At 46.5% G+C, this 57,671-nt stretch carries 48 protein-coding genes (1 of these 48 running past the window's edge); 35 read left to right on the top strand and 13 right to left on the bottom strand.

Annotated features, from left to right (window positions below; all coding sequences use genetic code 11):
• The 24 genes from DWX43_RS11935 to DWX43_RS11820 all read left to right on the top strand — a co-directional run.
• Positions 1–966 carry the 3' portion of a M20 family metallopeptidase gene (locus tag DWX43_RS11935; RefSeq protein ID WP_118620416.1) on the top strand. 213 nt of this gene lie to the left of the window's left edge, so the window shows 966 of its 1,179 coding nt (coding positions 214–1,179); the start codon falls outside the window, past its left edge; its stop codon occupies positions 964–966.
• Between the two features lie 140 nt (positions 967–1,106).
• Positions 1,107–4,964, top strand: a complete 3,858-nt coding sequence (locus DWX43_RS11930; protein WP_118620415.1) for a DNA-directed RNA polymerase subunit beta — start codon at positions 1,107–1,109, stop codon at positions 4,962–4,964.
• A 14-nt stretch (positions 4,965–4,978) separates the two neighbouring features.
• Positions 4,979–8,608, top strand: a complete 3,630-nt coding sequence (gene rpoC / locus DWX43_RS11925) for a DNA-directed RNA polymerase subunit beta' (RefSeq protein WP_109732707.1) — start codon at positions 4,979–4,981, stop codon at positions 8,606–8,608.
• Positions 8,609–8,797: 189 nt separating this feature from the next.
• Positions 8,798–9,655 carry a hypothetical protein gene (locus DWX43_RS11920; RefSeq protein WP_118620414.1) on the top strand — a complete coding sequence of 286 codons (858 nt, stop codon included), beginning with the start codon at positions 8,798–8,800 and terminating at the stop codon, positions 9,653–9,655.
• The gene (locus DWX43_RS11915; protein ID WP_109732705.1) at positions 9,648–10,466 is read left to right on the top strand and encodes a protein-glutamate O-methyltransferase CheR; all 819 of its coding nucleotides are present in this window, start codon (positions 9,648–9,650) and stop codon (positions 10,464–10,466) included. Before DWX43_RS11920 ends, DWX43_RS11915 begins: the two co-directional genes overlap by 8 nt.
• Positions 10,467–10,502: 36 nt before the next feature.
• The gene (locus DWX43_RS11910; RefSeq protein WP_109732704.1) at positions 10,503–10,868 is read left to right on the top strand and encodes a response regulator; all 366 of its coding nucleotides are present in this window, start codon (positions 10,503–10,505) and stop codon (positions 10,866–10,868) included.
• A 21-nt stretch (positions 10,869–10,889) separates the two neighbouring features.
• Positions 10,890–12,566: a methyl-accepting chemotaxis protein gene (locus tag DWX43_RS11905; RefSeq protein WP_118620413.1), complete on the top strand. Its 1,677-nt coding sequence runs from the start codon at positions 10,890–10,892 to the stop codon at positions 12,564–12,566.
• A 59-nt stretch (positions 12,567–12,625) separates the two neighbouring features.
• Positions 12,626–13,237, top strand: a complete 612-nt coding sequence (locus DWX43_RS11900; protein WP_109732702.1) for a chemotaxis protein CheC — start codon at positions 12,626–12,628, stop codon at positions 13,235–13,237.
• 4 nt (positions 13,238–13,241) lie between these two features.
• The gene (locus tag DWX43_RS11895) at positions 13,242–13,718 is read left to right on the top strand and encodes a chemotaxis protein CheD (protein WP_118620412.1); all 477 of its coding nucleotides are present in this window, start codon (positions 13,242–13,244) and stop codon (positions 13,716–13,718) included.
• 34 nt (positions 13,719–13,752) lie between these two features.
• Positions 13,753–14,706, top strand: coding sequence for a diguanylate cyclase (locus DWX43_RS11890; protein ID WP_330405404.1), 954 nt, complete (start codon positions 13,753–13,755; stop codon positions 14,704–14,706).
• A gap of 4 nt (positions 14,707–14,710) precedes the next feature.
• Complete coding sequence (locus DWX43_RS11885) at positions 14,711–16,711, top strand: chemotaxis protein CheA (protein ID WP_109732699.1); 2,001 nt, start codon at positions 14,711–14,713, stop codon at positions 16,709–16,711.
• On the top strand, positions 16,702–17,157 hold the full coding sequence (locus DWX43_RS11880; protein ID WP_109732698.1) for a chemotaxis protein CheW: 456 nt from the start codon (positions 16,702–16,704) through the stop codon (positions 17,155–17,157). The genes DWX43_RS11885 and DWX43_RS11880 overlap by 10 nt, the downstream gene beginning before the upstream one ends.
• Positions 17,158–17,288: 131 nt before the next feature.
• A complete protein-coding gene (locus DWX43_RS11875) occupies positions 17,289–18,020 on the top strand; it encodes a GntR family transcriptional regulator (protein WP_118620522.1) in 732 nt (243 codons plus the stop codon).
• Positions 18,021–18,311: 291 nt separating this feature from the next.
• Positions 18,312–19,040 carry a GntR family transcriptional regulator gene (locus DWX43_RS11870; protein ID WP_118620411.1) on the top strand — a complete coding sequence of 243 codons (729 nt, stop codon included), beginning with the start codon at positions 18,312–18,314 and terminating at the stop codon, positions 19,038–19,040.
• Positions 19,041–19,072: 32 nt separating this feature from the next.
• Entirely contained in the window at positions 19,073–20,275 is a 1,203-nt protein-coding gene (locus DWX43_RS11865) for a BMP family ABC transporter substrate-binding protein (protein ID WP_181368784.1), read from the top strand.
• A 21-nt stretch (positions 20,276–20,296) separates the two neighbouring features.
• Complete coding sequence (locus tag DWX43_RS11860; protein ID WP_118620410.1) at positions 20,297–21,838, top strand: ABC transporter ATP-binding protein; 1,542 nt, start codon at positions 20,297–20,299, stop codon at positions 21,836–21,838.
• A complete protein-coding gene (locus DWX43_RS11855) occupies positions 21,831–22,901 on the top strand; it encodes an ABC transporter permease (RefSeq protein WP_109732692.1) in 1,071 nt (356 codons plus the stop codon). The genes DWX43_RS11860 and DWX43_RS11855 overlap by 8 nt, the downstream gene beginning before the upstream one ends.
• Positions 22,901–23,818, top strand: a complete 918-nt coding sequence (locus DWX43_RS11850; RefSeq protein ID WP_109732691.1) for an ABC transporter permease — start codon at positions 22,901–22,903, stop codon at positions 23,816–23,818. Before DWX43_RS11855 ends, DWX43_RS11850 begins: the two co-directional genes overlap by 1 nt.
• Before the next feature lie 25 nt (positions 23,819–23,843).
• Positions 23,844–24,407: an isochorismatase family cysteine hydrolase gene (locus DWX43_RS11845; protein ID WP_109732690.1), complete on the top strand. Its 564-nt coding sequence runs from the start codon at positions 23,844–23,846 to the stop codon at positions 24,405–24,407.
• 25 nt (positions 24,408–24,432) lie between these two features.
• Entirely contained in the window at positions 24,433–25,389 is a 957-nt protein-coding gene (locus DWX43_RS11840; RefSeq protein WP_109732689.1) for a PfkB family carbohydrate kinase, read from the top strand.
• On the top strand, positions 25,386–26,132 hold the full coding sequence (locus DWX43_RS11835; RefSeq protein WP_109732688.1) for a nucleoside phosphorylase: 747 nt from the start codon (positions 25,386–25,388) through the stop codon (positions 26,130–26,132). Before DWX43_RS11840 ends, DWX43_RS11835 begins: the two co-directional genes overlap by 4 nt.
• A gap of 162 nt (positions 26,133–26,294) precedes the next feature.
• Positions 26,295–27,086 carry a BtpA/SgcQ family protein gene (locus DWX43_RS11830; RefSeq protein WP_109732687.1) on the top strand — a complete coding sequence of 264 codons (792 nt, stop codon included), beginning with the start codon at positions 26,295–26,297 and terminating at the stop codon, positions 27,084–27,086.
• A gap of 22 nt (positions 27,087–27,108) precedes the next feature.
• Positions 27,109–28,257 (top strand): iron-containing alcohol dehydrogenase, encoded by a 1,149-nt coding sequence (locus DWX43_RS11825; protein ID WP_118620409.1) that lies wholly within the window; start codon positions 27,109–27,111, stop codon positions 28,255–28,257.
• Positions 28,258–28,259: 2 nt separating this feature from the next.
• Positions 28,260–28,973: a tryptophan synthase subunit alpha gene (locus DWX43_RS11820; protein ID WP_109732685.1), complete on the top strand. Its 714-nt coding sequence runs from the start codon at positions 28,260–28,262 to the stop codon at positions 28,971–28,973.
• A gap of 48 nt (positions 28,974–29,021) precedes the next feature.
• On the opposite strand, the gene DWX43_RS11815 is transcribed toward DWX43_RS11820, so the two are convergent.
• On the bottom strand, positions 29,022–29,921 hold the full coding sequence (locus tag DWX43_RS11815; RefSeq protein WP_118620408.1) for a GntR family transcriptional regulator: 900 nt from the start codon (positions 29,919–29,921) through the stop codon (positions 29,022–29,024).
• A gap of 183 nt (positions 29,922–30,104) precedes the next feature.
• Positions 30,105–30,473: a GntR family transcriptional regulator gene (locus DWX43_RS11810; RefSeq protein ID WP_118620407.1), complete on the bottom strand. Its 369-nt coding sequence runs from the start codon at positions 30,471–30,473 to the stop codon at positions 30,105–30,107.
• Between the two features lie 160 nt (positions 30,474–30,633).
• On the opposite strand from DWX43_RS11810, the gene DWX43_RS11805 reads away from it, so the two are divergent.
• The gene (locus DWX43_RS11805; protein WP_118620406.1) at positions 30,634–32,040 is read left to right on the top strand and encodes an EAL domain-containing protein; all 1,407 of its coding nucleotides are present in this window, start codon (positions 30,634–30,636) and stop codon (positions 32,038–32,040) included.
• 25 nt (positions 32,041–32,065) lie between these two features.
• Positions 32,066–33,976 carry a GGDEF domain-containing protein gene (locus DWX43_RS11800; RefSeq protein ID WP_182440678.1) on the top strand — a complete coding sequence of 637 codons (1,911 nt, stop codon included), beginning with the start codon at positions 32,066–32,068 and terminating at the stop codon, positions 33,974–33,976.
• Positions 33,977–34,133: 157 nt separating this feature from the next.
• On the opposite strand, the gene DWX43_RS26960 is transcribed toward DWX43_RS11800, so the two are convergent.
• The 4 genes from DWX43_RS26960 to DWX43_RS26955 all read right to left on the bottom strand — a co-directional run bounded on the left by DWX43_RS26960 (position 34,134) and on the right by DWX43_RS26955 (position 36,627).
• On the bottom strand, positions 34,134–34,286 hold the full coding sequence (locus tag DWX43_RS26960; protein WP_181368782.1) for a hypothetical protein: 153 nt from the start codon (positions 34,284–34,286) through the stop codon (positions 34,134–34,136).
• A 105-nt stretch (positions 34,287–34,391) separates the two neighbouring features.
• Positions 34,392–35,123, bottom strand: a complete 732-nt coding sequence (locus tag DWX43_RS11795; protein ID WP_118620404.1) for a response regulator transcription factor — start codon at positions 35,121–35,123, stop codon at positions 34,392–34,394.
• Positions 35,113–36,186, bottom strand: coding sequence for a DUF4118 domain-containing protein (locus DWX43_RS11790; RefSeq protein ID WP_118620403.1), 1,074 nt, complete (start codon positions 36,184–36,186; stop codon positions 35,113–35,115). The genes DWX43_RS11795 and DWX43_RS11790 overlap by 11 nt, the downstream gene beginning before the upstream one ends.
• Positions 36,187–36,489: 303 nt before the next feature.
• Positions 36,490–36,627, bottom strand: coding sequence for a hypothetical protein (locus tag DWX43_RS26955; protein ID WP_182440677.1), 138 nt, complete (start codon positions 36,625–36,627; stop codon positions 36,490–36,492).
• Positions 36,628–36,746: 119 nt separating this feature from the next.
• On the opposite strand from DWX43_RS26955, the gene DWX43_RS11780 reads away from it, so the two are divergent.
• From DWX43_RS11780 to DWX43_RS11765, 4 genes are read left to right on the top strand one after another with little or no spacing between them, the layout of a single operon-like run.
• Positions 36,747–37,463, top strand: a complete 717-nt coding sequence (locus DWX43_RS11780) for a LytTR family DNA-binding domain-containing protein (protein ID WP_182440676.1) — start codon at positions 36,747–36,749, stop codon at positions 37,461–37,463.
• 3 nt (positions 37,464–37,466) lie between these two features.
• Positions 37,467–38,204 (top strand): ATP-binding protein, encoded by a 738-nt coding sequence (locus DWX43_RS11775; protein WP_109732677.1) that lies wholly within the window; start codon positions 37,467–37,469, stop codon positions 38,202–38,204.
• 43 nt (positions 38,205–38,247) lie between these two features.
• Entirely contained in the window at positions 38,248–40,230 is a 1,983-nt protein-coding gene (locus DWX43_RS11770) for an ABC transporter permease (RefSeq protein WP_118620400.1), read from the top strand.
• On the top strand, positions 40,217–40,969 hold the full coding sequence (locus DWX43_RS11765; protein ID WP_109732675.1) for an ABC transporter ATP-binding protein: 753 nt from the start codon (positions 40,217–40,219) through the stop codon (positions 40,967–40,969). Before DWX43_RS11770 ends, DWX43_RS11765 begins: the two co-directional genes overlap by 14 nt.
• A gap of 190 nt (positions 40,970–41,159) precedes the next feature.
• On the opposite strand, the gene DWX43_RS11760 is transcribed toward DWX43_RS11765, so the two are convergent.
• From DWX43_RS11760 to DWX43_RS11750, 3 genes are all read right to left on the bottom strand, one after another.
• Positions 41,160–43,562: an InlB B-repeat-containing protein gene (locus tag DWX43_RS11760; RefSeq protein ID WP_182440675.1), complete on the bottom strand. Its 2,403-nt coding sequence runs from the start codon at positions 43,560–43,562 to the stop codon at positions 41,160–41,162.
• A gap of 157 nt (positions 43,563–43,719) precedes the next feature.
• The gene (locus DWX43_RS11755) at positions 43,720–44,415 is read right to left on the bottom strand and encodes a response regulator transcription factor (RefSeq protein ID WP_118620398.1); all 696 of its coding nucleotides are present in this window, start codon (positions 44,413–44,415) and stop codon (positions 43,720–43,722) included.
• Positions 44,412–45,794 (bottom strand): HAMP domain-containing sensor histidine kinase, encoded by a 1,383-nt coding sequence (locus tag DWX43_RS11750; RefSeq protein WP_182440674.1) that lies wholly within the window; start codon positions 45,792–45,794, stop codon positions 44,412–44,414. Before DWX43_RS11750 ends, DWX43_RS11755 begins: the two co-directional genes overlap by 4 nt.
• A 291-nt stretch (positions 45,795–46,085) precedes the next feature.
• Here DWX43_RS11750 and DWX43_RS11745 point away from each other — a divergent pair, with 291 nt between their 5' ends.
• Both DWX43_RS11745 and DWX43_RS11740 read left to right on the top strand, forming a co-directional pair.
• The gene (locus DWX43_RS11745; protein ID WP_109732671.1) at positions 46,086–47,174 is read left to right on the top strand and encodes an aminopeptidase P family protein; all 1,089 of its coding nucleotides are present in this window, start codon (positions 46,086–46,088) and stop codon (positions 47,172–47,174) included.
• Positions 47,175–47,555: 381 nt separating this feature from the next.
• Positions 47,556–49,538 (top strand): sodium-translocating pyrophosphatase, encoded by a 1,983-nt coding sequence (locus DWX43_RS11740; RefSeq protein WP_118620396.1) that lies wholly within the window; start codon positions 47,556–47,558, stop codon positions 49,536–49,538.
• A gap of 158 nt (positions 49,539–49,696) precedes the next feature.
• Here the strand turns inward: DWX43_RS11740 and DWX43_RS11735 are convergent, their stop codons facing one another.
• The 4 genes from DWX43_RS11735 to murC all read right to left on the bottom strand — a co-directional run bounded on the left by DWX43_RS11735 (position 49,697) and on the right by murC (position 54,634).
• Positions 49,697–50,881 carry a ribose-phosphate pyrophosphokinase gene (locus DWX43_RS11735; protein ID WP_109732669.1) on the bottom strand — a complete coding sequence of 395 codons (1,185 nt, stop codon included), beginning with the start codon at positions 50,879–50,881 and terminating at the stop codon, positions 49,697–49,699.
• Positions 50,854–51,879, bottom strand: a complete 1,026-nt coding sequence (locus DWX43_RS11730) for an ATP-binding protein (RefSeq protein ID WP_109732668.1) — start codon at positions 51,877–51,879, stop codon at positions 50,854–50,856. Before DWX43_RS11730 ends, DWX43_RS11735 begins: the two co-directional genes overlap by 28 nt.
• Positions 51,880–51,927: 48 nt before the next feature.
• On the bottom strand, positions 51,928–53,109 hold the full coding sequence (locus DWX43_RS11725; protein ID WP_109732667.1) for a DnaD domain protein: 1,182 nt from the start codon (positions 53,107–53,109) through the stop codon (positions 51,928–51,930).
• Between the two features lie 148 nt (positions 53,110–53,257).
• The gene (murC, locus tag DWX43_RS11720) at positions 53,258–54,634 is read right to left on the bottom strand and encodes a UDP-N-acetylmuramate--L-alanine ligase (protein WP_109732666.1); all 1,377 of its coding nucleotides are present in this window, start codon (positions 54,632–54,634) and stop codon (positions 53,258–53,260) included.
• A 213-nt stretch (positions 54,635–54,847) separates the two neighbouring features.
• Between murC and DWX43_RS11715 the strand changes: the two genes are divergently transcribed.
• The 3 genes from DWX43_RS11715 (at position 54,848) to spoVG (ending at position 57,594) form a co-directional block, all read left to right on the top strand.
• Complete coding sequence (locus DWX43_RS11715; RefSeq protein WP_109732665.1) at positions 54,848–56,122, top strand: glucose-1-phosphate adenylyltransferase; 1,275 nt, start codon at positions 54,848–54,850, stop codon at positions 56,120–56,122.
• Complete coding sequence (glgD, locus tag DWX43_RS11710; RefSeq protein WP_109732664.1) at positions 56,119–57,237, top strand: glucose-1-phosphate adenylyltransferase subunit GlgD; 1,119 nt, start codon at positions 56,119–56,121, stop codon at positions 57,235–57,237. Before DWX43_RS11715 ends, glgD begins: the two co-directional genes overlap by 4 nt.
• Positions 57,238–57,306: 69 nt before the next feature.
• Positions 57,307–57,594 carry a septation regulator SpoVG gene (gene spoVG / locus DWX43_RS11705; protein WP_109732663.1) on the top strand — a complete coding sequence of 96 codons (288 nt, stop codon included), beginning with the start codon at positions 57,307–57,309 and terminating at the stop codon, positions 57,592–57,594.
• The last annotated feature ends 77 nt before the right edge of the window (positions 57,595–57,671 follow it).

Raw genomic sequence — 57,671 nt, 5'->3', positions numbered from 1 at the left:
TTTATCTGTCATATGGATACAGTAGTCACAGGAGATGGATGGAAAAAAAATCCATTTTCCGGGGAGATTCAGGACGGCAGGATTTATGGAAGAGGTGCATGCGACATGAAATCTGGTCTGGCGTGTGCGCTCACGGTTTTTGCGGAAATGGCACGGGTGGTAAAAGAGGGCGCTGTCGTGCCTGAATACCCGCTCATGTTTATCGGAACATCCGATGAGGAAGGGGACATGACGGGGGTGGAAAGAGTGGTTGCTGAACAGTGGGTGACAAAGAATGACTGGATCGTGGATATGGAGCCCACTGACGGGAACATCCAGATGTCCCACAAGGGTCGGACATGGTTTGAAGTGGAAGTAAAGGGCGTGACCGCACATGCAAGTATGCCGGAAAAGGGGGCGGACGCCATTGCGGGAATGGCAGCTGTACTTACTTATATAAGAAGTAAAATAAAAAAATGCCCTGTACACGAAGAACTCGGGCCTTCTACCGTCACCTTCGGGCAGATTGGCGGCGGGTACAGCCCCTACGTTGTTCCAGACAGCTGCAGGGCAACGATTGATATGCGGCTGGCCCCGCCGATGAACACGGAAAAAGCGGCAGACCTGGTACAGTCGGCCATCCGCTACGGAGAAGAACAGGTGCCCGGTGTACATGGAAGCTATAGAATCACTGGTGACAGGCCGAGCGTAGAGACACATGAAGATTCAGTCCTCTTGAAAGAGCTGGAAAAGGCAGTGGAGGAAACGACGAAAACGCCCCCTGGGATCACTGTATTTCCTGGTTATACGGACACGGCGGTTATTGCCGGAAAGCTTGGAAACAGGAACTGTATGTCCTACGGGCCGGGCAGTTTACAGCAGGCCCATAAGCCGGATGAGTTCGTTAATACCACAGAAATCGACAGATGTCAAGAGGTTTTTCGGAAATTAGTAAGAAATATGTTGACAGCAGGAAGAGCTTTGTGATATAGTAAAAAATGCACTATTGTGGAAAGGTATGCCATTATAGTGACGATTTACTGTCACAGGGCTCTTTCCCGATATTACTGGAATTAACGAAGGGCGACTCGTAGCCCGCCAAAAAATATATGAGGAGTGAAACGTCAATGGAGAAAAACAGAATTCGTCCCATCACAAACGGAAAAAGTTCACGCATGAGCTATTCCAGACAAAAAGAAGTATTAGAGATGCCGAATCTAATCGAAGTCCAGAAAGACTCTTACCAGTGGTTTCTGGATGACGGACTGAAAGAGGTATTTGATGATATTTCCCCGATCACTGACTTCAGTGGACACTTAAGTCTGGAATTTGTCGATTTTACACTTTGCGAAGACGACGTAAAGTACACAATCGAAGAGTGTAAAGAGCGTGATGCAACATACGCTGCGCCTTTGAAAGTAAGGGTCAGACTTTACAACAAAGACAACGATGAGATTAACGAACATGAAATATTTATGGGAGACCTGCCGCTTATGACGAAGACAGGTACCTTTGTAATCAACGGTGCTGAGCGTGTCATCGTAAGCCAGTTGGTTCGTTCCCCTGGTATCTACTATGGGATAGCCCATGATAAGTTAGGTAAAGAACTTTACTCAGCAACAGTCATCCCAAACCGTGGTGCATGGCTGGAATATGAAACAGACTCCAATGACGTTTTTTATGTACGTGTAGATAGAACGAGAAAAGTGCCGATTACAGTATTGATCCGTGCACTTGGTATCGGAACGAATGCAGAAATCATCGACCTCTTTGGTGAGGAGCCAAAAATCCTTGCAAGTTTCGGCAAAGATACAGCCGAGAATTATCAGGAAGGTCTGCTTGAATTATATAAGAAGATACGGCCGGGCGAACCGCTTGCGGTAGACAGCGCAGAGAGCCTGATTACGAGTATGTTCTTCGATCCGAGGCGCTATGACCTGGCGAAGGTGGGACGATATAAGTTCAACAAAAAGCTGGCTTTAAAGAACCGCGTAACAGGACAGAGACTGGCAGAGGACGTTGCAAGCCCGCTGACAGGAGAGATTCTGGCGGAAAAAGGAACCGTGATTTCAAGAACACTTGCAGATGAGATTCAGAACGCAGCAGTGCCTTACCTGTGGGTAGAGGGAGAGGATGAATCACGCAATATTAAGATTCTTTCCAACATGATGGTTGACCTGCAGGCAGTTGTAGATATCGACCCGAAGGAAGTGGGAGTGACAGAACAGGTATATTATCCGGTACTGGCAGGACTTCTGGAAGAATCAGCAGGGGATATCGACGAACTGAAATCCATGATCCGCAGGGATATTCATGATCTGATTCCGAAGCATATTACAAAGGAAGATATTTTAGCTTCCATTAACTATAACATCCATCTGGAATACAGAATGGGTAATGACGACGATATCGACCATCTGGGCAACAGACGTATCCGTGCTGTCGGAGAACTTCTCCAGAACCAGTACAGAATTGGTCTGTCCAGACTGGAAAGAGTTGTCCGTGAAAGAATGACAACACAGGACCAGGAAGGCATTTCCCCGCAGTCACTGATCAACATCAAGCCGGTAACAGCGGCAGTTAAGGAGTTCTTTGGTTCTTCCCAGCTGTCACAGTTCATGGACCAGAACAACCCGCTTGGTGAGCTGACCCACAAGAGACGTCTCTCAGCACTGGGACCAGGAGGTCTGTCAAGAGACCGTGCCGGATTCGAGGTTCGTGACGTTCATTATTCCCATTATGGAAGAATGTGCCCGATCGAGACTCCTGAAGGTCCTAACATCGGTCTGATTAACTCACTTGCTACCTATGCGAGAATCAACCAGTACGGTTTTGTGGAAGCCCCATACCGTAAGATTGACAAAACAGATCCGGAGAACCCGATTGTTACAGAAGAAGTTGTCTACATGACAGCTGATGAAGAAGATAATTATCACGTGGCACAGGCGAATGAGCCGCTGGATGCGGAAGGACATTTCATTCATAAGAATGTATCCGGCCGTTACCGTGAAGAGACACAGGAATATGAGAGAAGCAAGTTCGACTACATGGACGTTTCGCCTAAGATGGTATTCTCTGTGGCTACAGCCCTGATTCCTTTCCTGGAGAACGATGATGCCAACCGTGCGCTGATGGGATCCAACATGCAGCGTCAGGCGGTTCCGCTTCTTACAACAGAAGCCCCGGTTGTCGGAACAGGTATGGAAGTGAAGTCTGCAGTTGACTCTGGTGTCTGCATCGTTGCAGAGAGAGCCGGTGTGATTGAGCGCTCCACATCAACAGATATCACAATCAGACATGATGACGGAACGAAGAAGACTTACAAACTGACGAAGTTCTTAAGAAGTAACCAGAGCAACTGTTACAACCAGAGACCAATCGTCGATAAAGGCGAAAGGGTAGAGGAAGGACAAGTAATTGCTGACGGTCCGTCCACGTCCAATGGGGAGATGGCGCTCGGAAAGAACCCTCTGATCGGTTTCATGACATGGGAAGGTTACAACTACGAGGATGCCGTTCTGCTGAGCGAAAGAATGGTTCAGGATGATGTATACACATCTGTGCATATTGAGGAATATGAGGCAGAGGCACGTGATACAAAGCTCGGGCCTGAAGAGATCACAAGAGATATACCGGGTGTCGGCGATGACGCGCTGAAAGACCTGGATGAAAGAGGTATCATCCGCATCGGGGCCGAGGTCCGCGCAGGAGATATCCTGGTCGGTAAAGTAACTCCGAAGGGAGAGACAGAACTGACAGCCGAAGAGAGACTGCTTCGTGCAATCTTCGGTGAAAAGGCGCGTGAAGTAAGAGATACTTCCCTGAAAGTGCCTCATGGTGAATACGGTATTGTCGTAGACGCCAAAGTATTTACAAGAGAGAACGGCGACGAGCTGTCTCCGGGAGTGAATCAGGCAGTCCGCATCTATATTGCGCAGAAGAGAAAGATTTCTGTAGGTGACAAGATGGCCGGCCGTCATGGTAACAAGGGTGTTGTTTCCCGTGTACTTCCGGTAGAAGATATGCCGTATCTTCCGAACGGGCGTCCTCTGGACATCGTTCTGAACCCGCTGGGTGTGCCTTCCCGTATGAATATCGGACAGGTACTTGAGATTCACTTAAGCCTCGCGGCAAGAGCATTAGGATTTAATATCTCTACGCCAGTCTTCGACGGTGCGAACGAGATTGATATTATGGATACCCTGGATCTGGCAAACGATTACGTGAATCTGGAATGGGAAGAATTCGTGGAGAAACACGGCGAAGAGCTCCTTCCGGAAGTTCTGGAATATTTGTCTGACAACAGAGAACACAGAAAACTGTGGAAGGGAGTCCCACTGTCACGCGACGGAAAGGTCCGCTTAAGGGACGGCCGTACCGGAGAGTATTTCGACAGCCCGGTTACAATCGGACACATGCACTACCTGAAGCTTCATCATCTGGTAGATGATAAGATCCACGCCCGTTCTACAGGTCCTTACTCACTGGTTACACAGCAGCCATTGGGTGGTAAGGCACAGTTCGGCGGACAGCGTTTCGGAGAGATGGAGGTTTGGGCACTGGAAGCATATGGTGCATCCTATACTCTGCAGGAAATCCTGACTGTGAAGTCAGATGACGTTGTCGGACGTGTGAAGACCTATGAAGCAATCATTAAAGGCGAGAACATCCCTGAACCGGGAATTCCGGAGTCCTTCAAGGTACTTTTAAAAGAGCTTCAGTCACTGGCACTGGATGTACGAGTGCTGCGTGATGACAATACAGAAGTAGAGATTATGGAAACTGTAGATTTCGGCGAGACCGATCTGCACTCTATTATCGAAGGTGACAGAAGATACCGTGATGAAGATGAACCTCTCGGGGAACATGGATTCACAGAACAGGAATTTGTTGGGGAAGAACTTGAGGATGTGGAACCTGAGGACGATGAATTCGAAGACGATGCAGAGCTCGACTTTGATGAATTTATAGATGACGAAGAATAGGAGGAGCCATTTATATGCCAACAAGTAACAATGAACAACAATACCAACCATTGACTTTTGATGCAATCAAAATCGGGCTGGCTTCACCGGAAAAAATTATGGACTGGTCAAGAGGTGAGGTAACCAAGCCGGAGACCATTAACTATAGAACACTGAAACCTGAGAAGGACGGACTTTTCTGTGAGCGTATTTTCGGACCAAGCAAGGACTGGGAGTGCCACTGCGGTAAGTACAAGAAGATTCGTTACAAAGGTGTTGTCTGCGACAGATGTGGTGTTGAAGTAACAAAAGCCTCCGTACGCCGTGAGCGTATGGGGCACATCGCACTGGCAGCGCCGGTTTCCCATATCTGGTACTTTAAAGGAATCCCGAGCCGTATGGGACTGATTCTGGATATTTCTCCGAGAACACTGGAGAGAGTGCTGTATTTTGCTTCTTATATCGTACTCGATAAAGGAGAAACTGACTTACAGTACAAACAGATCTTATCCGAGGCAGAGTATCAGGAAGCAAAAGAAAAATGGGGCTATGGCTCATTCCGTGTCGGAATGGGGGCTGAGTCCATTCAGGAACTGCTCCAGTCTATTGATCTGGAAAAGGAATATGCAGAACTGCAGGCTGGCCTGACCAACGCAACAGGACAGAAGCGTGCAAGAATCGTAAAACGTCTGGAAGTAGTAGAAGCATTCCGTGAATCCGGCAACAAACCGGAGTGGATGATTCTGACAGCTATTCCGGTTATCCCGCCGGATTTACGTCCGATGGTACAGCTGGACGGCGGACGTTTCGCAACATCTGACTTAAATGATTTATACAGAAGAATTATCAATAGAAATAACCGTCTTAAGAGACTCCTTGAACTGGGAGCCCCGGACATTATCGTGCGTAACGAGAAACGTATGCTGCAGGAAGCTGTTGATGCGCTCATTGACAACGGCCGCCGCGGCCGCCCGGTTACAGGCCCCGGAAACAGGGCGCTGAAATCCTTATCTGACATGCTGAAAGGTAAATCCGGACGTTTCCGCCAGAACCTGCTCGGAAAACGTGTTGACTATTCAGGACGTTCCGTTATTGTCGTAGGGCCGGAACTGAAGATCTACCAGTGCGGTCTGCCGAAAGAGATGGCAATCGAGCTGTTCAAGCCTTTTGTTATGAAAGAGCTGGTTGCAAACGGAACCGCGCATAACATCAAAAATGCAAAGAAGATGGTGGAAAGACTTCAGACGGAAGTATGGGATGTACTCGAGGAAGTTATCAAAGAGCATCCGGTTATGCTGAACCGTGCCCCCACACTTCACAGACTTGGTATTCAGGCATTTGAGCCTATCCTTGTAGAAGGTAAAGCGATCAAGCTGCACCCGCTCGTATGTGCTGCCTACAATGCCGATTTCGATGGGGACCAGATGGCCGTCCATGTACCGCTGTCTGTAGAAGCACAGGCTGAGTGCCGTTTCTTACTGCTCTCACCGAACAACCTGCTGAAACCATCCGATGGTGGTCCGGTTGCCGTTCCTTCACAGGATATGGTACTTGGTATCTACTACCTGACACAGGAAAGACCTGGTGCCAAAGGTGAAGGCATGTTCTTCAAGAGTACGAATGAAGCGATACTGGCATACGAAAATGGTTATGTAACATTGCATTCCAGAATCAAAGTCCGTGTGTCAAAGATGATGCCTGACGGAACCGAGAAGACGGGTGTGATAGAGGCAACAGTAGGAAGGCTTCTGTTCAATGAAATCATTCCTCAGGACCTCGGATTCGTGGATCGTGAAGTGGAGGGCAATGACCTGATACTTGAGGTTGATTTCCATGTAGGTAAGAAACAGCTCAAACAGATCCTTGAGAAGGTTATTAATACACATGGTTCTACACAGACAGCAGAAGTGCTTGATAACGTAAAAGCGATCGGCTACAAGTTCTCTACAAGAGCGGCTATGACCGTATCTATTTCCGATATGACTGTGCCGCCGGAGAAGCCTCAGATGATCGAGGAAGCACAGAATACCGTTGACAGGATCACAAAGAACTACAAGCGTGGTCTGATCACCGAGGAAGAGCGTTACAAAGAAGTCGTTGAGACATGGAAGGCAACCGATGATAAGCTGACAGAGGCGCTGCTGTCCGGTCTTGATAAATATAACAACATCTTCATGATGGCTGACTCTGGAGCCCGTGGTTCCGATAAACAGATCAAGCAGCTGGCAGGTATGCGTGGACTTATGGCCGATACAACGGGCCGTACAATCGAGCTGCCTATCAAGTCGAACTTCCGTGAAGGTCTGGACGTATTGGAGTACTTCATGTCTGCGCATGGTGCCCGTAAAGGTCTGTCTGATACAGCCCTGCGTACAGCCGATTCAGGATACCTGACAAGACGTCTTGTCGACGTTTCCCAGGAACTGATCATTCATGACAGCGACTGTGTGGAAGAAGGAAAAGAAATTCCGGGAATGTATGTCAAAGCATTCATGGATGGTAATGAAGAGATTGAGAGCCTTCAGGAGCGTATTACAGGACGTTTCTCCTGTGAGGATATTAAAGATAAAGATGGAAATGTCCTTGTAAAAGCAAACCACATGATTACTCCGAGACGTGCGGAGAAAGTCATGAAAAAGGGTGTGGATGCAAAGGGCAACCACTTAGAAAGCGTTAAGATCCGTACCATGCTTACATGTAAGTGCAAGAATGGTGTATGCTCCAAGTGTTACGGAGCGAACATGGCAACGGGAGAAGCAGTACAGGTCGGCGAAGCTGTCGGCATTATTGCTGCACAGTCCATCGGTGAGCCGGGTACACAGCTGACCATGCGTACATTCCATACGGGTGGTGTTGCCGGTGACGATATCACACAGGGTCTTCCTCGTGTCGAGGAGCTTTTTGAGGCAAGAAAGCCGAAAGGTCTTGCCATTATCACAGAGTTTGCAGGAACTGCAGTGATCAGCGATACAAAGAAGAAGCGTGAGATCATCGTAACAAATAGTGAGACAGGAGAGTCCAAGGCATACCTGATCCCGTATGGTTCCCGTATCAAGATACAGGACGGCGCGGTATTAGAGGCCGGAGACGAACTGACAGAAGGTAGCGTGAATCCTCATGATATCCTGAAGATCAAAGGCTTACGTGCCGTTCAGGATTATATGATTCAGGAAGTACAGCGTGTATACCGCCTGCAGGGTGTTGAGATCAACGATAAGCATATCGAGGTTATTGTGCGCCAGATGCTGAAGAAGATTCGTATCGAGGAGCGCGGTGATTCCGAATTCCTGCCGGGTACAATGGCAGATGTGCTGGAATTCAATGAAGTGAATGAACAGCTTGAAGCAGAAGGCAAAGAGCCGGCAACGGGCGAGCAGATTATGCTTGGTATCACAAAAGCATCCCTTGCAACAGATTCCTTCCTGTCGGCAGCATCCTTCCAGGAGACAACAAAGGTTCTGACGGAAGCTGCAATCAAGGGTAAAGTTGACCATCTGGTCGGACTGAAAGAAAATGTAATCATCGGTAAGCATATTCCGGCTGGTACAGGTATGAGAAAGTACCGTGATGTTAAACTGAGCACGGAATTTGAAATGGATGACGAGATAGACTTTGACGAAGAACTAGATATTGAGGAAGAACTGGTACTTGCAGAAGAAGAATAGAAAAAGGAGCTGACGGCTATTTAGCCGCCGGCTCTTTTTTTTACCTGCAGAGGTGAACAAAACAGACGGAAAATCACAGGGGAAACACTTGTAATATAAAAATATTTAACAAAAACTAACGGTTATCTTGTGTTTACGTCAGGAATAAAGTATGATTAAACTAGCTTGAATTTGAGGGGGCGGTTATGGATGGAAAAGATGGACAGTTCTTATCTGGTGTTTGAGGTGGATGCGGTTTTTTATCTGCTTACTCTTTCCTGTGTAGAAAGAATCATGGATGCAGACCAGGTGACAGAGCTGTCTTTTGTTGATTTTTTGCATACCGCAGGAGGTCATACGGACAGCGGAAATACTGTACACAGGTATTGTATACTACTGAAGGCAGACGATATACAAAGTACCTGCCCGGATGATTTTTGTATTGACCGGGAGGCGGCAGGAATCTTAGCCAGCAGAATCGACGGGATTGTAGAAAGCAGCTATCTGAGAGAATTCCTGCTGACGGAGCCGGTTATCAACAGTCAGAACCATTTTCTGAAATCGGTGGCGAAAATACAGCTGGCTGACGGCGAACGCTGGGGATATATGCTGGACGCAAAGCTGCTGAAAAAGGCAGCAGAGATGGACACGCCTATACAGGCGGCAGAGGAACAAGGGACAGAAGTATGGAAAACGCCGGCAGAAGAGGCGGCACAGTACCTTATACTGGAGCGGGAAGGGCAGACCGTATATATAGACAGGGATAAGATAGTGGCTGTAGTGATGCGGCCCCAAATTTTGAGAGTGCCGCTGGCCTCTGACCGGGTAATGGGGATTTCTTTTTATGAAGAGGAGCTGGTAGTGTATTATGGCCAGTCTGTGGAAAGCGATAAAGAGTGTTTACCGGAAGGCGCGAGAGGTTTTGCCTGTGGTATCATATTCAGGACAGAACAAGGACATCTTGCAGGTATGGCAGGTGATTCTACAGGAGAAGCAAGTGCCGGGACTGGATTAACTGATTCAATACTGCCGTTGGGGGACGGCGTGTGGGGGAAAAGAAGTGATTAGGCTTACAGATCAGGAGTTTTTGGATATTGTGGAATATTTCCGTACACAATACGGAATTAATCTTAAAAATAAAAAGATATTAATCGAATGCAGAATGGTAAAAGAGCTTGAACGGTGCGGAGCAGAAACGTTTGCGGAGTATCTGAAAATGCTTCAGAAGGACCGGACCGGTGAGATTGCAGGCGGAATGGTAAACCGGCTGACGACAAACTTTACGTATTTCCTTCGGGAACCGGAACATTTTACTATACTCAAAGAGAGGGTCCTGCCGGAGCTAGCTCTAAAGAAAAGGTATGGATCCTGCCAAATATGGTGCGCCGGCTGTGCCACAGGTGAGGAATGCTATACACTTAAGATGTGTCTTCAGGAATATCAGGACCAGGGAGGACAACTGCCGAATGTGAGAATCCTTGCCACGGATATTTCGGAGGAAGTACTTAAGAAGGCAGAACAGGGCATCTATCCGGAACGGGAACGTGAAAATATCCCGTTGTCCTGGCGGGAGAAGTATTGTCAGGATATCGATAAAAATAATTTCCGGGTAAATGAAAACCTCAGGTATAACATAAGGTTTCAGAAGCATAATCTGATGGAGCCGATGAGACAGAATGGAAAGTTTGACGTTATATTCTGCCGGAATGTCATGATTTATTTTGACAAGGTGTCAAGAAAGCAGCTTGTTTCACGGCTTGAGGAAAACCTGAATCCCGGAGGGTATCTGTTCATAGGTCACGCGGAACTGCTCTCCAGGGAAGAGACAAGTCTGGAGCAGGTGTATCCGGCAGTATACAGAAAGTCAGAGAATGCATAAGAGATCAGGGGCTTTAAAAAAGATGGAGGAAAAGATATGGAAAATAAAATAATGATAGTAGATGATGCTGTGTTTATGAGGACGACCATACGAAAAACACTGGAAAAGGCAGGATATAATAATATTCTGGAGGCGGCTGACGGGGATGAGGCGGTTGCCATCTACCGCAGGGAAAGCCCGGACCTTGTTCTGCTCGATATTACTATGCCCGGAAAGTCAGGGATCGAAGTACTGGGTGAGATTATTGAATATGACCCGAAGGCTAAAGTCGTTATGTGTTCTGCAATCGGACAGGAGATGATGATCCAGAAGGCGATTGGCTGCGGTGCTCTGGAATTTATAGTGAAACCATTTAAAAAAGAAGAACTACAAAAGGTAGTTGCATATATTCTGGAAAGCTAATACATAGGAGAGGAAAAAGCTATGAAGGGACTTTTTAAGAATCTGAGAGTGGGGCGAAAGCTGATGGCAGCATTTGCCACGGTCATAGCACTGTATATCCTGACAGTTATATTATCGGTTCTGAGTATTCGTGATCTCGGACAAAGAATGGAGGCGCTGTACAGCGGCCCGTTTGCAAATGTTGAGACTTCACATGAAGTGAGCACGAATATTTTACAGATTGTAAAAAATCTTGCGATCATATCTACAACAGATAATGTGGTTGATGAAGAAGAGTGCATGCAGATTATTCAGGAAACAGCGAAAAATGTTGATGCAGGGATAACAGAGCTTAATTCGGGATATATCAGCGGCGGAGAAAAAGTAGACCAGCTTGCTGATGAATATGGAAAATTAAAAGAGGCCCGACAGCGCGTTTATACATATCTTGAGCAGAATAATGACCAGGCGGCATTTGATGTCTATTTTAAGGAATACGAGCCACAGGCGGAAACTGTAATCAGTGTTGTAGATGAGGTCGAGGAAGCCTCCAAAGCAGATGCAGAAGCCAGTCTGGAAACCGTTAAAAAACAGAATGTCAGTGTCATTACATTCTTGAGTATGCTTGCGGCCTTTTGTGTCCTGATTACCATCTTTTTATGGATTGCGATTACCAGAAGCACAGTGCAGCCTATTATAGCAGTGAAGGGGGCAGCCAGCCAGATTGCAAATGGCCAGCTGGATGTGAAGCTGGATTACGAATCCGCCAATGAATTTGGTGAACTGGCTGATGATATCCGTTCTACAGCACGGTCCTTAAGCCTCTATGTTTCGGAATTGAGAAAAGGCCTGCTCGCTCTGGGGGCCGGACGGCTGAACTATACATGTGATATAAAGTTCAAGGGGGATTTTATCGCTCTCGGTGAATCGATGGAAGAGATTGGGAAGATGCTCAGAAATTCCATGAGGCAGATCAGCAGCAGTTCGGAGTTGGTGTCAGGAGGAGCAGAGCAGGTATCTGACGGGGCCCAGGTGCTGGCACAGGGGGCGTCTGAACAGGCGAGCTCGATCGAAGAGCTTGCCGTAAGCATCAATGAAATTGCTGAAAGCGTAGGCGTCAACGCAGAGAAAGCTGTGAAGTCCAGAGACTATGCGTCTGAAGTAAGAGACCGCATTCTGGAGAACAACCAGCAGATGGAGAAGCTGCAGGGCAGCATAAAAGAGATTCAGGAAAACTCGAAAGAAATTACAGGCATTGTCAAGGAGATAGAAGACATCGCATTTCAGACGAATATACTGGCCCTGAATGCGTCTGTAGAGGCAGCAAGGGCAGGTGATGCTGGCAAAGGCTTTGCAGTTGTGGCAGGAGAGGTGCGCCGGCTTGCGGCCAAGACCGCTAGTGCGTCCAAGCTGACTGCAGACCTTGCGGAGAAGAACTCAGAGGCTGTCAGAGAAGGCTATGAGGCTGCCAGTATGACAGCCCGTACATTGAAGACATCTGTAGAAGGTGCCGAGACCGTTAACGAGATGGTCGGGGACATATCCAGGCTCTCCGAACAGCAGGCAGATGCAATCGCCCAGATCAGAAAGAGTGTTGAGCTGATCTCGGATATTGTGCAGGGTAACTCTGCCACATCGGAAGAGAGTGCAGCAGCAAGCGAGGAGTTGTCAGCCCAGGCCCAGATGCTGAGAGAACTGGTAGAACAGTTTGAACTTTAATACAGCACCGGGCAAAGTATTTAGGATACGCGGTACCGGGACAGGAAAGAAGGATACAGATGGAAAATTATTTAGCTTTGGATGATATAGCAAAGGATATATTAAAGGAACTGGGAAACATCGGGACGGGAAATGCGGTCGCATCTCTTTCAATGATGATGGAGCATCCGCTTGAAGTAGGGGTGCCGACTCTCAGATTCGTGAAATACCAAGACATTTTTGATGAGCTTGACATACAGGAAGAACTGCAGGCGGGCATTCTGATTCAAGTATTTGGTGAACTCAAGGGGATGTTCCTCTTCCTGATGGATGAGGCGTTTACGCGTGCAGTTATGGATGCGATGCTGGAAGAGAAAGAGAGGGACCTGACGGCTTTGGATGAAATGGAGCTGTCTGTGTTAAGTGAGCTTGGAAACATTATGTGCGGTTCCTATATACGCGCCTTGTCACAGGTTACCGGGATGGAGACAGATGTGTCTGTACCCGATATGTGCATTGATATGGGAGGTGCGATCCTGGGTGTTCCGCTTGCAAGACATCTGCAGGTCAGTGATGACGTGCTGTTGATCGAGAATGTATTCCGTATGGGAGGCCATGCTTATGTCGGACGGATACTGTTCTGGCCGGAGATGACAGCAATGACTGCCATACTGGATAAGCTCAGGGAGTAATACTATGGAAAAAATCGTGGTGGGAATTGCTGAAGGAAAAACGGCCAGAAACGGCCAGGCATTGGTTTCTTACGCACTGGGATCGTGCGTAGGAGTATGTCTATATGACACGAAGACGAAGGTAGCTGCAATGGCCCATGTGATTTTACCGGACAAGAGCCGCGCGGTAAATCAGGAGAATGTATATAAGTTTGCAGTGGAAGGGACTCGTGAGCTGATCAGTGAGATTTGCAGGCAGGGAGCCAGCAGGAGAACTCTGACAGCGAAGATTGCAGGCGGTGCCAGGATGTTCCGCGGCGTAGAAAAGGGCTGGGATATCGGGTACTGGAATATACAGAGTGTGAAGAAAACACTGCAGGAAGAGGGCGTCCGGATTGCTGGGGAAGATACCGGGGGAAGCTATGGAAGGACGATTACTTTCCGGTCAGAAGACGGTGTGTTGGAAATAAGTACAGTCAGACATGAAATGATATATTTATGAGATATAGTATGCAGATACAATAGATGGAGGGACTATGATGGAAACGGAAAGGAAACAAATTGTAATGGTGGTGGACGACAGTCTTATGATCTGCCAGCAGATTAAAGCAGCGCTTCGGGATACAGATATATTTCTCTGTGAGGCACATACCGGGGCAGAGGCGCTGGATATGATAGAACAGTACCAGCCGGATCTGATTCTTTTGGACGTCGTATTGCCGGATACGGATGGATATCAGCTCTTTGACAAGCTGAAAATGAGGGATCAGAATAACGCTTCCATTGTCTATCTGACATCGAAAGATAAAGATGATGATGTAGTGAAGGGATTTACGCTTGGGGCATGTGATTACATTAAAAAACCTTTTGTCAAAGGTGAGCTTCAGTCACGCGTAGTAGCGCATTTGAAAATGAAGTGCCAGAAAGACGATTTGAACAGGATGAACACAGAACTGAAGACGACCATGAGCAAGCTGAATGAGCTTGCATTCAAGGATGGTCTGACGGGACTCTACAACAGGAGATATGTTGTGGGGGATCTGTTAGATGATATCAAAGGCAGCAGGGTAGAGGAAAAGAAAAATGTTGTGATTCTGTGCGATATCGACGATTTTAAAAAAGTGAATGATACATATGGACATGATGCCGGAGATGCGGCTCTCGTTTGTATTGCTAATATAATGGAGGCGCACTGCCGCCAGCATAAAGTTGTGAGATGGGGCGGGGAAGAATTCCTGATTGTGCTTTTCAATGTGACGGAGCAGGAAGCATTTGAGATTAGTGAAACGATCCGTAAAGACATAGAACAATTTGGAATCTGGAACAAGGAAGATAAATTTTTCTGTACGATTACATTGGGGCTCCATGTTTACGGACAACAGGAAGGAATCGAGGAATGTATCGCGTGTGCGGACAAGGCACTGTATTATGGCAAGAGAAACGGGAAAAACCGCAGCGTATGGTATGAAAGCATAGAACAGGCGGAGTGAGAATATGGGATACTTTGATGAAGATGCACAGGAGATGCTGGAAGTATATCTGATGGAGGCAAAACAGCTGACGGAACAGCTCGGTGCGGTTCTTCTGGAGACTGAAAAGAAGAATGCTTTCACAGGGGAAGATATTCATAATATATTTCGGATCATGCATACACTAAAGAGTTCTTCTGCAATGATGGGGCTGAAAGGATTATCTTCGCTGGCACATACGATGGAGGATTTATTTTCCTGGTTCAGAGAACAGCAGGAAGGAATCGAACAGGCGGAAACGGAGTTGTTTGATTTGCTGTATGCATTTTCAGATTATATTGAAGATGAAATGAAGTGCATGGTGCTGGCTGGTTACGAACCGGGAGATACGTCCGTACTGGAAGCAGGGGCAAAAGATTACCTGAAGAAAATCAGCAGTGAGCAGGTGTGCGGGGAAATAAAAGAACAGAAATCTGCCGGGGAGGAGGATGACAGACCCCGGGAGATGTTGGAGAAGCCCGGGGTTATCGTAAGGATCAGGCTGGAGGAAGGATGCCGGATGGAAAATATCCGCGCATTTATGGTTGTGCGCCAGATTACAGGTCTGTGCACGGAGTTGGAGACCCTCCCTGCGAATCTGGAAAGTGCACAGAGTGAAGCGGAGCAAATTGCTGAACACGGAGTCTTTATCCGTTTCCAGAGCGAACACAAAGAACAGGTTATGGATATATTAAGGGGAGGCCTGTTTGTTGCCCAGTGTGAGATACTGAAGGAAAACACGGCGGCTGGGAAGAAGGAACCGGAGCCTGCCGCGCCTGCGGCAGCAGCATCAAATCCCGAGAATGACTTTTTGAACGTACGCAGCGACAGGCTTGACCGTCTGCAGAACCTTGCCCGTGAGATGATCATACAGATGATGTCCCTGGAGGCCCAGCTTGAGGAGAACGGGATGAGTGACCTGAAAGAAGGCACCGCCCACCAGATCAACCGGCTCATCAGTGAAGTTGAACGTACAGTCATGGAGATGCGCATGGTACCGGTTGAACGGATCGTCCCGAAGGTTCGCAGGATTCTTAGAGATATCTGCCGGGATGAAAAGAAAGAGGTCGATTTTAAGGCTAGCTGTGGAGATATAGAAGCGGATAAAAGTGTTGTTGAATATATTTCAGAGGCTCTTCTGCATCTGATAAGAAATGCGGTCGACCACGGGATAGAACCTCCTGAAGAGCGGATCGCAGCGGGAAAAGACCCGAAAGGGAAGATAGAGTTTAATGTGGAAAGCACAGTAGGAGAGGTGCTGATTACGATTTCAGATGACGGAAGAGGAATAAGCCAGGATAAGATTCTGGAAAAGTCAAGAAGTATGGGTATCCTCTCCAAACCAGAAGAAGAGTACAGCAGACAGGAAATTATGGACCTGCTCCTCCACCCGGGATTTACGACGAAGGATGTAGTGACGGAATATTCAGGCAGGGGCGTAGGGCTGGATGTTGTGAAGAATGTTTTGGAAAATGCCGGAGGAAACCTGTATATTGAGAGTGAGACAGGAAAAGGAAGTACCTTTACACTTGTCGTTCCGCTTACACTGGCAACGATGGAGTGTATCCGGTTCAGAGTTGGAGAGTACCGGTTTTCCATTCCCGCCCGTTATGTGTTCCGTTTTTTGGAATACGGTAAAAACAGGCAGAATATACAAGAGATCAATGGACGTAATTATATTTTGTTTGAAGAACGCATGGTGCCGCTCGTTGACCTGAGAAAATTCTATAGTCTGGGAGGGGAGACACCGGATACAGCTGCCATCGTATATGCGAAAGGGACGGAAAAGGAAGGGTGCCTGCTTGTGGACAGCATGTATGAACAGAAGCGCATTGTTATAAAACAGCTCCCGGCCCTGTTTGGAGTCGACTTCCGGCGTAAAACAGGGGCAAGCGGAATGAGCATTATGGGAAGCGGGAAGATCTGTACGGCACTTGACCTGGAAATACTGTTTGATTTATATGAAAGAGGGAACATATGGAGATAGAGAATGACCGCGAACTGCTATGCATACGCGGGAAGAAGAAAAATTATGCGTTTGAGTTCAGGGACATCAGGGAAATATGCCGTGAGCTGAAGATATCCAGAATGCCCTGCCTCCCCGAACATTTTACCGGGGTCTGTAATTATAAAGGCGGGATTGTGCCGGTTTTGTGTATAGAAGAGACAGAGCCGGAGGAGGAGAGGACGCTTGTTTTTATCTTTGAGTACCAGAATTACCAGCTGGGAATCTTATATTCGGGAGAGCCATATATACTTGACCCGGGAAAGTATACTGAGATTCAGAGACCGGAAAGTGAGAGTGCCTGCAATGAGATCTGGATAGAGAAGAAGATGATTCTGGCGGATGAAGAGATATATACTGTTCTTGACATGGAGAAGATTATATGGAATCTGGCTAAATTTTTTCAGGGGGAATATATGAAGTATTAAGTGATCCCAATGAAAGCCCCTTTTAAAGCCCGGGAAGATTTGCTATAATCTATATAAAGAACTGTCTGCACAAAGGCGGAGTATTGCCGGATGAATTTATCAGCAGCAGTCAAGGAACAGGAAGGTATGTTATGAACGAGGAACGTGTGCCAAAATATTATCAGTTAAAGAAGGAGATCATCCGCAAGATCGAGATGGAGGAATATACTCCGGACGGGCCGATACCAAGCGAGCGTGAACTGATGGAGCAGCATCAGGTCAGCAGGATTACCGTACGCAAGGCGATTGATGAGCTGGTTGTCGAGGGATACCTGTATAAAGTACAGGGGAAAGGGACTTATGTAAAGACTGATGAGAAGAGCAATGATCTGTTCTCTTTAGTCAGTTGTACCCAGGCTGTACGCAATATGGGGATGACACCGACCAAGCAGGTGATTGTATCGCAGGTTCTTACGACAGATAAAAAGAGGGCAAAGGCACTGAATCTGACAGCTGCGGATCAGGTTTTCCAGCTGGGGAGGGTCTTATATGCCAATGAAGAGCCGTTGAACTATACGCTTACATATCTGCCGATGAAGCTGTTTCCGGGGCTTGAAAAGCATGATTTTGGGAAAGAGTCTCTGTATCAGGTGCTCGGGGAAGAGTACCATGTCAGTATTACCAAGGCACGCAGAACGGTTGAGGCTGTGCTTGTGAAAGACGAGATTGCCGAGTATCTGGATATTGAACCGGGGATGCCGGTCATACTGTTCGGATGCACCACTTACGGGGAGGTCAACGGACAGGAACAGCCGGTTGAGAATTTCAAGTGCTATTACCGGACGGATAAATATAAGTTTTATATAGACCAGGTGGCCCTGTAGGCAGGAAATGATGATTTTCCTCAGAAACATTCCGACTGGTTATGAAAAAGGACAGCATTTTTATTCAGCTTTTATAAAGCGGATAAAGAAGGCTGTCTTTTTTTACTTTTTGCTGAGCACTTTTCACAAAATAAACACTTAAAATATGTGAAAATAAACAAAAATGAATTGGCAGTAAATAAAAAACTGGTTAAAGTGTTGACTTTTTTCAAAATAGGATTATTATATAATTACAACTGGTTATGACGACATAACGACATGATGACATAACGTTAACAAGGGAGGAAGTGAATGGAAGAGGAACGCGTACCAAAGTATTTTGCCCTAAAAAAGGAACTGATCCAGAAGATCGAGGAAGAGGAGTTTGAACCAGAATGCCTGATCCCAAGTGAGAGAGAGCTGATGGAGCAGTACCAGGTCAGCCGCATCACAGTCAGAAGGGCTATTGACGAACTGGTGACAAGTGGCTATCTTTACAAAGTGCAGGGGAAAGGAACATATGTAAAAAGCGATGATTACAGCCAGAACCTGTTCGCGATCACCAGTTGTACGGATGATGTGATCAGGCTGGGAAGGAATCCTTCCAAGAAGGTGATAGTCAGTGAAATTGTTCCGGCGGATGCCAAGCGGGCAAGGCTGCTGAACACAGCGGTAGGAGATGAGCTGTTCCGCCTGGAGAGAATCACGATGGCAGACGGTGAGCCTTTGAATTATACGATCACCTATCTCCCGCGCAAGTTATTTCCGGGGATTGAGAAGTATGATTTCAGCACCCAGTCATTATATGATCTTCTCAGAGAGCAGTACGGAGTCAGATTTGCGAAGTCAAGAAGGACGATTGAGGCGGTCCTGACGGAAGAAGAAATTGCAGAATATCTGGATATTGATGAACAGATGCCCGTCATATTATTCGGAAGCACGACATACGGAGTCGTCCAGGGCAAGGAGCTGCCGATTGAAAGCTTCAAATGTTACTATCGGACAGATCAATATAAGTTTTATATTGAGCAGGTCAAATAAATTCAAGATGTGAAAGAAAAAGGAGGAACATTATGAAAAAAAGCAGAAAAGTGTTGAGTGTGTTATTAGCAGCGGCTATGACAGTAGGCTGTCTGACAGCCTGCGGCGGAGGAAGCAAGGACGAAAAGAGCGCGGACTCCGGCAAGAAAAGTGATGTGAAGATTGCAATCGTCTGTGATTCCGCAGGACAGAATGACAACGGTTACAATCAGACTGCAGTAGAAGGCGCTAAGAAAGCGGCTGATGAACTGGGAGTAGAGTACAAGGTAGTTGAGCCTACGAACGGAATCCCGGCTGCACTTGAGACACTGGCGGAAGATGGATACAATGTTATCTTTAACCTGGAATACGATTTCGATGCTTTGATTAAAGGAGTCGGCGGTTCAGAACCAATTGCAGAGATGTACCCGGATACAACATTTGTCTGTGTCAATGACAACCCGAACGTAGATGAGAGCGGCAATGTAATCCATGATAATGTTATTTGTGCACTGTTTGATGTGCATGAGGCTTCTTACATAGCAGGGGCACTCGGCGTACAGGTGCTTGAGAACAAAGATGTACTGTTCCCGGCTGAAAATTATAAGTTCACGGACCTTGACAAAGGCGGACGTGCAATCGGATTCGTAGGCGGAACCAATTCAAACGGTATCACAGTATTTTCTTATGGATTTGTTGAAGGAATCAACAAGGCAGCTGAAGACCTTGGAGTAAATTATGACTACTATGCAAAATATGATGCAGGATTCGCTGATCCGGCAACAGGAAGCACAGTGGCAGGAACTTATTATAACCAGGGGGCAAACCTCGTATACGCAGTGGCAGGAAGCGTTGGAGACGGTGTTGCATCTAAGGCAAAAGAAGACGGAAAGCTGGCAATCCACGTAGATGCAGACAAAGACGATATGCAGCCGGGATATATCCTGACAAGTGTTATTAAGAATACATCTGTTCCGGTATTTGATATCACAAAGGCATATGTGGACGGAAAAATCAATGACATTGACAGACTTCAGACATTCTCACTTGCATCAGGCGCAACAGATATCACAGACCTGACTCAGATCAAAAATGCCCTGGCTGATACAGATGAGGCACAGGCAAAATGGGATGAGATCATGACATACATTGATGACCTGAAGGCACAGATTGCTGATGGGACAATCAAGGTAACAAATGCACAGGTTGGCGAAGAATTCGACCCGGGCACATGCAAGAATGTAACAATTAAGTAAATAAGAAATGAGGGTACATAAATGAGCATGATAGAAGTGGTTGATCTGACAAAAAAGTTCGGCGATTTCACGGCTAATGACAAGATAAGCCTGAGTGTGGAAGAACAGGAAATCAAATGTATCGTCGGTGAGAACGGCGCCGGAAAGTCGACACTTATGAATATGCTCTACGGCTTATTGCAGCCAACCAGTGGGAAAATCCTGATCCGCGGCAAAGAGGTTCAGATGAACAGCCCCATTGATGCAATAGCAAATGGGATCGGTATGGTGCATCAGCATTTTAAGCTGGTGCCCAGCCTCACCGTGTATGAGAATATTTTGCTTGGTGTTGAGATAAAGAAGGGGAAATCCCCTTTTGTAGATTCAAAGACAGAGATTGAAAAGGTACAGAAGTTAATAGACGAATATCATTTTGAGTTAAATCCCCTCGATAAGATCGAGGATATCTCAGTAGGCGGAAGACAGAGGGTAGAGATTCTGAAGATGCTTTACCGTAATGTCGACATCCTGATACTGGATGAGCCTACGGCAGTGCTGACACCGCAGGAAGTAGATGACCTCATGGTCAGCCTGAAGAACATGAAGAAACAGGGAAAGACGATTATTGTAATCACACATAAGTTGCGCGAGGTCATGGAATTAAGCGACAGCATTACCGTCATCAAGCAGGGGAAGGTCATCGGACATGTGAAGACGAAAGATACCAACGAGGCGGAGCTTGCACAGATGATGGTCGGAAGAAATGTTGTACTGACCGTAAATAATGAGAGAAAAGAACCAATAGCGGATGAAGTCATATATGAAGTGAAGGACCTGTCTACGATCAATGACTACGGAAAAGAAGTCGTATCTGAGATTTCCTTCAAAGTCCATAAAGGAGAAATACTGGGAGTAGCAGGTGTGGAAGGAAACGGACAGTCGGAGCTTGTAAAGCTGATGACCGGACTGATGGAGTCCACAAAGGGAACGGTAACATTTCTTGGAAAAGATGTGACCAATGACTGGCCGGCACAGCTCCGGAAATCCGGGGTTGGCATCATTCCGGAGGACCGTTATGCGCAGGGACTCTGCGGGGATATGAATATATCGGAGAACTGTATTGCAGGATACCACGGGAGTCCGGATGTCTGCAAAAGGGGGATCTTTGACCAGAAGGCCATCCGGGCAAAGAGGGACAAATATATCGAGGAATTTGATATCCGTATCGGCGACCTGAACGGGAATGTATCCAGCCTGTCAGGGGGAAATGCGCAGAAGATCATTGTTGCCAGAGAACTGTCTGCGGGCCCGAAGCTTCTGATTGCCTGTCAGCCTACCCGAGGTGTAGATATCGGTTCCATCGAATTTATCCACAAACAGATTTTAAAGTTCAGGGATGAGGGAAACGCTGTAATTCTGGTATCCAGTGAACTTTCAGAAATCTTAAGCCTTTCAGATAACATGATCGTTATGTATAAAGGGAAAATCTCCGGACGTGTTTGTCAGGATGAAGTGACGACGGCAAGTATCGGACTTCTGATGGCAGGTATCCAGCCGGGGGAAAAGGGGGCAGCTCATGAATAAAAAAGGAAATATTTTAAGGAATATAATCAATTCAGTTCTGCCGATTCTGCTGGCCTTTATTATCGGAGGAATTGTCATTGCATGCATCGGGGAGAATCCGCTGGAAACTTACTGGATACTTCTGAAAAAGTCATTTTTATCTTCCACGGGATTTATGAATACGCTCCACTATGCATCACCGCTGATCCTTACAGGTCTGGCAATCGCAGTGACGTTCAAAGCAAATCTCTATAACATGGGGGTGGAAGGCCAGATGCTGCTGGGTGGTTTCTTTGCAGGAATCGCGGGTGCGTATATTACCGGAATGAATCCGCTAGTACATAAAGTCATCTGTTTCGCAGTCGGTATCCTCTGCGGTATGGCGTTTGCCCTGATCCCGGCGCTTTTGAAGGCGAAGTGCAAGGTAAATGAGATGGTAGTAACGCTGATGCTGAACTACGCAATGGCAAAAGCACTGGAATACCTTTCCACAGGCGTTTTCCGTGACTTGAGCTCCGGTTATGTTGCGACACCGACCATTCAGGAGAGCGCGATGTTTTCCAGATTCGGGCGCTCCCGTCTGACAATGTTTTTTGTGATAGCGATTATTGTATTAATTATTATGTATATTGTGATGAAGAAATCAAAGCTTGGGTATGAGCTGACAGCAATCGGAAAGAATCCTGAATTTGCTGAGGCGGCCGGCATGAATGTGGCTAAGAAGACGATTATTCTGATGCTGATCAGCGGGGCTTTGGCAGGACTTGCCGGATCAGGCTATATGATGAGTGAACAGTTCAAGTATACATTAAGTTTTTCCGGAACACCGGGGCTTGGCTGGGATGGTATGCTGATTGCGCTTCTGGGCGGACATTCCCCGGGAGGAATCCTGATTGCGGCCATCTTCTATGCAGCATTAAAGACAGGAAGCGATAATATCAACATGTACACGAGTGTTCCGAAAGAAATTGTGGCACTGATCCAGGGACTGATCATCCTCTTCCTGGCGGTGAAATTCATCTCCGAGCGGACGAATTTTTCTTTCCGTAAGAAGAGTGCAAAGAAAAGGGAGGAGGCTGCATAATGGAACTGATTAACAACATTTTGTATGATACTGTGTATCACAGTACGCCGATTATCCTCTGCGTAATAGGTGGTATGTTCGCATATAAGGCGAACGTGCTGAATATCGCACTGGAAGGTATGATGCTAAACGGTGCATTCATTTCCACACTGGTGATGTTCTTTACCGGGAATCTGGCCCTGGCAGTTATTCTGGCGATTTTAAGTACACTGGTTTACGGACTGGTATTCTCTGTTATGGGCATTACTTATAAAGGAAATGTCATCGTCGTAGGTCTTGCCATCAACCTGATTGCCCCTGCGATTGCAGGTTTTGTCATGAAGATGATGGAGACGGCGAACATCAACCTGACGAATGTGAATATTGCGAAGTTTAAGATTAATATTCCGTTGATTAAAGATATCCCAATCATTGGGGCAATCTTAAGCGGCCATCCGCCGATCACGTATCTGGCATTTATCGGAATAGCCGCGTTTGCAGTTCTGATGTATAAGACGAAGTTTGGAATCTATGTACGGGTTGTCGGTGAGAATGAAGATTCTGCGAAGAGCCTTGGTATCAAAACAAACTTTTATAAATATGCAGCAGTCCTGATCGGTGCCTTCTGCTGTGCTCTGGCAGGTGTGAACCTCTCGGTAGAGCGCCTCGGCCTTTATACCAATGATATGACGGCGGGCCGTGGGTTTATCGCAATCGCGGCAATCTACTGCGGACAGGGGAAACCGGTATTATCGTCACTCTATGCGATTTTGTTTGGTGTTGCGAGGTCACTGGCCGTAAACTTAAGTATCTATGCAGGACCGGCAGCAGGACTGTTCGATATCATTCCATATATCATCATGGTAACAGTGCTTGCGGTAGTTTCAATCGTGAAATACAAAAATGTCAAGGTGCGCGGATTTAAGAATGAACTTTAAATGTAAAAAGAATGGAGGGGCATGTATGGGAAAGACAGCACTGCTGATCGTGGATATGGTAAAGGATTTTACGGACCCGGACGGACTTGTATTTTACCCGCAGAACCGGGAAATCCTGCCGAAGATCAAACGGGTTTTAGATAAGTGCAGGGAAAAGGATGTACTTGTTGTATATCTCCAGCACTGCAACCGGAAGGGGAAATTCGACAGAAAAGCGGCAGCCATGCGTCCGAACTGCATCGAAGGCAGCGGCGGGGAGGAGATCGACCCGATGCTTCCTGTAGAGGAGTCCGACTATGTGATTAAAAAAAGGCGGTACAGCGGATTTTTTGCAACAGACCTTGACCTTGTCCTTAGAGAAAATGATGTGAAAAATGTGATTATTGTCGGCACGAAAACGAACTGCTGCATCAGGGCTACCGTTACGGATGCATTTTATCTCGATTATGAGGGATACGTAATCAGTGACTGTGTGGCAACGAATTCGGAGACTGTCAACCGTGTACATCTGGAGGATATTGATAAATATCTGGGCCATGTGATTGACAGTGAGACATTATTTAAAATGCTGGATGAGGGTACCTTATAATGCCTGCAGGAAAGGAATAACAAGTATGAAAGAGTATGACGTGATTACCAGTGGATATGTCAGCATGGACCATATCATTAAAATAGCCTCGCCTGCGAAGATCGGCTTTACTTCTCTGGTTACAAATAAAAACAACAGCCAGATCCAGTACGGCGGCTGTTCCGTCAATATCGCCTATGCGCTGTGCAGGCTGGGGAAGAAGTCCCTTCCGGTCCTGCGGGTGGGCGGCGACTATGAAAGCAATGGTTTTAAAAAGTTTCTGGAAGACGGCGGCGTGCCTCTGGATGGGATTTCTGTTTTAGAGGATGAGATTACTTCCATATGCTATCTTCTGCAGGATAACAATAACGACCATATCACGATTTTCTATCCGGGGTCAATGGATGGGAAGTTTGCGGGGGAGATGGATGATGCCCTGTTTGAGAATGCGAAGCTCGGGGTTATAACGGTCGCTTCCAGACAGGATAACGAAGTGTTTTTCAGGAAATGCAGGGAGTACGATGTGCCGGTGGTATTCGGGATGAAAGACGATTTTGATGCATTTCCGGAGGAATTTTTAAAGGAACTGCTCACGGGCAGCAGGATCATTTTTACAAACGAAGTAGAGCGCGGCATTATTGAGGAACTGTATGGATTTAAAGATATTACAGAGCTCTTTGAGATCGGTGAGGTGGACATCATCGTAACGACGATGGGCAAGGACGGCAGCATCTGCTATGAGCGGACAAAAGACGGAGTAAAGATTGAACAGATCGGAATCTGCCCGGTAGAGCATGTCGTAGACGCGACAGGGTCCGGCGACTCCTATATGGCGGGATTCCTCTATGGGTACCTGAACGGTGAGACACCGAAGGAATGCTGTGTTATGGGAAGCGTACTGTCCTGGTTTGTTCTGCAGAAAGAAGGCTGCTGTACAAACCTGCCGGCGGAAGACGCATTTTTAGAGAAATACAGACAGGTGAAAAAGGGAGGACAGTCATGAGTACATTATATTTAGGGGCTGATAAGTCTAATATATCAAAATATGTATTATTTTCCGGGGACCCCTGGAGAGTAGAAGTACTGAAGCAATATCTGGATGATCCGCAGAAGGTGGCATTCAAGAGAGAATTCAACACCTACACCGGAACATACAAAGGTGTGCAGATCACAGTAACCAGTACTGGGATAGGAGCCCCGTCCGCAGCAATCGCGATGGAGGAAATGTACGAATCCGGTATGGAAGTGGCAGTGCGCATGGGAACCGTCATGGCGCTTCAGGATGACATGCTCGGGAAATTCGTTATCCCGATTGCCGCAATGAGAAGAGAAGGAACCAGTTCATCCTACGTGGACATGACATATCCGGCCGTTGCAGATATTGATCTGGTAAACTGCATGAACCAGACCGTAACCGACATGGGGGCCGAATACCGAAACGGCCTGAACTGCACAATGGACGGATTCTACAGTAAGATGCATGATTCCCGGTTCTCACTCGAGTGGGGACGCGACATGACAGAGACATTCGAAGAACTGAAGAAGCTGAAAGTAACAGGGATTGACATGGAATCCTCCTGTATGCTCACAGTCGGAAGGCTCATGGGAGTCAGGACATGCGTCGTAACGATGACAACCGTACTGGAGAACCTGAAAGAAACACTTCAGGGGCAGGCACGGACAGATGCAGAAGACCTGCTCTGCCGCGTAGCATTAGAGGGTATTTATAGGTTCAGTTGTTCATAGGGGTCAGACCCCTTTGCGGACCGTATACCGGCAATTCTGACAATTCGGGTGAAAAACGTACTTTCTCGTGGGACTGAGGCCGAATTGTTTAAATTACATATTCAATAATTTGATTAAAAAGAAGTTTAAAAGAAAGGTTAAAGGAAGGAAAGGTGACAGACGATGAGTAGTCAGGAAATTTTAAGGGTTGGGGACACGACAGTGATTGGTATGGTACATTGCCTTCCGTTGCCCGGAACTGCAGGATTTGACGGGGACTTTGATAAGATTATAGATCATGCGGTCAGGGATGCCATTACATTGGAGAAAGCGGGAGTGGATGCGCTGATTGTGGAAAATATGGGGGATACTCCGTTTACTGCGCTGTTGTCAACTGCTCAGGTTGCGGCCCTGTCGGCTGCGGCATATGCAGTAAGGCAGAGTGTGAAGATTCCGATTGGGATTGATGCGGCGTTCAATGACTGCAAGGCATCGCTTTCGATCGCGGGTATGGCAGGAGCTGATTTTGTCAGGATTCCGGTATTTGTCGATACGGTTGTGTTTACGGACGGAATTATCAATCCGGTTGCGAAAGAATGTATTGACTTTAGAAAACAGCTCGGTCTGGAGCACGTTAAGATTCTGGCCGATGTTCAGGTGAAGCATGCACATATGCTGCTTCCGTACATCACAATCGAACAGTCCGCAAAAGAAGCGGCTGACAACGGGGCAGACGGAATTATCGTAACGGGAAGTGTAATCGGTGAGGAAACACCTCTCGATATGATTGCTCGTGTAAAAAAGGTTGTGAAGGTTCCGGTACTTGCAGGAAGCGGCGTCAAGGCTTCCAATATTAAGGCACAGATGGAGACGGCAGACGGCGCAATCATTGGTTCCAGCCTGAAAGAGGGCGGGATCCTGACGAACCCGATTTCCTACGATCTGGTCAAAGAAGTTATGGACGGACTGAAATAAAAAGAAAAGAGGATGATTTATTATGATGAGACCAATGAAATTAGCAGGAAGCCAGCTTATGTTCGGTGAAGGCTGCCTGGAACATATAAAAGCTTTAAACATAAAGAAAACTTCTATTGTAATCGGCGGAAGCAGTATGGTAAAAAGCGGAATTCTTGACAAAGTAAAAGGATACCTCTCAGAAATCAATGCCGAATCACAGGTGATCGAAGGGGTAGAACCGGACCCATCCTTCGCGACTGTTATGCGCGGTGCAAAAGAAATGCTTACATTTGGGCCGGACCTGATTATCGCACTGGGCGGCGGCTCTGTCATGGACGCGGCCAAGACGATGTGGGTATATTACGAGCATCCCGAGCTGGATTCTCTGGAAGCAATCCTTCCTCCGAATGAATTCCCGAAACTGAGGGAAAAAGCCCTTTTCTGCTGTATCCCGTCCACGGCCGGGACTGCAAGCGAAGTATCCCGTTCTGTTGTAATTTCCGATACAGAAACCGGAATCAAGCATGGTGTCGGAAACATGGAAATGATGCCGGACATCGCAATCTGCGATCCTGAGGTGACCCGTTCCATGCCGCCAAGAATCACGGCAGAGACAGGAATGGATGCATTGACACATGCCCTGGAGGCACTTGCGTCAACTCGTGCAAACTATCTGGGCAACATTCTGGCAACGCAGGCGGCTCTCGATATTATGGAGAACCTTCCGAAGGCATTCAAAGACGGCAATGACATGGTGGCAAGGGAAATTATGCTGAACGCATCCATGACAGCAGGAATCGCATTTACAAATGTATCCCTCGGAATCGTACATTCAATGGCACATACACTGGGGAGTTATTTCCATACCGCCCACGGTCTGGGAGATGCGATGCTGCTTCCATACATCATCCGCTATAATACAGGCGATGAGAGGGCTGCGGGCATTTATAAGGAGTTCGCCGCAAAAGCAGGCGGGGAAGATCTGGCAGTCATGGTAGAAGAACTGAACAAAGAATTAAATATCCCGTCTTCATTCAAAGAAATTATACCGGACGAGGATAAATACATGTCCATTCTGGAAGAAATGGCAGAGATGGCAAAGGCTGACGGCTGCACCAAAACAAACCCGATCATCCCGACCATTGAAGAATTCAAAGAATTATTTATTAAGGCATATAAAGGAGAATAAATATGGAGATAATCTTATACTTATCCAACGGCTATCCGACACTGGAAAGCAGCTTTTCAACAGCAATCGAATATGCAGACGCAGGGTGCCGCATGATGGAGATCGACTTTCCGTCCAGGGACCCATATCTGGAAGGCGACTATATAGCAGACAGAATGGCAAAAGCGCTGGAAGTCTGTGATGACTATGAAAAATATATGGAAAGCATGGTTCGCCTCAAGGAACGGCTTCCGGAAGTACACTTCCTCGTTCTTGCGTATGAGAACACTGTGGAGGAAATTGGAGCAGACCGCTTTATACAGTTCTGCCGGGAAAATGATTTCGAGGATGTTCTCCTTGTCGGCCTGAAAGATGAGAAAATCAAAAACCAGATTATGGAGGGCGGACTGAAAGTTTCCTGTTATGTACAGTTCCATATGCTCCCCGAAGAAATTGAGTCTGCAAAAGCATCGAACGGATTCGTATATATGCAGGCAAAACCAAACGGAAATATCAACCCGGACTACCCGACACTGGAATCATGTATAAAGCATTTAAGAGACTGCGGAATCGAGCGCCCGATCTACTGCGGCGTTGGTGTGCATGCTCCGGAGGATGTAAAAATGGTAAAAGACGCGGGCGGCGATGCTGCTTTTGTAGGCAGTACAATTTTAAAGCTGCATGAAGACGTACCGGCTATGAAAGATATGATCCGCAGATATAAGGCTCAATGCTAAAAATACGGGGCATCGTGATTCGAGAGAATCGCGGTGTCCCGTATAAATTTAAGGTGTTATGATTTTCTGTGCTTCCGAAAGTCCGCACTTTACCATATAATCACGTACATAGGTCAAAATATGGCAATAGCATTGTGACAGGTTAGAAGAAAATTCATGAACGTTCCCATCACAGAGACTCCGAAACGCGGCTTTGGCTGTCCGGGTAAAGGCTTCATCGCTTGAAGGTCCGTCATAAAACATGGAGTAATAATATCCTCCGATAATCAGCTCACCGATACTTTCCAATATAATTTTTAACGGCGGCAGTGTCTGGTTGTCAATAATGCATTGAATCATCCCTTCAAAAAGGATAAAATCCGGGTGATCCATCCGGCAAAGCAGATTGTCTGTATCGGCTTTCGTAATATGTGGAAATGCCAGAGCCGAAGCGGGTTTGATAAGAATTGCCATAAGCTGTAAACCACTCAGATACAGCATGGTTTCCAACTTTAAAGTCTTGTTTTTCATACACTGTATAATTGATTCATCTTCCTGCCAGACGATCATGGTGCCTTTAGCGTTAAATGTTTTGGCAAAACCGATCTCGTTTAACATAGCCAGTGCCCTGCGTACTGTGGAAACACAGACTTGGTAATTCTTAGCCAGCACTGCTTCAGGTGGCAGATAAGATCCTGCGGGGTACATGCCGGCACCGATTTTATCAATCAGGTCACGCACAATCTGGATATAGAAAGCATTTCTTTCATACCGCACGTCAAATGTAAAATCAGTGGAATCCCTTTCCTTGATATCGGGGAACTCCCGGGACAGGCGTCCGAGCTGATGCCGGATTCCATGCCTGACAGCTTCATACATTACTTCAAGACGTTTCTCAATTTCTGGGACATCCCGGTTAAGAAGCGCTTCCATAGGCTGTTTCACGCCGTCAAATTCGGGATGGGACATCGAGAGGTCTTTTAATTCATTAAAACTTTGTAAGAGCGGTATTTTCGCATATAGCTCAAGACTCGTATATAAATCTCCCAGTAAAAGATTGTTTGAACACTTTAGCAGATCGTACAAAAATGATAAAAAGGTTTTTGTTTTGGCAGCAGGCCTTTTCCTGTCCAGATTTTTATATACGGTCTTCTATTTTCCCAGATCATAATCGCTGCATGCACGGGCTGAGAACGAAAGGAGGGAAGGCATGATCAGGAACATGGTGTCGGCGACATCTAATATACATGTTTTATATTCCAAAATGGACTGGACGGCCGCATTTTTATTTGTATTTAATTCGTTATAAATGACGACAGCGGGTTTCCGTTCTTCTGTACGGATATATCCCTCCATTTTCAGACGGGCCATCACATCTTTGACCGTGCGGATTCCGACATGGTAAGAGTCACACAGAATCCTCATAGAGGGGAGGTGGGTTCCGTAAGGCAGACGCTGCGTTACGATTTGCTCATGAAGGTCGTTGTAGACGCGCTCGAATAAAGTTTGTTTCATTTTCATGCTAAAGTACTCCCTGTTACGGTATATTTTTATTATTGTAAAATATAAACAGGGAAAAATCAATGATGGTCAGCTATATGTATACGTGCACAGATTTTGTGTTGGATTTTATAATCTGCCATGATAAAATAAAATCACAATTTAGGCAGGGTGGATCAAAATGGGACTAAATAATCTATATCTTTTAAATACTGTCATTGCCGGAATCGGCATCGCATTTCTTCTCATACTGGGCTGCATCGTTTATATCAGCAGGAAAAACCGGAAGGCATTGTTAAAGATGGCCTTTACAGATCCCTTAACAGAGGGAAATAATATCAATGCCTTCCAATTAAAATGCAGGCAGCTATTGAAACACAGTGCTCCTTGCACTTATTCTATTGTGTTTATTAATATCCGGGGCTTTAAGCACATTAACGAGAATTTTGGGACGGAAGCGGGGAATGAAACGCTCAAATATATTTATACTGTGATTGAACGTCATCTGCAGGAAGATGAAATTGTGGCCAGAGGTGAAACAGATCATTTTTTCCTGTGCCTGCATGAGAATAGGAAGGGACAGGTGCATTCAAGGCTGGAGGAAATCGTCAATGATATTGCTTCTTTTAACGGGAGGGAAAATGTTCATTATATAATCAATCTGGCACAGGGGGTATACATTGTTGAGGAGCCGGAACTGGATATCAAAATTATAGTCGGAAGGGCAATTGCAGCCTGTGAACACCAGACAGGGGAGGAAATCTGCGCCTTTTTCAATAATCAATTAGTCATCAAAATGAACCGGGAGGCTGAATTAAACGGGTTATTCGAGGAATCGATCCAAAACCATGATTTCCAGATTTACCTTCAGCCCAAGATCCGTCTGGAGAATCAGATGCTGGGCGGGGCAGAGGCACTGGTCAGGTGGATTCATCCGGAACGTGGTATGATTTATCCTTCAGATTTTATTCCCCTGTTTGAATCAAATGGTAAAATATGTACATTAGATATTTATATGTTTGAGGAGGTATGTAAGTTAGTACAACGGTGGTTCAAAGAGAAGAAAACGGTCATTCCTATCTCTGTCAATCTGTCAAGACTCCACATGAAGAATCCTGATTTTCTGAAAGAATTTGTGGCAATAAAGGAAAAATACCAGATTCCAGATGGAATCATTGAATTTGAGATGCTCGAATCGGTGTTTTTTGATACACAGCAGATTATTCTGGTAAAGAAAGTAATACAGGACATGCATAAACATGGTTTTCTATGTTCTTTGGATGATTTTGGTTTTGGATACTCCTCCCTTGCACTACTAAACGAGTTTGATGTAGATACAATTAAGTTGGACAGACAGTTTTTTGCCGATACAATGAATGAGAAATCATGGAAAATTATATCCAGTCTTGTCAGGCTTGCCGATTCATTAAATATTTCTGTTGTAGCAGAAGGGATTGAGACAAAGGAACAACTCACCTGTCTGCGAGAGATAAAATGCGGTATGGTTCAGGGGTATATCTATTCAAAACCACTTTCTATCGATGTTTTTGAAAACTGGTCTGTTAATTTTGGGAAAACCTCTATATAATGGTTTTATGAGGAGGAATTGCAGATTGAAAAAAAGTATAACAAAAGCATTGATTATCGTTATTTCTATCGTTATGCTGTTTACTTTGCTTATAAATTATGTGCTTCGGATCCAGCTTATCCACAGCAATGTAGAAGAGAAATCTGCAGATTTATTCTGGCAGATTGAGAATATGATAAAGAAGAATGAGCAGGATCTGGCACAGATCAAATCTGATTTCGCGGATGACTGTCTGATACGGGCGCGGATGGCTGCTTATGTGGCGCAGCATTATCCCGAAGTGATTAACAGCCGGGAGGAAGCGATAGGGGTAGCAGAATTATTACAGGTTGATGAGATCCATTTTTTTAATACAGAAGGTGAAATATATGCCGGCACACATCCGGAATATTACCATTACAACTTTAACTCAGGAGAGCAGATGAAGTTTTTTCTCCCGATGCTGGAAGACCACTCACTTGAATTGTGTCAGGATATAACCCCGAACACGGCAGAACAAAAGCTGATGCAGTATGCGGCGGTGTGGATGGAGGATGGCAGCGGAATCGTACAGATTGGGCTGGAGCCACAAAGAGTTTTGAAGGCAATGGAGGGCAGAACCTTTTCCTCGGTCTTTTCCCTGATTCCGACCGACAGCGCAACGGTATTGTATGCAATTGATCCTGACAGTTATGAAATTGTCAGCTGTACTGCCCCCGAATACATAGGAAAGAATGCGGAAGAACTGGGGCTGGAGCTGGATGGCCATTCAGGTAAATTAACCGTTGCCCACCCGACCATTGAGGGCAGGAAAAATTACTGCGCCATCAAGGATTCGGATTCCCTGATTCTGGCAAGAACCTATCTGGAATCGTCACTGTATAAGCAGGTGCTGACAGACACATGGCTCTTAGCTACTGATATTGTATTCTTGTCTGTACTTGCAATCATTTTTATTTATATTTATTTAGACCGGAAAATTGTAAAAGGGATCATCGCTATTAATAAAAAATTATATGAAATCGAACAGGGCGGTACCGATATCCTGTTCAGTGAAGATGCGGTTCCTGAGCTGGCCGAACTTAGTACCCATATTAATGCAATGTTAAAGAGTGTATTGAGTTCCACTAAAAAGATGTCTATCGCGTTAGAACTGTCAAGGATTCCGATTGGTCTCTATGAATATACTCCGGGTTCTAAACGTGTTGTGGCAACCAGCCGGGTCAGGGATATACTGATGCTGACAGATGAAGAGTATAACTATATATTGGGGCACCCGGAACTGATTCCCCAAAAAGAACAACAGCTTAAGAAAAATGCATTACACCAGTCAGATAATATCTATAGACTGCCGGGAACTGTAGAACGGTATGTCAGGTTTGAGGAGTTTACATACGAAGAAAGTAATCTGGCTATTTTGATTGATGTAACACAGGAAGTACGGGAAAAGCGGCATATCGAGCAGGAACGGGATATCGAGTCGCTGACCGGATTGTTTAACAGGCGGGCATTCTATGCAAAAATGGATGAAATTTTCATGAATGGAAAGCCGCTGAATTATAGTGCATTGATCATGATAGATGCTGACAAGCTGAAAGAAACAAATGATCTTTACGGGCACAGAGGCGGTGACCTGTACCTGAAAAAAATAGCCGGGGTGATTGAAACATATCATCACGGCAATGCGGTTGCTGCTCGTCTGGGAGGAGATGAATTCGTATTGTGCATATATGACTGTCCTGACAAAGGCGAGATTGACAGTATTATTAAAGATATAACTGCCGACCAGGACGGGTATACCGTAGCATTGGATGATCATGTAGAGATTACTGTCCATTTTTCTATGGGGTACGCTTTATATCCGGAAGAGGGGGATAATTACCACTCTTTGCTGGAGCTTGCCGATGAGAGAATGTATCAGAATAAAAAGACGCGGAACGGGCCGTTGGTCCGTTAGAAGTTATACAAGAATAATCCTAGGAACCATTATAGGGGTAATAATTTTGTCTGCGCTGTAAATCGGGTTGGTTGTAGTCGGAATGGATATATAAAGAGAGCCGGAAACAATTGCGTTTCCGGCTCTCTTCGGGAATATGAGAAATAGTGAGGCAGTTTTAGTCAGTTAAGGCATAACCATAACGGATTTTACGGTATATCTTCCAGAGGATGACGGCCGGAAAACTAACGGCCAGATATAAGGTAGAAAGTATACCGGCTGAACCGCCGATAACCATGAGTAAAATCATTACAATATTTCCTGTGTCCATGTGTGTACGCTCCTTTATTGGTTCCCTTAATTGCTATGAACTCATTTTAGAACATAAACATCAGACAGGAAAGGTTTTTGCAGGAACCTTAGCGCCTTCTTAACATCAGTCTTGTGCAGGATCGCCTGTATCAAATTCATCTTCCTTCATGCGATAACCGACTCCGACCTCTGTGAAAATATACTGGGGCTGTGCGGGATCGGATTCCAGTTTTCTGCGTATATTAGCCATATTCACCCTCAGGATTTTGTTGTCATCATCAGCATAAGGACCCCAGACATTTGAAAGAATGGAGGCATAAGTCATGACCTTTCCCGAATTCTGGGCGAGAAATGCGACAATCTTGTATTCAATCGGTGTGAGGTGAATCTCTCTGCCGTCTATTGTCAGCAGCCGTTTGGAAAAGTCCAGACACAATCCCCCGCTCTGGTAGGGGCGTATATAAAGCGTACTGTCTGTAATCAGGCGGTTGCTGTGGCGCAGTGAGGCGCGGATTCTGGCGAGCAGTTCTGATGTGCCGAATGGTTTGGTAATATAATCATCAGCGCCCAGGTCAAGTGCAGAGACCTTCTCTTTTTCTGCGGAGCGTGCGGATATAACAATGATAGGGGTACTTGTCCATGTGCGTACTTCGCGGATGATCGAAATGCCGTCCATATCCGGGAGCCCGAGATCAAGCAGAATGACATCCGGGCATTGGGAATGGATCAGGTTCAGGCCTTCCGAGCCGTTGTCAGCACAGAGAACTCTGTATTCATGCTTCTTCAAAACTTTGCCAACGAAAGCCAGAATATTTTTTTCATCTTCTATTATCAACACGGTAAATTTATGCGTCATCTTCTGTCTCCTTTTCCTTTGGTAAAATAAATGTAAATTCGGCCCCTTTTTCATGATTGGAGGCGCAGATGGTGCCGTCATGCGCGGTTATAATCGTTTTGCAGATAGAAAGGCCTATCCCGATTCCCCGGTAGCTGTCTGTGTTATCGCTATGGTATTTCCCTTCAAAAATATAAGGAATCTGGGCTTCATCCAGCCCGATCCCGTAATCCCGTATATGGAAAGCAACCTGGTCCTCCTGATTCTCAATAACCAGATTAACAGGGGCATTGCTCCCCGAATGAAGAAAAGCATTCTCAAGCAGATTGATCATGACCTGTTCGATCAAAGTGGCATCCATTGGTATCATTAAAAAGTCTTCCGGCATGTCGACGTTAACCACCAGATCCGGATGGCGCTTCCTGACACGGTTGATAGCCTCCCCGACTACTTCTTCAACGACTTCCAGCGACTTCCTGACCTTGCCGGAATCATTCTGTATCCTCGTGACAGTCAGCAGGTTCTCAACCATATTCAAAAGCCAGTGCGCATCTTCGTTAATATTGGACACCAGCTCGAGCCGGTCTTCCTCTGTCAGCTCTTCATAATCCTCCATAAAAGATGCAGATGATCCAATGATACTTGTAAGGGGCGTGCGCAGATCATGGGAAATAGCCCTGAGCAGATTCGCCCGGATCCGTTCCTTATCCGCCTCCGCCAGCTTCTTATCCCGTTCTTCCAGAATCGCCTTCTGCTTCTTCATGCGTGTCGTAGTAGTACTCGTAATCAGGCTGATTGCAAGCATACCCACAAAAGTAACCGGATATCCGTCCAGCGAAAAATCCATTTTGAAAAACGGATAAGTAAAAAACACATTAACCGCCGCAACACAGAACAGCGATGCAAAAATACCGAAGAGATACCCCTGCGTATTCAAGGCAGTCAGAATCAGGGCGAGTATGTAGATCAGGGCAATATTAGCAGAGTTCCCGCGCCCGAAATGGAAAAATAAAAAAGAAAGAGCGGTAGCTATAATCAGGCACAACAGAGTGACTCCCAGATTTCTAAAAAATAATTTCTTCAATAGTATTCACCTCAAACTTAATACAATAAGCATAACACAAAAAAAGAAAAAATCCACTGAAAAAGAAAGGGGGGGCGCTAATGCGAAGGGGAGTCCGGCGGCCTGCGGGGCAGGGGGGGCTGGTTCAAGTCCGGGCGTTTCGCTTAGAAGCTGTAGGAGAAAACGGAAGAGGAAGGGAGGGACATGCCGCATTCGGCCCAAAAACTGATGTTTTTGCACCTCAGGCGGCAACAAAATTTGTTTCGGAAACAAATTCTGCCCTCCCTTCCTCTTCCGTTTTCTCCAACATCTTCTACAGCTTACTTAACGGACTTGAACCAGTTCCCCTGCCCCGCAGGCCGCCGGACTCCCCTTCACATTAGCTGGTTCATCAGGACGGCAGGAAAGATCCCCGCCCCAAGGCAAGCGTCCCCATTCGTTTCCGAGGCTAAAGCTCGTCAACTATTACTTCTATTTGTAATAAAAGGGCTATGTTTTTGTAAAAAGTGTAATCTGAGGACGCCTGACTTGTATGGTATAATCAAAATATAACATTTATCGGTCAGGGATGGGGGATGGACATGTATCGTATAGCTGTATGCGATGATGAAGTGATTACATGTGAAGAGATTGAAACGTATCTGGTGCGGTTCGGGGAATCGGCGGATGTGGACATAGCTGTGGAGCGCTTTTATCTGGGGATGGATTTTGTGGGCAGGCTGGGGGAGGTAATGTTTGACATGATATTTCTGGATATAGAGCTGCCTGACCTGAATGGGGTTGAGATTGGCCGGCATATCAGGAGTGTTTGTCAGGACCAGAAGACGCAGATTGTGTATATTTCTTCTAAGACATACTATGCCCTTGAACTTTTTCAGATGCGTCCGCTGGACTTTCTGGTGAAGCCGGCCGGATATGAGAGTGTAGAAAAGGTGATGAAGGTTTTTCTTGAACTCTCAAATATCGGGCGTGAGGTTTTTGAATACCAGTCAGGACAGAATTTTTACCGGGTTCCTTATGAGGAGATTTTGTATTTTTCCAGTGAGGGGCGTCAGGTGAAGCTGCAGTCAGTGGGGGAGGAGAAGTATCCGATGTTTTATGGGAAGCTGGACCAGGTTTTGAAGCAGTTAAGCAGAGGGTTTTTAATGATACACAAATCCTTCGTGGTAAATATAAGGTATATCAGGCAGTATAACTATGAATCTATTGTTATGACCAATGGAGATGAACTGAGCATCAGCCGGCCTCACAGGAAAGAGGTGCGGGACCGGATGATGCAGTTATGGAGGAAGCTGTAGCAGATGGGCGGCAGATTTGTAATCATTTTGGCAGTGTTTCTGGTGTTTTTTCTAATTTCTTGTTCGGCAGTACTGGTTATATACATACGATGGAGCAGAAAAAGCCGCAGGGAGAAGAGTCTGGAAAAACAGATAGAGGCATATGATAACCAGCTTCAGATTATGGCGGATGCACAGAGCCAGATGAGGGTGTTCCGGCATGATATCCGCCATCACCTGATTGTGCTGGGAGGTCTTGCAAGAGACAGTCAGGATATGCCTGTACTCCGCTATATTGAGGAGATTGAAGGATATCTGGAGCAGACGAAGGAGTATGTTTTCACTGGAAAAAAAGAAATAGACAGTATTCTGAATTACGTGATTAAGCAGGCAAAGGAAAACGGAATTGAGATTATATGGAAAGTAGAAGTGCCCAGGGAGATTTCGGTAAAAGCCTTTGACCTCACTGCAATTCTTGGGAATCTTCTGGAGAATGCAGTTCAGGGGGCGGTGAAAACTCAGGAAAAATGGATGAATATTTTTCTGCGGGCGGATGAAAGCATTCTGTATATCAGGATTGAGAACAGCTGCAAGGAACCGGTGGTAAAGAAGAATGGAAGATTTTTAAGCACCAAGAAGGACAGGGAGAAGCACGGCATTGGCCTGTACAGTGTACAGAGGATGGTGGATAAAAATAACGGTACATTAAAACTGGACAGCGGAAGAGGGCGGTTTGCCGCGGAAGTGCTTTTGTATTTATAGGCAGAATGTTTTTGGGTGTTGTTTCTGAACGGGGAGGAGAGAAATGCTTTTTAAAATTATTATCAAGAATTTTAAGTACAATTTAAAAAACTACGTGTTGTTTTTCGCCGGTGAGCTGATGGCAATTGCCATGCTTTTTACATTCCTGTCTTTGAAGGATTCGCTTTCCAGAGGAATTTTCGACAGCGTAATCCGGTATGTCGTGGACAGTGAATTTAAAATTGCGGCGGCCATTATCATTGTAATTAGTATTTTTATTATGGTTTTTTCCATGAAATATTATATGAAGGTGAGGGTGCGGGATTATGGGATGTTCCTGACTCTCGGAATGAAAAGAAAAATGGTTTTTCTGATGCTTCTGACGGAATCCGGGGCGGGGGTCTTTATGTCACTTGCAGTTGGGCTGGTTTTCGGGAACGGCCTTCTGTATGGATGCCAGAAGGTACTGGGGAAAATAGACAGTACCTACCATATACATATGAATGTACCATTTGCAATATATCGGAATACAGTGCTTTTAAGTCTTGTGATTATGGCGGCAGCACTTTTTTCTATTATGGTTATGATTGGGGAAAAAAATGTATCGGATCTTGCCGAGGATAAGCAGAAAGAGGAAATCCGCCCGAAAGGGAAATGGCTCATTCTTACAGCTGTCGGCATTATTCTTTGTATTGCAGGAATATATGTCTACAAGAAAGACAATGGTGTGGGGCCCTATCGTGCGATTATCATTTGGGCCATTTCAATCTTCTTCCTCTTGTATTTCGGGGTAGGACTGTTTCTGGAATTTCTGAAAAAGCGTCAGCGCTTTTATTTTCGGAATCTGCTGCATTTAAGCCAGCTGTACCACCAGTACAGCTCAAATTATCTGATCATGTATGGTCTAGCGCTCATTCATTTTATGGCGATCGGCTATCTCGCGGGGCAGATTGCTGAGTCTCTCCCGCTTACACCGGACGCACAGGGGTACCCATATGATGCCGTCTGGTGTGCGGCGGAAAAAGACGGGGGGTACATCAAAGATTTTAAAGAAAAATACAATGTCAAAGCCGAACAGTATCCGATGTTTATGGTTACCGGCAGAAATACGGTGCAGCAGATCGGAATCTCTGAGAGCACGTATGAAGCGATTACTGGCCATGAGATATCACTGAAAGGTGATGAGATCTTATATGCGGATCAATATATAAAATATCTGGACAGGGAATCAAAGAAAGGTATCCTTTCGATGACAGACATTATCCATATCGGAAGGTATCATGAAGAGTTCGGGACTTATGCCATGAGCGGGGACCAGTACAATAAAGAAGAGTATCGTAAGACGAATATAAAAGAACTGGTTGTGCAGCCGGCAGTTGGAAAATATAGTATGGATGGCTGGCATTCCAATGTGCTTGTATTTTCGGATGATTATTTTGAAAAAGAGTGGAAACAGATCAGGCAGGCCAGGGATGAGCAGAACCTCCTCGTGCTGATGCATATTCCGGAAGCGGTGCGGGAAAGTGCAGCGGAAGACTTAATGGAATATGAAAATAGGGAAGGAATAAAGAATGATGTGTACACGATTGAGGTGGATAACCTGACGGTCACGGATCACTTTCTGGAAGGTCTGAAAATGCAGAATACTTTTAACTTTGCAAGCCGTATCATTATCATACTTGCCCTTATAATCAGCTGTCTGTTCCTGATTGGGCTGAAAGGATTTTCCACAATGGAATTCTACAGGCGGCAGGATGCGTTCTTCTATTGTATGGGGATGAAACGGGGACGCAGAAGGAAGACGGTAAAAAAGGAAATCTACAGCAGTATAAAGATACCTCTGCTTTTCGGCGGGGGGATGGGGCTTGTATACCTCGGATGCTACGGCTGGATCTTCGAACCCGCCAAATACGGCGACTATACATACTGGAAGACATGGGCATTTGTATTTGCCATATATATTATAGTTATCGTGACTGGCGCCTTACTGCTGTCGCATTATCTTGTAAGGAAAATGGAGGAGGAAACAAAGCATGAACGCTATTGAAGTAAAAGATCTGGTCCGCAACTATCGAAAGTCGATGCTGAAAAATTCAGACGAGGACGTAAAAGTATTGAAAAACCTAAATTTCGGGGTGGAGGAACACGACTTTGTCGGCATCATGGGAAAATCAGGCTGTGGAAAAACGACGCTGCTAAAGGTCCTTGGACTGATCGATAAGCCGACGTCTGGAAAAGTATACTTTAAAGGAAAAGATACAGAAGAACTCTTCGGGGATGAACTGGCAGAAATCAGACAAAAAGAACTCGGCTTCATTTTTCAGGATTTTTACCTGATGGACAGCCTGTCTGTAGAAGAAAACATCATGCTTCCCATGATACTCGGGAAAGAAAAGCCCGAAAAAATGAAAAAAGCGGCAAGGGCATACGCTGCAAAATTCGGAATAGAGCATCTTATGAAAAAGAACCCTTATGAACTGTCGGGCGGAGAAAAACAAAGAACCGCAATCTGCCGAGCCCTCGTAAATGACCCTGATCTCATCCTGGCCGACGAGCCCACAGGCAATCTGGATTCCAAATCCGGCAGCATAGTCATAAACGCTCTCGAAACAATCAACAGAGACTTCCAGAAAACAATCGTCATGGTAACCCACGACCCCCAGCTGGCAAGCCACTGCAAAAAAATCATCTTCCTAAAAGACGGAATCATACTGGATACCGTGTGCGCAGGAGAAAACAGAGAAAAATTCTACAAAGAAATAATTAACCGTATGGGGGAGCTTTAAGAATTTTTTGATATCGCGCAGAGAAGAAATATTATTATTATTGGTAAGATTAGTTAGTTGCATAATTAATTATACCAAAAAAACGCTGAAGTCTTACGACCTCAGCGTTCTTTCTGTTTGGGGAGTTTTTTTACAGCTCCTTTTTTCTGTCTGGTCAAGCTAACCGGGCATTCCGAAAACTGCCGGATCGTCAATGACGTTTTCCACAGCGGTGCTTCCGGAAGACCAGCAGTACAGTGCAGCCTGCAAGGGCCGCAAACAGCAGCGCCAGCCAAACTGTTACGTTTGTATGATCTCCCGTCTGCGGTGTGGTGGAATTCCGAAACACCGCCCTGACCACTGCATCACTTTCACTCATGGTGAAGACTGTCTTTCTGCTGTCCGCCTTCTCCAGCGCGCCTGTTCCGGAGTTGATCTCCCATCTCACAAATACCTTTCCCTTCGGCACGGTTGCCTGAATGGTTACCTTTCGGCCGGCCTCGTACCTGCCGCCGCCCGTTCCATTTTCTACAGTCAGTTTATAATCCGCCTTCGGGACATCAGCCATCTCCCATTTTGCTTTCAGCAGTACATTTTTTTCCGGCATCCGGAAGGCAGACAGATCCACCTTTTTATCCGCATCGTCATACCAGCCCAAGAAGGTATACCCATTTTTTACAGGGTCAGCCACTGCTGCGGGTGCCGCGCCGCTTTCCAGAGTCTGCACTGCGGGAACCGGACTGCCGCCGTCTGCATCGAAGCTTAGGCTATAGGTATCTGGAAGTACAGGAGCGCTGACCGTCAGTGTAAAGATATGGGACGCATCCGGTTCTACTCCGTTGCTTGCCGTTAGAGTGACCGGATAGATTCCTGCTTCCAGTCCGGCCGCTATTTTCAGTTTTTTCGCTCCATCGTCCCAGGTGATGGAGTCACTGCCGGATGTCTTTTTGACCACAGGTGCCGGAGCTCCGGTGACAGTGAACTCTTCCGAGACTGAAGCCGCGTAGCCATACTTCAGAGACATGGCATCCGGACCGGTGATCGCGGGCGCTTTTCCCTTCACCGTCAGTGTAAAGATATGGGGCGCATCCGGTTCTACTCCGTTGCTTGCCACTAGAGTGACCGGATAGGTTCCTGCGTCCAGTCCGGCGGCTATATTCAATTTTTTCGCCCCATCGTCCCAGGTGATGGAGTCACTGCCGGATGTCTTTTTGACCACAGGTGCCGGAACTCCGGTGACAGTGAACTCTTCCGAGACTGAAGCCGCATAGCCATATTCCAGAGACATGGTATCCGGACCGGTAAGGGAAGGGGCTTCTTTCGCTTTCAGCACATAGCCCTCAACGTTCGGTACCACGACAAAGGCGCCGGACAGATAAGTGAAGTAAGCCGCCTCTGCTTCGGAGGCTGTACCGGCCTTGGTGGCGACAAAACTATTCTCAGCCGCGCCACCCATCTCCTCGATAAAGACCCAGCTGTCTCCCTTCAATCCATCCGGGCCTACCCGGAAAAGTCCGCCGTCAAGAAAGGCTCCCTTCTTACCGGCGCCGATCTGGACCTCCCCAGAGAGATTGATATCCGTATCCGCATAAACCTCAGTGCCCCTCTTAGCCGGGTCGCTGAGTGTATTGCCGGCGACAGTGCCGCCCTGCATATCAAATTCACCCGTGAAGTTTGTCGCTAAGGCAGTGACCGCCACCCCGCCTCCGCCAGCGCTGGATACGTTGCCGGTAATACTGCCGCCTTCCATAGTGAAGACAGCAGAATGGGTCACAAACACTCCGCCGCCCCAGCCGTCGGTGTTCGTCGCTTTGTTGTCCGTGATCATGCCTGCCACCATCGTAAAGCCGCTGTTGTTTACATACACCCCGCCGCCGCTGGTCTTGGAGGTGTTATTCGAGATCGTTCCTCCCGACATCGTAAACGAGCTCACGTTGCTTACAGCAACTCCGCCGCCGTAGCTCATCGAATTTCCGTTCATAGTATTCCCGGTAATGCTGCCGCCGTTCATCGTGAAGCGGCTTCCGGTGGTCACTGCCACCCCGCCGCTGCCGGTCAGAGAGGTGTTCCCGATGACGCTGCTGCTGTCCTCCATCGTGATGGAGGCCCCATATACGTACACCCCGCCGCCGGCCGGGCTGGCATTGTTATTTTGCAGTACGGCTCCCGCCTTCAATGTCAGATTGGCTCCATTGTTCACCAGAACCAGCTGGCTGCATTCGCTTACCGTACCTCCATTGCCGTCCAACACGATATTGGATAACGACAGGTCAACCTTTGAGGTTTTAACCGCAAAGAAATTTCCTTTGAAGCCGTCACCGCGGGTGATGGTAAAAGGGCCTCCCTCTGAGCATATGGCTACTGTTCTTCCAACAGTGATTACACTATCAGCAGTGAGCTCGCTGTCCACACGTATTTCCGCTGCTCCGTCCACCTTTTCCACTTCACTTTTTAGTTCATCCCAGGTTCCGACTATCACCGAATTCCCTCCGCTGCCAAGCGGTGTTGTGTCCACCGTTTCCTCTGCAAATGCCGTGACCGTGAATGCACTGATCACCAGGCACAGAGTTAAGGGTAGAACCAGCCATCGGCTACGTTTTCTGTCTCTTATCATATTCATTCCTCCCGCTTTCACTATTCGAACCGCGCTCAGCGTCAATACGTATGCCGGATTTGCCGGCGGCGCATATTACGCAGTTTAATGGATCTAAGCGAATAATACTATATTTTCCTGACCGTTTCCATGATAAGTACAGAAGGTTACCAATTCGTTACCTATTGCAATTCCTATTCTCCCGCTCGAAGCAGTACCCTGTCCCCCGGCCCGATGAGATGGTATAGCCGCTCCCCGAGAGCTTCCTGCGCAGACGGGACACCGCAGTCTTCGCCGCATTCGTGTTTCCCAGCGCGGGCAGCTTCCAGACTGCCTCAAAAAGCTGCTCCGCGGGAACGCCTTCCCCCTCGTGCCGGATCAAATAGAGCAGCACCGCATACTCACGGGGTTGCAATAGAATATCCTCTCCATGGAGAAAAGCTCTTTGAGCCACCGTATCCAAGACCAGCGGGCCGCGGGTCAGCCGGATGTTTCCCTGTGCCGTCTCCCGCCTGTGCAGCAGAGCGACCATCCGCGCCAGCAATTCCTCAACGCGGTAGGGTTTGGTCATGTAATCATCCGCCCCTCCGGTCAGGCCCTGCACCATATCCCCATATCCCCGCCTGCTGGTCAGCATCAGCACCGGCGCAGCAGTGGACTTCTTCAATTCCGGGATAAAATCCAGCCCACTGCCGTCCGGCAGCAGAATATCCAGCACAACGATATCGATGACCGGATGCCCCGCCAATATCTGCCGCGCAGCGTCAAGACTTGGTGCTGTCAGCACCATACAGCCCTCCCGTTCCAACACCAGACGGTTGAGCTCCTGCACGTGCTCGTTGTCTTCCACCATCAGCACTACTTTCCCCTTCATTCTGCCACCTCTTCCTCCAGAGCCGGAATCGTAAAGCACACTTTGGTTCCTTCCCCAACCCTGCTTTCCACTAAGATTTTACCGCCATGGGCGCAGACGATCTGTCCGCAAATATAAAGCCCCAAACCGTTTCCGCCGGCCGCCCGGTTTCTCGGATACCGCTGAAACAGATTGGAAAGGAGCTCGGGCGCAATTCCTTCGCCGGTGTCCTGCACCGCCACTGCGATCCCGTCCTCCTCCGAACGTGCCGACAGAGTGACGATCCCGCTCACGGTGTGCTTCACAGAGTTGGAAACCAGGTTCAGCAGCACTTGCAGCAGCCGCTCCCGGTCACCATATATCGCGGGCAGAGCGGGAGGTGCGTCAATCGTTACCTGATTTCCATGATTGTCCATCAGCGGAAAATGAACGTGGGCCACGGTTTCCATTAGCTCCACCAAATCCATCTCCCGCCGGTTCAGAATAAAGCTGCCGCTCTCGATGGCAGCGGCATCCAGCAGCTGCACCACCAGCCGCTCCATCCTCCCGGCTTCGCTGTCCACCCGTCGCATGTTGTCCCGTACCGCAGCGCGGTCGATCTCGGCATCGTCCATCATACGGCCGGTCAGCTGTGCAAAGCCCGACACCACCGTAATGGGCATCTGGAGCTCGTGGGAAAGGTTGTGAAGGAACTCCTCCTTCATGTCCGCCAGGCTCTGCACACGAATCAAGGCCTCCTCCCTGACCGCCTGCTCTCTGGCATGCCTCAGGCAGATCACCAGAATGACGCAGAATGCGGCGCAGCAGATCCCCAACAGCGTGCGTGTCAGCACATAGCTTACCTGCCGGGCATTCAGCATCCCCGGCGTGGCCACGGCAATCAACAGGTAGAACAGCAGCATCGGCACCCAGGCGATCTTCCAGACCTTCGTGTCGTCCACATCCATCACGGGCTCCAGCTCTTTGCGCAGAAAATGGAAGATCAGGGGGTAGGTTAAGGGATAAAAAAGCAGCGTGGCAAGATTTGCCGTCATCAATCCGCCTCCCAGCCGCTCCATCAGGAACTGGGAAATGCCAATGCTCACGGTCATCAGGTTGTAAGACATCAGGTACACAAAGAAATGCTTGACAAACCGGTCTTTGATGATTATGCAGGAAAGAGGAAAAAAAATCAGGATGGCAATGCTGCAATAGAGGTTCATAGAGTAGTCCGGCGAATAGCCGAATAAGACCAGACTCAGCGCAATTCCGCCCCAGACGGAGGCGACGATGGCCGCCAGCGCCCACAGGGGGATTCTCAGTTTTTTACGAAATGGATAGTAGCGCAGAAACATCGGGCCAACAAATTGCAGCACACACCAGAGCCATTCCTGCCACATTCCTACGCTTCCCTCACTCATACCGTCCCATCCCTCCATTGTGCATTTTCTTTTCCTTCATTATAGACTGCGAGCCGTTCAAAAACAACACACTTTTTTCTTTCCCTTTTATATGGACGCGGTATGACAGCTAAAGATATCATCCCGCTCTTTTGTAGCCCCGAGTTTTTCCAGATCGCGTCCCCATCCTCCCTTAAATTTCATAATATTCCCCCCGAAACCTCATTGACATACCGCACAATTAGCTATACAATTATAACGGTATGTTTATTAAAGTTGCATATAATATGCAAGTAAAAGGAGGAGTTTACAATGGACACAGGTAAGTTAAACAGAATACTGGACGCAATGAAGGAAAAGGATATGCCGCAGATGATTATTGCGGATCCGCTTACTATTTTCTGGCTGACAGGAAAGATGATTGTTCCGGGGGAAAGATTATTGGCACTGTACCTGAATGTGAACGGCAATCATAAGATGATGATCAACGAGCTGTTCCCACAGGAAAAAGATCTTGGGGTTGAGATTGTATGGTACAATGACGTGCAGGATGGTGTTGAGATTCTGTCACAGTTCGTAGAAAAAGATAAACCAATCGGAATCGATAAGATCTGGCCGGCAAGATTCCTGCTCAGATTACAGGAATTGGGAGCTGGAAGCAAGTTCATGAACGGTTCTATGATTGTTGACTACATTAGAATGATCAAGGACGAAAAAGAGCAGGAGTTAATGCGTGAGTCTTCAAGACTGAATGATATCGTAATGGACAAGCTGATTCCGTGGGTAGGAAAAGGACTGACAGAGAGACAGCTGAATGAAAAGGTTCGCGAGATCTACAAAGAAGTTGGATGCGAAGATGTTTCTTTCGACCCGATTACAGCTTATGCAAAGGGCGCAGCTGACCCTCACCATGTAACAGATGATTCAAAAGGAAAACGCGGAGACTGTGTAATCCTTGATATCGGCGGATTTAAGAATGCATATGCATCAGATATGACAAGAACAGTATTCCTTGGCGAAGTATCTGACAGGGCAAAAGAGATCTACGATATCGTAGTAGAAGCTAACATGAGAGGTATCGCAGCTGCTAAGCCTGGCAACAGAATGTGCGATGTTGATGCTGCATGCCGTGACTACATAACAGAAAAAGGTTTTGGACCTTACTTCACTCACAGAACAGGACATTCAATCGGACTGGAAGACCATGAGTTCGGCGATGTTTCTTCTGTAAATGAAGACATCATCAAACCGGGACAGTGTTTCTCTGTAGAGCCGGGAATCTACCTTCCGGACGAAGGAATTGGTGTTCGTATTGAAGACCTTGTAATCATCACAGAAGATGGATGCGAGGTTCTGAATGATTATACAAAAGATCTGATCATCGTTCCTTTCGAGGACTAATCAGGGGAAATACTGACAGGTGCTTTTACGAGAACCTGAGGGTATCCTGAGAATCAGGAAATGACGTTTTGAACAGAAAATAATGCATTGCATGTATTTTTTGAAAAGACGAAAATTATTAAAAAATTGGTTAAAGTGCTACAAAAGTTAATAAAATGATATAGCGGTCAACTGTGAAAATTAGTAAGATTCATAATTTTTTGCAGGATTGGCCGCTTTTTCTTGCAAAAAATGAAATAAACCAGTATCATTAATATTAAGAGAAAGGGCTTGGTCTGCAGACTAAGCTCTTTTACAGCGGCAGCCGGCAGGAAAGGGGGATTCAGTGTGAGGGAGGAACCGGGTGCCAATGGATAGGGATTATAGACTAGGAGGATTGAAATGGAAAAGTTAATGTATCTGGTTCCGGCGGTAGGAATCCTGACTCTTCTTTTTGCCGTTTATCTGGCTGTGAAGGTGGGAAGACAGGATGCCGGAAACGACAAAATGAAAGAGATCGCCGGTGCAATCAGCGAAGGCGCCCGCGCGTTCCTGACAGCGGAGTATAAGATTCTGGTTGTATTTGTAGCTGTCCTGTTTATACTGATTGGTGTCGGGATCGGAAGCTGGGTTACAGCAGTCTGCTTTGTTGCAGGGGCATTGTTCTCTACACTAGCAGGATATTTCGGAATGAATGTGGCGACAAAGGCTAATGTCAGGACCGCTAATGCAGCAAAAGAGAGTGGAATGAATAAAGCACTGTCTATTGCATTTTCCGGAGGCGCTGTTATGGGAATGTGTGTTGCAGGACTCGGTGCACTGGGAGTCAGCATGGTGTACATACTGACAGGCAATGTGGATATTTTATCCGGCTTCAGCCTTGGGGCGTCTTCTATAGCGTTGTTTGCCCGTGTAGGCGGGGGAATCTATACGAAGGCTGCCGATGTGGGAGCCGATCTGGTCGGTAAGGTAGAGGCCGGAATACCTGAGGATGACCCGCGTAACCCGGCGGTTATCGCAGACAATGTAGGGGACAACGTGGGCGATGTTGCAGGTATGGGGGCGGACCTTTTCGAGTCATATGTGGGGTCACTCGTATCAGCCCTGACTCTGGGCGTTGTGTACTATGAAGTTTCCGGAGCGCTCTTCCCGCTTGTGATTGCTGCATGTGGGCTTCTGGCATCCATCATTGCAACTTTCTTCGTCAGGGGAAATGAAAATTCCAGTCCGCACAAGGCGCTGAAGACAGGGAGTTATGTATCGGCTGCGCTTGTAGTGATAGCATCTCTCATATTCAGCAGACTTTTATTTGAAAGCTTCAGCGGGGCTGTTGCTGTAATTGCAGGCCTTGTTGTCGGTGTGTTAATCGGAGTTATTACAGAAGTTTATACTTCTGCAGATTATAAATTTGTAAAAAGAATCGGTGAACAGTCTGAGACCGGGGCGGCAACCACGATCATAAGTGGTATAGCAGTAGGTATGCAGTCCACAGCGGTTCCGCTGCTCCTGATCTGCGTCGGTATCTTTGTCGCTTATCAGGCATGCGGCCTGTATGGAATAGCCCTGGCGGCAGTCGGAATGCTTTCTACGACAGGAATCACGGTTGCGGTTGACGCATATGGCCCGATTGCGGACAATGCCGGAGGTATTGCGGAGATGTCAGGGTTGGATGAGTCTGTTCGTGAGATCACGGATAAACTTGATTCTGTTGGGAATACGACAGCAGCAATGGGAAAAGGATTTGCCATAGGTTCCGCGGCTCTGACTGCGCTTGCACTGTTTGTGTCCTATGCAAATGCTGTAAAGCTGGATACGATTGATATTCTGGATTACCGTGTCATTATTGGAATGTTTATCGGGGGAATGCTGACATTTTTGTTCTCTGCGTTTACAATGGAATCTGTGTCCAAGGCGGCTTATAAGATGATAGAGGAAGTAAGACGTCAGTTCCGGGAAAAACCGGGCATTATGAAGGGGACGGAAAGGCCGGATTACACATCCTGTGTTGGTATCTCCACGACAGCGGCACTGCGGGAGATGCTTCTGCCGGGGGCGATGGCAGTAGCGGCGCCACTGGTTGTAGGGGTTGTCCTCGGACCACAGTCACTCGGCGGAATGCTGGCGGGTGCACTGGTAACGGGTGTCCTCATGGCGATTTTCATGTCCAATTCAGGCGGTGCATGGGATAACGCAAAGAAATACATCGAAGTCGGCCACCACGGCGGAAAAGGAAGCGAGGCCCATAAGGCGGCGGTTGTCGGCGATACAGTCGGAGATCCTTTCAAAGATACGTCAGGACCATCCATCAATATTCTGATCAAACTCATGACAATCGTGTCACTGGTGTTTGCACCGTTGTTCCTTTCTATAGGGGGCCTGCTCTAAAAAAGCATGCCAGCGGCAGTATTTTCTAAGATAAAAAATGAAAAGAGCGGCATCAGGCGAATATTTCACACCTGATGCCGCTCTTAGATTATGTCATGACAGTGCATTCCTGCAAAGATACTAAAGCAGGGTACATGGCACGGTCTGGACAGTAACGTTTATATTTCTTCCCCATTGTGATATTTCTTAAGCACATGCTGTATTCTTTCGTTCGGGTTCAGCAAAGTACTGATCGAACCGTCATGGTTCAGTGTGTCAATAAGGAGCGCGATATACTTGCTCATATCGCAGTTGATATAATAAGGCTTGGACAACAATTCCGGTGTCTGGTAGATCAGGTTTGTTGTCAGGATTCCGGTCAGAAGCCCTTCTTCGTAAGCCCTGTCAAACTTCTCCATACCGTTCGTAAACAGACCAAACGTAGCGGCAGCAAAGATACGGTTTGCCTTTCTGCGTTTTAACTCGGTTGCAACCTCGATGATGCTGTCCCCGGAGGAAATCATATCATCGATAATGATGACGTCTTTTCCTTCGACAGAACTTCCGAGGAATTCATGTGCCACAATAGGATTGCGTCCGTTTACAATCCTTGTATAATCGCGGCGTTTGTAGAACATTCCCATGTCGAGGCCGAGCACGTTGGCGAGGTAAATGGCACGGTTTGTGCCGCCTTCGTCAGGGCTGATGATCATCATGTGTTCACTGTCAATCTGAAGATCCTTCTCTTTACGGAGCAGACCTTTGATGAACTGGTAAGAAGACGGGACAGTCTCGAATCCATTCAGAGGGATGGCATTCTGGACTCTCGGGTCGTGCGCGTCAAATGTAAGGATATTGTCAACGCCCATGCGGACAAGTTCCTGAAGGGCCAGTGCACAGTCGAGGGACTCCCTGCCATTGCGCTTATGCTGGCGGCTTTCGTATAAGAACGGCATGATGACATTGATGCGGCGGCCCTTCCCACCGATTGCTGCGATGATACGCTTTAAGTTCTGGAAATGGTCATCCGGTGACATGTGATTAATATTGCCTGTCAGGGAATATGTGACACTGTAGTTGCAAACATCGACCATGAGATAGAGATCTTTTCCCCGCACTGATTCAGCGATAATACCTTTTGCTTCGCCCGAACCGAATCTCGGCACTTTCGTATCAATGATATAGGTGTCTTTTTCGTATCCGGAAAAGGCAACGTCGTCTTTATGCACAATAGCGCTTTCTTTTCTCCATTTTACAAGATAGTCGTTGACTTTATCGCCAAGCTCTTCGCATCCTGTAACTGGAATCAGGCCTAATGCGCCTACTGGAATATTCTCTAAATTTCTTTCTGTTCGGTGTAACATGAGTGGTCCTCCCTGATTTTTAATTTCTTTTTGATTCTGATATCATCACCAATCAGCTTGAGCATTGTGTAATTACTTGTAATCCTTGAGAAGGAACGCTCCGTATATAAATCGGCCAGCGTGTCTAATGACAGATTGGTTGAAATGATAGTGGATTTGCGGCTTAAGAGCCGTTCATTAATACAGGTAAAAAACTGCGAAGCTACAAACGTATTCGTAAATTCTGTTCCGAGATCGTCTATAATCAGTAAATCACAGTCAAAGATGTATTCATACATATTTTGCGCATCAATATTGTTTTTGTCAAATGTATTTTTAGCTAAAATTGAAAAAAATTTCGATGCGGAGAAGTAGAGGACGGAAAATTCCCGGTCCATTAATTCCTTTGCAATGCAGTTGGAGAGGAATGTCTTGCCTACTCCTACGTCTCCATACAGGAACAGATTCGAGGTTCCCGCCCCGAAATTATCTACGAAATCATGACACACTTTCAGGGCATCCTGCATAGTCTGTCTGGAAGAACGCCCTGTCTTTTTGTCTATATAATTATCAGAATAATAATCCAGTGAAAATGTATTGAAGTTTTCCTGCTCCAGTATCTGGTTCAGATTAGACTGTTCGTAGAGAATACCTATGACAGCCTTTTTAAAACAGTGACACTTTTTATTATCAATATATCCGGTATCTTTACAGTCTTTGCAGTCATAAACCGGATCCAGATAATCATCCGGAAATCCACCTGACCGGAGAAGCTCTTTCTTACTGCTCCTCAAGATGGCGAGTTCTTCCTTTAATGAGTCCACCGCCTTATCATCTCCGTTCAGCAGCTTGCGCCCGTATTGGACGGAAAGTATGGAGATGGAATCATCTAAAGATTTAAATTCCGGCAGCTGTTTATAGACTTCTTCATAATGTCTGGTCAGAATATCATGGTTCTTCAGCTGGCGCTGTTCATAATCACGCATGATAGCCTGGTATTGTGATGGTTTGAGTCCCACAATTATACTCCTTCTAATAGTAACTGCCCAGAATTGTGAACAGCTACTTTAATTACTGTTTAATAGTTGTTCCTCCAGAGAATCCATGTCATAGGAGCGTCTTTCGAAATTGTTCATGTTCTTTGAGACTGGCTTCTGCCTATTCTGGACAGTTGTTCTGGCGGCTTTTTCTTTCTGATAAGCGGCGTCTAAAACGGCAATATCTTTTAGATGGCGTACCTGGCTTTCGTACCATTTACAGAGGATGGTATCGGCATACTCAAAGCTGGGCTGGTGAGTAGCGGCGATTGTGCGGTTGCAGGCTTCCTGGATGATATCAAGGGAGAAACCGAGTTCTTCGGTCCACTTCCTGATAAAAGTAAGCTCTGCAGCAGCCGGCCCCCTGTTCTTGATTCCAAATGCATTCAGCACGGTATAGCTGCTTTTGCTGTAATTGGCAGACTGCCGGCGTGCCTGGTCTATCGTGGTAACACCGCTGTCAGACCAGGAAAGGGCTACCTTCTGAATGTAGTGGATACTTTTATGTCCGTTCTCGACACAGGATTCGATCAGGTATTCGATCAAATCAGCAGACATGCCGAGCGTCTCATAAAAATATGTAATGGCATCCACATCGGTCCGGGACAGTGTCTTGCCTAGATACTGTTCTGCGATAAAGAGCAGGGACTTCAGTTCCTTCTGGGCTTTAAATGAAGTCAGCGGAATCGCCTTTGACTTCTGGACTGCCTTAGGTGCGGAAACTGGTTCCGGCACGGCGACTGTCTCAAAAACAGGGACAGGATCAGATACGGCAGCCGGTTCAAAGGCCATAACTGGTTCCGGGACAGCTGCAAGAGCAGATGCGGCGGAAGCCAGAGGCTTGACCTCTCTTAAGACAGGCTTCTCATTGACAGCCGGAACCTTTGGGGCAGTCACTTTCCTGGATGTAATGGAAGGCGTCTGCTCCAATTCAAGCCCGGTAATTCTTCCTTCACCGTCTTTATCAACAGTTAAAAGTCCTTCAGATTCCCAGTATCTGAAAGCTCTTAATATATCGTTCTCCGTGTTGTTCAGGCAGTCGGCAATCATGGATATCGTGAGATTGGAACACGGATCATCCAGATGCCTCAGCAGAAATAAATATACTTTGACAAACTCACCGTTTGCGTTGATCATGTAATTGTCGATAAAATCGTTTGTAACTAAGGTTGCGTTTGTCTGAAATTTATTTTTCAAAGTCAATGTCTTCATCTTATTTCCCCTACCCTTTGGTTTTCGTACTTAACTCTCTCAATGCGTACAGGTATTATAGCACCTAATTGCGGCAGTAAAAAGCACTTTTTCGTGGGAAAAACAAGGTTTTTTGTAGATAACTATGTGGGGAAAGTGTGGATAAGTTCTATTTTAAAAGATCTTCCCCTATATTTACAACGTCTCCGGCTCCCATAGTTATCAACAAGTCACCTGAAACACAGTTCGCTTTTAGGAAGTTTTCAATCTCCCCGAAGCTTGGAAAGTAGTATGCATCTGTCCCGAGTGCCTTCAATTCTTCTGCCAGATGGCTGGAAGAGATGCCGAGTGTATCTGTTTCCCTGGCTGCATAAATATCCGCGAGGACGACATGGTCTGCATGGGAAAGCGCTTCGGCAAATTCATGAAAGAATGCTTTTGTCCTCGTGTAAGTGTGCGGTTGAAATACACACCAGAGCTTCTTGTGCGGATAGTGGTGCGCCGCCTTTAAGGTGGCGGTGATCTCTGTCGGGTGGTGCGCATAGTCATCCACGATTGTTACACCGTTTAAAGTGCCCTTATATTCAAAGCGGCGGTCCGTTCCTGAGAAGGAGAGCAGCCCCTTAAGAATCGTATCCATAGAAAGCCTGAGCAGTTCGGCAGCGGCGATGGAGGCCAGCGCATTGGAGACATTGTGGTCACCGGTGACGGAGAGGACGATGTGTTCGGACAGGACTCCTTTCCTTACAAGATCGAAGGATACCCTTCCTTTATCATCATAGCCGATATTGGCTGCGCTGTAGTCTGCATCCGGTGAACTTCCATAGGTGATGATATTACAGCCGAGCCCGTCGCAGATTTCCTGATAGTTCTGGATATCCGCGTTGATGATCAGGGTGCCGTCTTCAGGCAGCAGTGATGCAAACTGGTGGAAGGAATGGCGGATATCCTCAAGGTCCTTGAAGAAATCCAGATGGTCTTCCTCTATATTAAGAATGATACTGATTTTAGGGTAAAAATCCAGAAAACTGTTCGTATATTCACAGGCTTCTGTGATAAAAGTCTCGGAGCTGCCTACGCGGATGTTGCCGCCGATTGCCTGAAGGATTCCGCCGACGGAAATAGTCGGGTCCATATCCCCTTCAAGAAGAATATGAGAGATCATAGAAGTTGTTGTAGTCTTTCCGTGGGTGCCGGATACGGCGATGGCATTCTTATAATTCTTCATCAGCTGCCCTAAAAGTTCAGCACGGGTAAGCATCGGTATTTTCTTCGCAACAGCTTCTATCAGCTCGGCATTGTCGCGGTTAATAGCGGCGGTATATACAACGCAGTCGATACCTTCGATGATATTCTCTGCCTTCTGTCCGTAAAAAATCTGGGCGCCCTTCTTCTCAAGCTGCTCAGTTAGTGGTGACTTTCTGGAATCTGATCCAGATACTGTAAAATTCTCCTTCATGAGAATCTCTGCAAGACCACTCATGCTGATGCCGCCAATCCCTATAAAATGGATATGAATCGGCTTATTGAAATCAATTTTATACATAAACGCATTCCTTCCTAAATAAAAATTCTATAAATTAGTCATAAACAATAACTACTTTTTATATTATACTATATATGGGGAAAATTTAAAGATGTTCTTTTTGTGCAGGATTAACAAAAAGGCATTGAGTTCCGCTAAAAAATTGTAAAAATTGTGCGCGGAAGAGAAAAGTGTGCTATAATGGGTACAACTAACTAGAAATGAGGTGACGACATGATTAAGAAGGAAATGATTGCTATGCTGCTGGCAGGTGGACAAGGCAGTCGACTGGGAGTTCTTACTGCAAAAGTGGCCAAGCCGGCCGTAGCATTTGGCGGTAAGTACCGTATTATTGATTTTCCATTGAGTAACTGTATTAATTCAGGCGTAGATACTGTAGGTGTATTGACACAGTACCAGCCTTTAAGGTTGAATACCCATATCGGAATTGGAATTCCGTGGGATCTGGACCGTAATGTCGGAGGGGTGACAATTCTTCCGCCTTACGAGAAGAGTACAAGCAGTGAGTGGTATACAGGTACTGCAAATGCGATTTATCAGAATCTGGATTACATGGAGACATACAATCCTGATTATGTCCTGATCCTTTCAGGGGACCACATTTACAAGATGGATTATGAGGTAATGCTTGATTTCCATAAAGCGAACAAGGCTGACGTTACAATTGCAGCAATGCCGGTTCCGATGGAAGAAGCAAGCCGTTTTGGTATTGTCGTTACAGATGAGGAGAGCCGCATCAGGGAGTTTGAGGAGAAGCCTGAGAAGCCGAGCAGCAATCTGGCGTCTATGGGAATCTACATATTCAGCTGGCCGGTTCTGAAAGATGCACTGATCAGGCTTTCAGAGCAGCCGAACTGTGATTTTGGTAAGCACATCATCCCATACTGCCATGAGAATGACAAGAGGATGTTTGCTTACGAGTATAATGGCTACTGGAAGGATGTCGGAACTCTCAGCTCATATTGGGAAGCGAACATGGAACTGATTGATATTATTCCGGAATTTAATTTATATGAAGAGTTTTGGAAGATATATACCAACAGCGCCAATCTACCACCACAGTATATATCAGAACAGTCTGTAGTTGACAGATGTATCATCAGCAACGGTTCGGAGATCTACGGAGAAGTTCATAATTCTGTGCTTGGAGGCGGTGTGACCGTTGGTAAGGGCAGTGTGATCAAAGATTCGATTCTCATGAGAGACGTAACAGTCGGTGACAATTGTGTGATTGAGAAAGCAATCATCGCTGAAGGAACCGTGATTGGAAATGATGTCGTGATCGGTATTGGAAGTGAAGTCCCGAATAAAGAGAAGCCGGGTGTTTACAGCGGCGGACTTGCGACCATTGGGGAGAATTCAAAAATACCTTCAGGAGTGCAGATTGGGAAGAATACCGCCATTAGTGGTGTTACATCCATAGAAGATTACAGCGATGGAGTGCTTGCAAGTGGTGAGACATTAATAAAGGCAGGTGATCGTATATGAGAGCAGTAGGTATTATCTTAGCAGGCGGAAATAACAGAAAGATGCAGGAACTGACTTCCAGACGTGCAGTGGCAGCGATGCCGGTGGCTGGAAGCTACAGGGCAATTGATTTTGCGCTGAGTAACATGGCAAATTCCCATATACAGAAAGTTGCCGTTCTCACACAGTACAATGCAAGATCTTTGAATGAACATCTGAACTCATCCAAGTGGTGGGATTTCGGAAGAAAACAGGGCGGATTATATGTATTCACTCCGACGATTACGGCGGAGAATGGATACTGGTACCGGGGAACTGCTGATGCAATCTATCAGAACCTGGATTTCCTCAAGAGATGCCACGAGCCATATGTCATCATTACATCGGGGGATGCAGTGTACAAGCTGGATTATAATAAGGTGCTTGAGTACCATATCGCCAAGAAGGCAGACATCACAGTTGTATGCAAGGAACTGGCTCCTGGTGAGGATGCCACTCGCTTTGGCACCGTCCGCATGAATGAATCCGCAAGAATTGAAGAGTTTGAAGAAAAGCCGATGGTGGCTCATTCACAGACGATTTCCACGGGTATTTATGTGATTAGAAGAAGACAGCTTATTGACCTCATCGAGCACTGTGCAGAAGAGGAAAGACATGATTTTGTAACCGATATTCTGATTCGCTATAAGAATCTGAAGAAAATATACGGTTATAAGATAAACAGCTACTGGAGTAACATCTCAACAGTGGACGCATATTACCAGACGAATATGGATTTCCTGAGACCTGAAGTTCGTAATTACTTCTTCAAAGAACTTCCGCCGGTCAACTCCAAGGTGAGTGACCTTCCGCCGGCGAAGTACAATCCGGGGGCGGTTGTTAAGAACAGCCTTGTTGGAAGTGGAAGTATTATTAATGGAACGGTTGAGAATTCCGTTATATTTAAAAAGGTATTTGTAGGTAATAACTGCGTAATCAAGAATTCCATTATCCTGAACGACGTATATCTTGGGGACAATACTTACATCGAGAATTGTGTTGTTGAGAGTCGGGATACGATAAGGGCAAACACGAGACATGTTGGTGAGAATGGTGTGAAAGTGGTAGTTGAGAAAAACGAGCGGTATGCATTATAAAGGTTATACTTATTGAGCCTGATGCTCGATAATGGACCGATGCAGGCGGAGAAAGGAGACTTGAACATTATGCAAATCACAGATGTGCGTGTGCGCAAAGTAGCAAAGGAAGGTAAGTTGAAAGCGGTTGTTTCGATTACGATTGATGATGAATTTGTAGTTCATGACATTAAGGTAATCGAGGGCGAGAAAGGACTGTTTATCGCAATGCCGAGCAAGAAAGCTCTTGACGGTGAATACCGTGACATCGCGCACCCGATCAACTCTGGCACAAGAGAGCGGATCCAGAAGATCATCTTAGAGAAGTATACTGAGGCGGTTGAAGAAGAACCTGAAGTAGTGCTTGGGGAAATGTAAGAAGAATGAATAAACAGGCTGCAGCGGCTCATAGAGTGAACCGCTCCCCGTCAAGTAGACAATTAAAAAAATAAAAT

Origin of the sequence: Clostridium sp. AF19-22AC (assembly GCF_003479085.1) — a bacterium.
Taxonomy (GTDB): domain Bacteria; phylum Bacillota; class Clostridia; order Lachnospirales; family Lachnospiraceae; genus Faecalicatena_A; species Faecalicatena_A orotica.
The sequence above is the reverse complement of the archived record's forward strand: the minus strand, read 5'-3'. Positions and strand labels throughout refer to the sequence as shown.

What these genes read in the sequence shown, in the direction of transcription:
- DWX43_RS11775 (WP_109732677.1), top strand. Translation starts at nt 37,467, where the DNA reads ATGGGCGGCAGATTTGTAATCATTTTGGCAGTGTTTCTGGTGTTTTTT.
- DWX43_RS11830 (WP_109732687.1), top strand. Translation starts at nt 26,295, where the DNA reads ATGAGTAGTCAGGAAATTTTAAGGGTTGGGGACACGACAGTGATTGGT.
- DWX43_RS11770 (WP_118620400.1), top strand. Translation starts at nt 38,248, where the DNA reads ATGCTTTTTAAAATTATTATCAAGAATTTTAAGTACAATTTAAAAAAC.
- DWX43_RS11765 (WP_109732675.1), top strand. Translation starts at nt 40,217, where the DNA reads ATGAACGCTATTGAAGTAAAAGATCTGGTCCGCAACTATCGAAAGTCG.
- DWX43_RS11850 (WP_109732691.1), top strand. Translation starts at nt 22,901, where the DNA reads ATGGAACTGATTAACAACATTTTGTATGATACTGTGTATCACAGTACG.
- DWX43_RS11905 (WP_118620413.1), top strand. Translation starts at nt 10,890, where the DNA reads ATGAAGGGACTTTTTAAGAATCTGAGAGTGGGGCGAAAGCTGATGGCA.
- DWX43_RS11870 (WP_118620411.1), top strand. Translation starts at nt 18,312, where the DNA reads ATGGAAGAGGAACGCGTACCAAAGTATTTTGCCCTAAAAAAGGAACTG.
- DWX43_RS11890 (WP_330405404.1), top strand. Translation starts at nt 13,753, where the DNA reads ATGATGGAAACGGAAAGGAAACAAATTGTAATGGTGGTGGACGACAGT.
- DWX43_RS11900 (WP_109732702.1), top strand. Translation starts at nt 12,626, where the DNA reads ATGGAAAATTATTTAGCTTTGGATGATATAGCAAAGGATATATTAAAG.
- DWX43_RS11795 (WP_118620404.1), bottom strand. Translation starts at nt 35,123, where the DNA reads ATGACGCATAAATTTACCGTGTTGATAATAGAAGATGAAAAAAATATT.
- DWX43_RS11745 (WP_109732671.1), top strand. Translation starts at nt 46,086, where the DNA reads ATGGACACAGGTAAGTTAAACAGAATACTGGACGCAATGAAGGAAAAG.
- glgD (WP_109732664.1), top strand. Translation starts at nt 56,119, where the DNA reads ATGAGAGCAGTAGGTATTATCTTAGCAGGCGGAAATAACAGAAAGATG.
- DWX43_RS11930 (WP_118620415.1), top strand. Translation starts at nt 1,107, where the DNA reads ATGGAGAAAAACAGAATTCGTCCCATCACAAACGGAAAAAGTTCACGC.
- DWX43_RS11885 (WP_109732699.1), top strand. Translation starts at nt 14,711, where the DNA reads ATGGGATACTTTGATGAAGATGCACAGGAGATGCTGGAAGTATATCTG.
- DWX43_RS11825 (WP_118620409.1), top strand. Translation starts at nt 27,109, where the DNA reads ATGATGAGACCAATGAAATTAGCAGGAAGCCAGCTTATGTTCGGTGAA.
- DWX43_RS11910 (WP_109732704.1), top strand. Translation starts at nt 10,503, where the DNA reads ATGGAAAATAAAATAATGATAGTAGATGATGCTGTGTTTATGAGGACG.
- DWX43_RS11860 (WP_118620410.1), top strand. Translation starts at nt 20,297, where the DNA reads ATGAGCATGATAGAAGTGGTTGATCTGACAAAAAAGTTCGGCGATTTC.
- DWX43_RS11740 (WP_118620396.1), top strand. Translation starts at nt 47,556, where the DNA reads ATGGAAAAGTTAATGTATCTGGTTCCGGCGGTAGGAATCCTGACTCTT.
- DWX43_RS11845 (WP_109732690.1), top strand. Translation starts at nt 23,844, where the DNA reads ATGGGAAAGACAGCACTGCTGATCGTGGATATGGTAAAGGATTTTACG.
- DWX43_RS11880 (WP_109732698.1), top strand. Translation starts at nt 16,702, where the DNA reads ATGGAGATAGAGAATGACCGCGAACTGCTATGCATACGCGGGAAGAAG.
- DWX43_RS11805 (WP_118620406.1), top strand. Translation starts at nt 30,634, where the DNA reads ATGGGACTAAATAATCTATATCTTTTAAATACTGTCATTGCCGGAATC.
- DWX43_RS11840 (WP_109732689.1), top strand. Translation starts at nt 24,433, where the DNA reads ATGAAAGAGTATGACGTGATTACCAGTGGATATGTCAGCATGGACCAT.
- DWX43_RS11835 (WP_109732688.1), top strand. Translation starts at nt 25,386, where the DNA reads ATGAGTACATTATATTTAGGGGCTGATAAGTCTAATATATCAAAATAT.
- DWX43_RS11875 (WP_118620522.1), top strand. Translation starts at nt 17,289, where the DNA reads ATGAACGAGGAACGTGTGCCAAAATATTATCAGTTAAAGAAGGAGATC.
- DWX43_RS11855 (WP_109732692.1), top strand. Translation starts at nt 21,831, where the DNA reads ATGAATAAAAAAGGAAATATTTTAAGGAATATAATCAATTCAGTTCTG.
- DWX43_RS11715 (WP_109732665.1), top strand. Translation starts at nt 54,848, where the DNA reads ATGATTAAGAAGGAAATGATTGCTATGCTGCTGGCAGGTGGACAAGGC.
- DWX43_RS11725 (WP_109732667.1), bottom strand. Translation starts at nt 53,109, where the DNA reads ATGAAGACATTGACTTTGAAAAATAAATTTCAGACAAACGCAACCTTA.
- DWX43_RS11810 (WP_118620407.1), bottom strand. Translation starts at nt 30,473, where the DNA reads ATGAAAATGAAACAAACTTTATTCGAGCGCGTCTACAACGACCTTCAT.
- DWX43_RS11815 (WP_118620408.1), bottom strand. Translation starts at nt 29,921, where the DNA reads ATGTCCCATCCCGAATTTGACGGCGTGAAACAGCCTATGGAAGCGCTT.
- spoVG (WP_109732663.1), top strand. Translation starts at nt 57,307, where the DNA reads ATGCAAATCACAGATGTGCGTGTGCGCAAAGTAGCAAAGGAAGGTAAG.
- DWX43_RS11735 (WP_109732669.1), bottom strand. Translation starts at nt 50,881, where the DNA reads ATGTTACACCGAACAGAAAGAAATTTAGAGAATATTCCAGTAGGCGCA.
- DWX43_RS11780 (WP_182440676.1), top strand. Translation starts at nt 36,747, where the DNA reads ATGTATCGTATAGCTGTATGCGATGATGAAGTGATTACATGTGAAGAG.
- rpoC (WP_109732707.1), top strand. Translation starts at nt 4,979, where the DNA reads ATGCCAACAAGTAACAATGAACAACAATACCAACCATTGACTTTTGAT.
- DWX43_RS11865 (WP_181368784.1), top strand. Translation starts at nt 19,073, where the DNA reads ATGAAAAAAAGCAGAAAAGTGTTGAGTGTGTTATTAGCAGCGGCTATG.
- murC (WP_109732666.1), bottom strand. Translation starts at nt 54,634, where the DNA reads ATGTATAAAATTGATTTCAATAAGCCGATTCATATCCATTTTATAGGG.
- DWX43_RS11760 (WP_182440675.1), bottom strand. Translation starts at nt 43,562, where the DNA reads ATGATAAGAGACAGAAAACGTAGCCGATGGCTGGTTCTACCCTTAACT.
- DWX43_RS11820 (WP_109732685.1), top strand. Translation starts at nt 28,260, where the DNA reads ATGGAGATAATCTTATACTTATCCAACGGCTATCCGACACTGGAAAGC.
- DWX43_RS11755 (WP_118620398.1), bottom strand. Translation starts at nt 44,415, where the DNA reads ATGAAGGGGAAAGTAGTGCTGATGGTGGAAGACAACGAGCACGTGCAG.
- DWX43_RS11920 (WP_118620414.1), top strand. Translation starts at nt 8,798, where the DNA reads ATGGAAAAGATGGACAGTTCTTATCTGGTGTTTGAGGTGGATGCGGTT.
- DWX43_RS26960 (WP_181368782.1), bottom strand. Translation starts at nt 34,286, where the DNA reads ATGGACACAGGAAATATTGTAATGATTTTACTCATGGTTATCGGCGGT.
- DWX43_RS11895 (WP_118620412.1), top strand. Translation starts at nt 13,242, where the DNA reads ATGGAAAAAATCGTGGTGGGAATTGCTGAAGGAAAAACGGCCAGAAAC.
- DWX43_RS11750 (WP_182440674.1), bottom strand. Translation starts at nt 45,794, where the DNA reads ATGAGTGAGGGAAGCGTAGGAATGTGGCAGGAATGGCTCTGGTGTGTG.